This window comes from Comamonas sp. 17RB (genome assembly GCF_030056555.1).
Lineage (GTDB): Bacteria > Pseudomonadota > Gammaproteobacteria > Burkholderiales > Burkholderiaceae_C > Comamonas > Comamonas terrigena.
In genome coordinates, this window is sequence record NZ_JASHHY010000013.1 from 55,284 (window position 1) to 112,954 (window position 57,671).

The 57,671-nt window shown below is 65.7% G+C and carries 44 protein-coding genes (2 of these 44 cut by a window edge); 32 read left to right on the plus strand and 12 right to left on the minus strand.

Going from position 1 to position 57,671, the window contains the following annotated elements; all coding sequences use genetic code 11:
- Positions 1-1,229: the 5' portion of an FMN-binding glutamate synthase family protein gene (locus tag QM470_RS20385; RefSeq protein WP_283340537.1), read on the minus strand. It extends 484 nt beyond the left edge of the window; only the first 1,229 of its 1,713 coding nucleotides appear in the window; it begins with the start codon at positions 1,227-1,229; its stop codon lies off the left edge, out of view.
- 162 nt (positions 1,230-1,391) lie between these two features.
- Between QM470_RS20385 and QM470_RS20390 the strand changes: the two genes are divergently transcribed.
- The 15 genes from QM470_RS20390 to QM470_RS20460 all read left to right on the plus strand — a co-directional run bounded on the left by QM470_RS20390 (position 1,392) and on the right by QM470_RS20460 (position 16,720).
- Positions 1,392-2,216: a UPF0149 family protein gene (locus QM470_RS20390; protein WP_272970571.1), complete on the plus strand. Its 825-nt coding sequence runs from the start codon at positions 1,392-1,394 to the stop codon at positions 2,214-2,216.
- 272 nt (positions 2,217-2,488) lie between these two features.
- Positions 2,489-3,682, plus strand: a complete 1,194-nt coding sequence (locus QM470_RS20395; protein WP_283340538.1) for an NAD-dependent epimerase/dehydratase family protein — start codon at positions 2,489-2,491, stop codon at positions 3,680-3,682.
- A gap of 119 nt (positions 3,683-3,801) precedes the next feature.
- On the plus strand, positions 3,802-5,277 hold the full coding sequence (locus tag QM470_RS20400; protein ID WP_283340539.1) for a SulP family inorganic anion transporter: 1,476 nt from the start codon (positions 3,802-3,804) through the stop codon (positions 5,275-5,277).
- Positions 5,278-5,670: 393 nt separating this feature from the next.
- A complete protein-coding gene (locus tag QM470_RS20405) occupies positions 5,671-5,859 on the plus strand; it encodes a Flp family type IVb pilin (RefSeq protein WP_280011413.1) in 189 nt (62 codons plus the stop codon).
- An 8-nt stretch (positions 5,860-5,867) separates the two neighbouring features.
- Entirely contained in the window at positions 5,868-6,347 is a 480-nt protein-coding gene (locus QM470_RS20410) for a prepilin peptidase (RefSeq protein WP_283340540.1), read from the plus strand.
- A 23-nt stretch (positions 6,348-6,370) separates the two neighbouring features.
- Complete coding sequence (locus QM470_RS20415) at positions 6,371-6,850, plus strand: TadE/TadG family type IV pilus assembly protein (RefSeq protein ID WP_218334088.1); 480 nt, start codon at positions 6,371-6,373, stop codon at positions 6,848-6,850.
- 11 nt (positions 6,851-6,861) lie between these two features.
- Positions 6,862-7,773 carry a Flp pilus assembly protein CpaB gene (gene cpaB, locus QM470_RS20420; protein WP_283340541.1) on the plus strand — a complete coding sequence of 304 codons (912 nt, stop codon included), beginning with the start codon at positions 6,862-6,864 and terminating at the stop codon, positions 7,771-7,773.
- A 10-nt stretch (positions 7,774-7,783) separates the two neighbouring features.
- Positions 7,784-9,127: a type II and III secretion system protein family protein gene (locus QM470_RS20425; protein ID WP_283340542.1), complete on the plus strand. Its 1,344-nt coding sequence runs from the start codon at positions 7,784-7,786 to the stop codon at positions 9,125-9,127.
- A gap of 9 nt (positions 9,128-9,136) precedes the next feature.
- Positions 9,137-10,447 (plus strand): P-loop NTPase family protein, encoded by a 1,311-nt coding sequence (locus QM470_RS20430; RefSeq protein ID WP_283340543.1) that lies wholly within the window; start codon positions 9,137-9,139, stop codon positions 10,445-10,447.
- The gene (locus QM470_RS20435; RefSeq protein WP_283340544.1) at positions 10,444-11,757 is read left to right on the plus strand and encodes a TadA family conjugal transfer-associated ATPase; all 1,314 of its coding nucleotides are present in this window, start codon (positions 10,444-10,446) and stop codon (positions 11,755-11,757) included. Before QM470_RS20430 ends, QM470_RS20435 begins: the two co-directional genes overlap by 4 nt.
- Entirely contained in the window at positions 11,745-12,662 is a 918-nt protein-coding gene (locus QM470_RS20440) for a type II secretion system F family protein (RefSeq protein WP_283340545.1), read from the plus strand. The genes QM470_RS20435 and QM470_RS20440 overlap by 13 nt, the downstream gene beginning before the upstream one ends.
- 9 nt (positions 12,663-12,671) lie before the next feature.
- On the plus strand, positions 12,672-13,625 hold the full coding sequence (locus tag QM470_RS20445) for a type II secretion system F family protein (RefSeq protein ID WP_283340546.1): 954 nt from the start codon (positions 12,672-12,674) through the stop codon (positions 13,623-13,625).
- Positions 13,622-14,488: a tetratricopeptide repeat protein gene (locus tag QM470_RS20450; RefSeq protein WP_283340547.1), complete on the plus strand. Its 867-nt coding sequence runs from the start codon at positions 13,622-13,624 to the stop codon at positions 14,486-14,488. Before QM470_RS20445 ends, QM470_RS20450 begins: the two co-directional genes overlap by 4 nt.
- On the plus strand, positions 14,485-14,817 hold the full coding sequence (locus QM470_RS20455; RefSeq protein WP_283340548.1) for a DUF3613 domain-containing protein: 333 nt from the start codon (positions 14,485-14,487) through the stop codon (positions 14,815-14,817). Before QM470_RS20450 ends, QM470_RS20455 begins: the two co-directional genes overlap by 4 nt.
- Before the next feature lie 16 nt (positions 14,818-14,833).
- Positions 14,834-16,720 carry a TadG family pilus assembly protein gene (locus tag QM470_RS20460; protein ID WP_283340549.1) on the plus strand — a complete coding sequence of 629 codons (1,887 nt, stop codon included), beginning with the start codon at positions 14,834-14,836 and terminating at the stop codon, positions 16,718-16,720.
- A 21-nt stretch (positions 16,721-16,741) separates the two neighbouring features.
- On the opposite strand, the gene QM470_RS20465 is transcribed toward QM470_RS20460, so the two are convergent.
- From QM470_RS20465 to apaG, 8 genes are all read right to left on the minus strand, one after another.
- Positions 16,742-17,233 (minus strand): CinA family protein, encoded by a 492-nt coding sequence (locus QM470_RS20465; protein ID WP_272972219.1) that lies wholly within the window; start codon positions 17,231-17,233, stop codon positions 16,742-16,744.
- A gap of 22 nt (positions 17,234-17,255) precedes the next feature.
- Positions 17,256-18,824 carry a DUF4139 domain-containing protein gene (locus QM470_RS20470; protein WP_283340550.1) on the minus strand — a complete coding sequence of 523 codons (1,569 nt, stop codon included), beginning with the start codon at positions 18,822-18,824 and terminating at the stop codon, positions 17,256-17,258.
- A 14-nt stretch (positions 18,825-18,838) separates the two neighbouring features.
- Complete coding sequence (locus QM470_RS20475; RefSeq protein ID WP_280011480.1) at positions 18,839-19,315, minus strand: phosphatidylglycerophosphatase A family protein; 477 nt, start codon at positions 19,313-19,315, stop codon at positions 18,839-18,841.
- 210 nt (positions 19,316-19,525) lie between these two features.
- The gene (thiL, locus tag QM470_RS20480; RefSeq protein ID WP_283340551.1) at positions 19,526-20,503 is read right to left on the minus strand and encodes a thiamine-phosphate kinase; all 978 of its coding nucleotides are present in this window, start codon (positions 20,501-20,503) and stop codon (positions 19,526-19,528) included.
- Between the two features lie 209 nt (positions 20,504-20,712).
- Positions 20,713-21,834 carry a YbdK family carboxylate-amine ligase gene (locus tag QM470_RS20485; protein ID WP_066541402.1) on the minus strand — a complete coding sequence of 374 codons (1,122 nt, stop codon included), beginning with the start codon at positions 21,832-21,834 and terminating at the stop codon, positions 20,713-20,715.
- Entirely contained in the window at positions 21,824-23,146 is a 1,323-nt protein-coding gene (locus QM470_RS20490) for a cation:proton antiporter (protein ID WP_283340552.1), read from the minus strand. The genes QM470_RS20485 and QM470_RS20490 overlap by 11 nt, the downstream gene beginning before the upstream one ends.
- A 117-nt stretch (positions 23,147-23,263) precedes the next feature.
- On the minus strand, positions 23,264-25,240 hold the full coding sequence (gene tlpB, locus QM470_RS20495; RefSeq protein ID WP_283340553.1) for a transporter-like protein TlpB: 1,977 nt from the start codon (positions 25,238-25,240) through the stop codon (positions 23,264-23,266).
- Between the two features lie 7 nt (positions 25,241-25,247).
- A complete protein-coding gene (gene apaG, locus QM470_RS20500) occupies positions 25,248-25,661 on the minus strand; it encodes a Co2+/Mg2+ efflux facilitator ApaG/CorD (protein ID WP_066541395.1) in 414 nt (137 codons plus the stop codon).
- 31 nt (positions 25,662-25,692) lie between these two features.
- On the opposite strand from apaG, the gene rpe reads away from it, so the two are divergent.
- From rpe to QM470_RS20555, 11 genes are all read left to right on the plus strand, one after another.
- Positions 25,693-26,376 carry a ribulose-phosphate 3-epimerase gene (gene rpe, locus QM470_RS20505; RefSeq protein WP_283340554.1) on the plus strand — a complete coding sequence of 228 codons (684 nt, stop codon included), beginning with the start codon at positions 25,693-25,695 and terminating at the stop codon, positions 26,374-26,376.
- Positions 26,377-26,891: 515 nt separating this feature from the next.
- The gene (locus QM470_RS20510; RefSeq protein ID WP_283340555.1) at positions 26,892-35,825 is read left to right on the plus strand and encodes an SdrD B-like domain-containing protein; all 8,934 of its coding nucleotides are present in this window, start codon (positions 26,892-26,894) and stop codon (positions 35,823-35,825) included.
- On the plus strand, positions 35,825-40,012 hold the full coding sequence (locus tag QM470_RS20515; RefSeq protein ID WP_283340556.1) for an OmpA family protein: 4,188 nt from the start codon (positions 35,825-35,827) through the stop codon (positions 40,010-40,012). Before QM470_RS20510 ends, QM470_RS20515 begins: the two co-directional genes overlap by 1 nt.
- A gap of 227 nt (positions 40,013-40,239) precedes the next feature.
- Entirely contained in the window at positions 40,240-40,974 is a 735-nt protein-coding gene (locus tag QM470_RS20520) for a phosphoglycolate phosphatase (RefSeq protein ID WP_283340557.1), read from the plus strand.
- A 377-nt stretch (positions 40,975-41,351) separates the two neighbouring features.
- Positions 41,352-42,851 (plus strand): anthranilate synthase component I, encoded by a 1,500-nt coding sequence (gene trpE, locus QM470_RS20525; protein WP_283340558.1) that lies wholly within the window; start codon positions 41,352-41,354, stop codon positions 42,849-42,851.
- Positions 42,851-43,192: a chorismate mutase gene (locus QM470_RS20530; protein ID WP_283340559.1), complete on the plus strand. Its 342-nt coding sequence runs from the start codon at positions 42,851-42,853 to the stop codon at positions 43,190-43,192. Before trpE ends, QM470_RS20530 begins: the two co-directional genes overlap by 1 nt.
- The gene (locus tag QM470_RS20535) at positions 43,189-43,770 is read left to right on the plus strand and encodes an anthranilate synthase component II (protein WP_066541387.1); all 582 of its coding nucleotides are present in this window, start codon (positions 43,189-43,191) and stop codon (positions 43,768-43,770) included. The genes QM470_RS20530 and QM470_RS20535 overlap by 4 nt, the downstream gene beginning before the upstream one ends.
- Before the next feature lie 158 nt (positions 43,771-43,928).
- Positions 43,929-44,963: an anthranilate phosphoribosyltransferase gene (gene trpD, locus QM470_RS20540; RefSeq protein WP_283340575.1), complete on the plus strand. Its 1,035-nt coding sequence runs from the start codon at positions 43,929-43,931 to the stop codon at positions 44,961-44,963.
- Positions 44,960-45,118 (plus strand): hypothetical protein, encoded by a 159-nt coding sequence (locus QM470_RS20545; protein WP_283340560.1) that lies wholly within the window; start codon positions 44,960-44,962, stop codon positions 45,116-45,118. The genes trpD and QM470_RS20545 overlap by 4 nt, the downstream gene beginning before the upstream one ends.
- Positions 45,119-45,275: 157 nt before the next feature.
- Positions 45,276-46,112 (plus strand): indole-3-glycerol phosphate synthase TrpC, encoded by an 837-nt coding sequence (trpC, locus tag QM470_RS20550; RefSeq protein WP_280024753.1) that lies wholly within the window; start codon positions 45,276-45,278, stop codon positions 46,110-46,112.
- A gap of 172 nt (positions 46,113-46,284) precedes the next feature.
- Positions 46,285-47,004, plus strand: coding sequence for a uracil-DNA glycosylase (locus tag QM470_RS20555; RefSeq protein WP_283340561.1), 720 nt, complete (start codon positions 46,285-46,287; stop codon positions 47,002-47,004).
- 160 nt (positions 47,005-47,164) lie between these two features.
- Here the strand turns inward: QM470_RS20555 and QM470_RS20560 are convergent, their stop codons facing one another.
- Positions 47,165-48,052: a lipopolysaccharide biosynthesis protein gene (locus tag QM470_RS20560; protein ID WP_283340562.1), complete on the minus strand. Its 888-nt coding sequence runs from the start codon at positions 48,050-48,052 to the stop codon at positions 47,165-47,167.
- A 267-nt stretch (positions 48,053-48,319) separates the two neighbouring features.
- A complete protein-coding gene (locus QM470_RS20565) occupies positions 48,320-49,126 on the minus strand; it encodes a Wzz/FepE/Etk N-terminal domain-containing protein (protein WP_283340563.1) in 807 nt (268 codons plus the stop codon).
- Between the two features lie 250 nt (positions 49,127-49,376).
- Here QM470_RS20565 and QM470_RS20570 point away from each other — a divergent pair, with 250 nt between their 5' ends.
- The 6 genes from QM470_RS20570 (at position 49,377) to QM470_RS20595 (ending at position 57,382) form a co-directional block, all read left to right on the plus strand.
- Positions 49,377-50,303, plus strand: coding sequence for a siderophore ABC transporter substrate-binding protein (locus QM470_RS20570; protein WP_283340564.1), 927 nt, complete (start codon positions 49,377-49,379; stop codon positions 50,301-50,303).
- Positions 50,304-50,388: 85 nt separating this feature from the next.
- Entirely contained in the window at positions 50,389-51,318 is a 930-nt protein-coding gene (locus QM470_RS20575) for an ABC transporter permease (protein ID WP_283340576.1), read from the plus strand.
- Between the two features lie 3 nt (positions 51,319-51,321).
- Complete coding sequence (locus tag QM470_RS20580) at positions 51,322-52,335, plus strand: iron chelate uptake ABC transporter family permease subunit (protein WP_502846869.1); 1,014 nt, start codon at positions 51,322-51,324, stop codon at positions 52,333-52,335.
- Entirely contained in the window at positions 52,332-53,090 is a 759-nt protein-coding gene (locus QM470_RS20585; protein WP_272970742.1) for an iron ABC transporter ATP-binding protein, read from the plus strand. Before QM470_RS20580 ends, QM470_RS20585 begins: the two co-directional genes overlap by 4 nt.
- Positions 53,091-53,407: 317 nt before the next feature.
- Entirely contained in the window at positions 53,408-55,585 is a 2,178-nt protein-coding gene (locus tag QM470_RS20590) for a TonB-dependent receptor (protein ID WP_283340565.1), read from the plus strand.
- Positions 55,586-55,705: 120 nt separating this feature from the next.
- Positions 55,706-57,382 carry an enterochelin esterase domain-containing protein gene (locus QM470_RS20595; protein ID WP_502846870.1) on the plus strand — a complete coding sequence of 559 codons (1,677 nt, stop codon included), beginning with the start codon at positions 55,706-55,708 and terminating at the stop codon, positions 57,380-57,382.
- A 103-nt stretch (positions 57,383-57,485) separates the two neighbouring features.
- On the opposite strand, the gene queA is transcribed toward QM470_RS20595, so the two are convergent.
- A protein-coding gene (gene queA, locus QM470_RS20600) for a tRNA preQ1(34) S-adenosylmethionine ribosyltransferase-isomerase QueA (protein WP_066541356.1) crosses the window boundary here: on the minus strand, positions 57,486-57,671 show its final stretch. Its footprint extends 903 nt past the window's final position; the window shows 186 of its 1,089 coding nt (coding positions 904-1,089); its start codon lies off the right edge, out of view; its stop codon occupies positions 57,486-57,488.

Genomic DNA, 57,671 nt, shown 5'->3' on the forward strand with positions numbered 1-57,671 from the left:
GTGATCACCTTGCCGGCGGCACCCAGCCGGATGCGGTGGCGCAGGTTCACGCCGACCAAGGTGTTGTGCACCAGCAGCAGGCCTTCCTGCAGCGGCACGCCCACATGGTCGGTGAACTCCACCGGTGCTGCGCCGGTGCCCCCTTCGGCACCGTCCACCACGATGAAGTCGGGCGTGATATCGGTCTGCTGCATGGCCTTGACGATGGCAAACCATTCCCAGGGATGGCCCACGCAGAATTTGAAGCCCACGGGCTTGCCGCCGGAGAGCTGGCGCAGCCTGGCGATGAACTGCAGCATCTCGAGCGGGGTGGTGAAGGCGCTGTGGCTGGACGGCGAAATGCAGTCTTCTCCCTCCGGCACGCCCCGGGCAGCCGCGATTTCCGCCGTGACCTTGGCGCCCAGCAGCATGCCGCCATGGCCGGGCTTGGCGCCCTGGCTGAGCTTGAGCTCGATCATCTTGACCTGCGGATCCAGCGCATTGGCGGTGAAGCGTTCCGCGCTGAAGCTGCCGTCGGCGTTGCGGCAGCCGAAGTAGCCGGAGCCGATTTCCCAGATCAGATCGCCGCCATGCACGCGGTGGTGCTGGCTGATGGAGCCTTCGCCGGTGTCGTGCGCAAAGCCGCCGGTGCGGGCGCCCTGGTTCAGCGCCAGGATGGCATTGGCCGACAGCGCGCCAAAGCTCATGGCCGAGATGTTGAACACGCTGGCCTGGTAGGGCTGGGTGCAGGGCGCCACGCCCTCGTGCGGCTGGCCGGGGGCGCCGCCGATCCAGGTGCGGAAGTCGTGCGAGGCCAGCGTGCTGGGCTGCAGCGAATGGTTCACCCATTCGTAGCCGTTGGCGCTGACATCCAGCTGGGTGCCAAAGGGGCGGCTGTCGGGCTGGCCCTTGCTGCGCTGGTAGACCAGGGAGCGCTGGGCGCGGGAAAAGGGCAGGTTCTCGTTGTCCGACTCGATGAAGTACTGCCGCATCTCGGGCCGGATCGACTCGAACAGAAAGCGCAGGTGGCCGATGATGGGGTAGTTGCGCAGGATGGCGTGGCGGGTCTGGCGCAGGTCGAACCAGCCCACCAGGGCCAGGGCCAGCAGCAGGGCGGCGGCCAGCCACCACCACCAGCGCGGCCACAGCAGCGCAGCCGCCAGGCACAGCGCACCGCCCAGGGTGCACAGCACCAGCGCGGTGTAACGGATGGGAAACAGCCCGCCGGAGCGGGTGGCGGCAGCAACCATGGGCAACTCCTGTGTACGGTGCACGGACATGGGGGGCGGGCTACACTGCCGCCCATTGGCTGGCGCGGCATGCGCCAACGGCCCCGCCCGGCGCAGCCCCGCACCTCTGCGGCAACTGGCTGCCGGGCCATCATAGAAGCCTTTGACGCGCAGGATCGCACCATGGAAAACACCACACCCGCCGAAGCTACGGCACAACCCGCTCTGAGCAACGAAGACCTGCAGGAACTGGACGAGCTGTTGGACAGCCTGCGCGAGCGTTCCGAAGAAGTGCCGCAGTGGGAGTTCTGCGACGGTTTCCTGACCGCCGTGGTCTGCACGCGCCGCCCCATCTCCGTGGGCGAATGGCTGCCCATGCTGCTGGGCGATGGTGAAGACCTGCAGGTGCCCGACGGCCAGCCCCTGCCCCAGCTGGAGGTGTTTGCCAGCGCCGAGCAACAGGCCCGCTTCCTGGAACTGGCCCAGCGCCGCATCGACGAAATCCGTGTCCAGCTGGACACCGAAGTGAAGTCCCTGGCCGATGACGAAGCCTTCCAGCCCGAAGTGCTGGACACGCGCGGAGCCATCCTGGTGCTGCCCGAAGCCGAGCGCGCCGAGATCGAAGACGAGGAAGTGCCGTCCTTCGCCCAGGTGTGGGCCCTGGGCTTTATGTTCGTGGTGGAGAACTGGGCCGAGGAATGGGCCGCTCCCCGCGACAAGGAAGCCGCCCAGTGGCTGGATGCGGCCATGGAATTCATCGTCAACCTGACCGAAGACGACACCGACGAGCCGGCACTGAACCTGTACGAGGAAACCGGCCCGGTATCGACCAGCCAGGAACGTGTCGACGCCTTCGGCGAAGCCGTCTGGGCCGTGTACGACCTGCGCCAGCTGTGGCGCAGCATGGGCCCGCGCGTGACCGCCGTGGTCAAGGGCGACGAGCCAGGCCGCAACGACCCTTGCAGCTGCGGCAGCGGCAAGAAGTTCAAGAAGTGCTGCGGCGCCTGAGCCGGCACGGACACTGCGGCGGCCGCAAGGCCATCGCACCAGAAAAAGGAACCCGCAGGACGCGGGTTCCTTTTTTTTCTGGGCAGCGTGCATGGGCGTGTGTTGGTGATATACGTGTTATTACGTAGTTTGGTGCGCCGGATAATTGGCAGATTCCTGTCCGGTCCCCAGGGCCGCGCGCTTTGCCGCCCGCATCGGGGTGAATCGAGGTGGTCTGCATGATCTGCGGGCGCGCCACCGCGCCGTCCGGGTCCATCTGCCTACCTGCCTAGATGACCGTTGCGACTTCCGTGCCCGTGCAGCCCTTGCCCTGGCAAGGGCTGCTGCCCTCCGAACAGCCCCATGGCGCTGCTCCCACCCTGCTGGCCTCCCGCACCCTGTGTACCGTGCTGGTGCTGGGCGCCCAGGGGCGTCTGGGTTATGCCTGTGTGCAGGCATTTGCCCAGGCGGGCTGGCGCGTGCTGGCCCATGTGTGTCCCGGCAGCGGGTTGGTGCAGCACCCGTGCGAAGCGCCGCCGGTGGCCGGCGAGGTGCGCTGGGTCGATACCCCGCTGACCGACACGGCCGGCTGGGACCAGTTGCTGGCCAGCCATGGCGGGGTGCACGTGGTGGTGCATGCCATGGCTACGGGGTTTTCCTCCTGGGCCTGGGCCCGCGAGCTGGAGCAGCTCACCCGTTCCAGCATTGCCGTCGCCCGGCGCTGCAACGCCCTGCTGCTGGTGCCACTGTCCATCCTGGCCTACGGGCGCCAGCTGCCCGAGGTGCTGCGCGAGGACGATGCCCTGCCGCATGCGGCGATGCTGGGCTCCTACCTGGCCGAGGTGCGTGCCCAGACCGAGCTGCAGCTGCGCATGGCGGCGGAAACCGGCCTGTCGGTCTGCACCCTGCGTGCCGGGGCCTACTACGGCCATGCGGGCGATGGCTGGATCCGTGATTCGGTGGCCGGCCAGCTGCCGCGCGGGCGCATGGCCTGGCTGGGGCCGTATGACGTGGCCACGCCCTGGGTCTATGTGCACGACCTGGCCCAGACACTGGAGCGTGTGGCCAGCCAACGCCACCGGCTGGGCAGCTGGGTCCGGCTGCACTTTGCCGGCCAGCAGCGCCAAGGCCAGGACTGGTGGCAGGCCCTGGGACAGATCGCCCAGCAGCGGGGCTGGGTGGCCGAGGCCGCAGATCTGCGTTCCGGCCATGTGCAGTGGCCGCTGTGGAAACTGCTGGGCTGTTTTTCCCCCCGCATGCGCGCCCTGGGCTCGATGGAATATGTCTGGCGTACCCCGCACCGCCTGGACAACCGCCGCCTGCTGGCGCTGATCGGCCAGGAGCCGCGCACCGACTGGCAGCAGAGCGTAGCGCAGACGGTGGAGCTGCTGTTCCCCGCGCCGGCCGCCTCGCCCATGCTGGCGCCGGCACCGATGGAGTTGGAGTTGCCCGCAGCACGCCCGCAGCAGCGGGTGGATGCGGAGTAGAAACGTCCGTGTGCACCCTGGCGGCGCACACGGTGCACAGCCCGGCGGCTGCAGACTTGGCCCAGGCTGCGTACCATCGCGCACCAGAACCCGCAGATGCCGGGTGTTTTGTGCTCTCCATGAACCCTTCCACCTTGATGCGCTGGCGTGCCGAATGGGCCCCCAGCATTCCCCGTGAACTGCTGGCCGGTGCTGTCGCCACGTTCGCCCTGATTCCGGAGGTGATTGCCTTCTCCTTTGTGGCGGGGGTGGATCCGTCGGTGGGGCTGTTTGCGTCCTTCGTCATCAGCATCGTCATCGCCTTTTTCGGCGGGCGGCCGGCCATGGTGTCGGCGGCGGCGGGTTCGGTGGCGCTGGTGGTGGCGCCGCTGGTGGCGTCGCACGGCCTGCAGTACCTGCTGGCCGCCGGCCTGCTGGCGGGGCTGATGCAGGTCGCATTCGGTCTGTGTCGCATGGGCATGCTGATGCGCTTTGTCAGCAGCTCGGTGCGCACCGGCTTTGTGAATGCGCTGGCGATCATGATTTTTGCGGCCCAGCTGCCCCATCTGAAGGGGGCCAACCTGCCCACCTGGGCCATGCTGGGCCTGGGGCTGGCCCTGATCTACGGCCTGCCGTGGATCGCGCAGCGCACCGGGCTGAAGCTGCTGGTGGCCATTCCACCGCCGCTGGTGTGCGTGGTGCTGTCCACGGTGATCGCCAGCGCCATGGGGCTGCCGCTGCACACCGTGGCCGATCTGGGCCAGCTGCCGCAGGCCTTGCCGGCGTTCGGCCTGCCCGCCGTTCCGTTCGATCTGCAAACGCTGCGCATCATCGCCCTGCCGGCGTTGGCGATTGCCATGGTGGGCCTGCTGGAGTCGGTGCTGACGGCGGCCGTGGTCGACGAGCTGACCGGCACCCCCAGCGACAAGAACCGGGAATGCACCGGGCTGGGCCTGGCCAATATGGCGTCCAGCGTGTTCGGTGGCATTGCCGGCTGCGGCATGATCGGCCAGGCCGTGGGCAATGTGAAGTATGGCGGCCGGGGCCGGCTGTCCACGCTGTTTGCCGGGGTGTTTCTGCTGATCCTGATGGTGGCCCTCAAGGACTGGGTGTCGCGCGTGCCGGTGGTGGCCCTGGTGGCCATCATGGTCATGGTGTCGGCGTCGACGTTCGACTGGGGCTCGCTGCGCAATCTGCTGCGCTACCCGCGCCTGTCCAGCGGCGTGATGGTGGCCACCGTGGCCATCACCGTCGCCACCCACAACCTGGCGGCCGGCGTGCTGGCCGGGGTGCTGCTGTCGGGCGTGTTCTTTGCGTTCAAGGTCTCGCACATGATGCAGGTGACACTGCGCGAGGCGGCCGATGGCGCGCTGGAATGGACGGTGCGCGGCCAGGTGTTCTTTGCCTCGGCCGATGCGCTGGTGGAAGCATTCGATGTGCGTGCCGCTGCCGGCCGTGCGGTGCGCATCGACGTCAGCGGGGCGCATTTCTGGGACGTCACCGCCGTGGGGGCACTGGACAAGGTGGCAGAACGCCTGCGCCAGCACGGCTGCACGGTACAGGTGCAAGGGCTGGATGCCGCCAGCCAGCGGCTGATGGACCGGGTGCAGGGCTGAACACAGCCCCCGACGCGGGGCTGGCGCCACCGCTGCGCGGGCCAAGTGCTCAAGTGGCCATGGCGCCGCAGCAAGGGGGGAAAGACAAGGTATCCCTTTGCACAGGGCGGTCATCCTTGTAGGACCGCTCCGACTGCGGCGTGCGCCGCAGGAGACAGATGGCGTCAGTGTGGTGGCGGCCATCGATGTGACGGGGCGATCACATCGGTCCATCCTTGAAGTTGGTTCAAACTTGGCCTATGTAAATCATTGTGAGAAGTCGGACTGACTTGTTTCGCCGTTCACCGCTTGCCGCGATCCGACAGTGGGTCAGACGGACGGGGATTCTCCAGGCAGGGCGTCATTAGACTTTCCTCATGGCGGGCATGTCGGCCTGCTGAGAGGAGAGTTGCCATGCAAAAAGCTCTGCTGCGCTTCTGGCGCGATGAAGAAGGTGCCACCGCCATTGAATATGGCCTGATCGCCGGCCTGATTGCGGTGGTCATCGTTGCTGCCCTGACGGCCCTGGGCACCGACATCAAAGGCGTGTTTGAAGGCATCAGCACGGCCATTACTTCCGCCAAGCCTGCTGCCACCCCCTGAGGCAAACCATGCTCGGCGCCATCGCGCTGCAGGGGCTGGCGGCCGCCGTGCTGGCGCATGTGGCGTGGTGCGATGTGCGCTGGCGCCGCATTGCCAACCGGGATGTGCTGCTGCTGGCGGCGCTGGGTGCTGCGGCGGCCGTGCTGGGGGCGTCGCCCCTTGGCCTGGACCTGGGACAGGCCCTGCTGGGCATGGCAGTGGCGCTGCTGGCGCTGCTGCCGTTCTATCTGCTGCGCTGGATGGGGGCCGGGGATGTGAAGCTGGCCGCGGCCATTGGCATGTGGCTGGGCGCTGCCCACGCCGGCGAAGCCTGGGTGATCAGCGTGCTGCTGGCGGTGGCCTGGGGCCTGGGCCTGGTGTGGGCGCGGGCCGGCGCGGCACAGCTTGCCGCTCCCCGTTCCGGGCCCCGTATGGCGCCCCTGCGGCAGGTGCCCTACGGCATGGCGCTGAGCCTGGCCGCAGTGGCCGTCTGGTGGCTGCGCCGCTGAACTGCACAAGGAGCCAACACCCGATGCCCCAGTTGCCCGCCTCCCACCGGAACCCGAACAGGCAACGCGGGGTGGCTGCGCTGGAGCTGGCATTGGTGTTTCCCGTGCTGTTTCTGATGATGTATGGCCTGCTGTCCTATGGGCTGATCTTTGCCGCGCAGCATTCGCTGGCCCAGTCTGCGGCGGAAGGCGCGCGCGCGGCCTTGCGCTTTGACAGCCTGAACGATGCCGAAGCCTCCCGCACGACCGCGGCCTGCACCATGGCCAAGCAGGGCGTGCGCTGGCTGGAACAGGTCAGCGGGCGTGCCATTGCCTGCCAGACGCAACTGGTGACTGCCGTGCAGTGCCAGATTCCGGCGGCATTGGCCAGCCGGGTGCGCTGTCTGTCGGTGTCGCTGAACTATGACTATGCGGCCACCCCCATCCTGCCGCGCCTGCCGCTGCTGCCCACACCCCAGCGTCTCACCGGGATGGCGGTGACGCAGATTGCGCTCAGCTACTGAACGGGAGGCACATGCACAAAGGCTTCAAATTCGTCGCGCTGGCCCTGGTGGTCCTGGGAGGCGGGCTGGCGTGGATGGCCTACTTGGTCTCGGGCCCGGCCAAGGCGCCGGTTGCACCAACGTCGGGCGCGGTCGCTCCCACGGTCAGCATGGTGGTGGCCAGCAAGGCCCTGCCTGCCGGTCATCTGCTGCAGGCCGAGGATGTGCGCCTGCAGCCGGTGGCCATGCTGCCGCCCGGAGCGGTGGCGCTGGAGGCCAGCGTGCTGGGGCGCACCCTGGCGCAGCCTGCGGCAGAAGGTGATCCGGTGATCGCTTCCCGGCTGCTGGGGGGCATTGCCGCCGGGCTGCAAGCCGGCGAGCGCGCCGTGGCCATCAAGGTGGATGAGTCCTCCGCCGTGGGGCACAAGCTGGCCCCGGGCGACTGGGTGGATGTGCTGGTGGTGCTGCGCAAGGACAGCCAGGAAGTGGACGCCACCCAGGCCCGGCAGCTGCTGGCCCGCAAGCGGGTGCTGGCCTATGGCAGCCAGATGGAGGGCGCCGGCAAGGACGGTGTCGACGAGGCCGCGCGCACCGGCCAGCCACCACGCACCGCCGTGCTGGCGGTGCAGGCGCAGGAAGTGAATGCCTTGCTGCTGGCGGAGCGCCAGGGGCAGGTGCTGCTGGCCTTGCGCAATCCGCTGGACAGGGGGGATGCGCCATCCCGCGCGGCCGTACCGAGCACCGAGGTGGTGGTGCTGGAGCAGCTGGCCCGCACCGCGCCCGGGCGCGCACTGCCGCCGTCGCAGACCGCATCACTGCTGACCGCACACCATGGCCTGCCGCCAGCGGCGCGCAGGCCCGAGGGGGAGGGATCGCCACCGCGCGCAACGGGTCTGGCGGTCGAAGTCTTACGGGGGAACCGGTCCGAAACCGTGCATTACTGAGTGAGGTGCCATGAGTTCATATCGCGCAACACCCGCCAATCCGTCCTGGTGGTGGCGCCGGGCAGTGGGGGGGCTGGTGACGGTGGCGTGTGGTGCCGTGCCGTTGGCGGTGGCGCAGTCCCAGGGGCAGGCAGCGCCGTCGGTGCTGGAAAAAAGCCTGCAGGTGGGGGTGCAGCAGCTGCTGGAGGTGCCCGAGGGGGTGCGCCGCTTGGCGGTGGGCGATGACACCGTGCTGGGCGTGCAGGTGCAGCGGGCGCGGCCCACCGGCGGGGCCGCCCAGTTGGTGCTGACCCCGCTGAAGCCGGGCGTGAGCTCGCTGATGGTGTGGCCGCAGGGTACCGGCGCGGCGCGCCACTATGTGCTGACGGTGCGCCAGCGCTCCGGGCAGGAGGGCGCGCGTTCCACCAGCCTGGAAGCCCATGCGCAACGCATGGCGGGGGACAAGGCTGCGCAGGAGGACGCCGGCGTGGTGCTGCTCAAAAGCCATGTGGTGCAGGTGGACGTGAAGGTGGTGGAGATCAACAAGAACCGCATGCAGCAGGCCGGCATCAATCTGTTCAGCACCCGTAGCAACAGCCAGGGGTTCCGCTTTGGCGTGCTGTCGGCGGGCGCCACGGGCAGTACCGCCTTTGGTTCCCCCGGCTTGCTGGCGCCGGATGCCAGCTCGCCTTTTGCCCAGGCCTTTGGCCTGCTGCTGGATTTCGGCAAGGCCGGCGTGGGCGTGAACCTGGGCATGCTTGAAGGCAGTGGCATGGCGCGGGTGCTGGCCGAGCCGTCGCTGGTGACGTTGTCCGGGCAGAGCGCCAACTTCCTGGCCGGCGGTGAAATCCCGATTCCGCTGTCCCAGGGCAATGGCTCCGTCAGCATCGAATACAAGCCCTATGGCGTGGGCCTGACCGTCTCTCCCACGGTGCTGGACGACCAGCGCATCGTGTTGAAAGTGGCGCCCGAATCGAGCGAGCTCGACTATGCCAATGCGGTCACGCTGCAAAGCGTGGCGGTGCCCGCCATCACCACACGGCGTGCGGACACGACGGTGGAGCTGGGCGATGGCGAGAGTTTTGTCATCGGTGGGCTGGTGAGCCAGGCCACGGTGTCGTCCGTCAACCGGGTGCCGCTGCTGAGCCAGATTCCGGTGCTGGGCACCCTGTTCAAGCGCCAGGAGTTCAGTCGCAAGGAGCGGGAACTGGTGATCGTCGTCACCCCGCGCCTGGTGCGTCCGTTTGCCCAAGGGCAGCTGCAGGAGGGACACCTGCCGGGGGCAGGCAGCGATGGCCCCGGGGGGCGCCGCTTCTGGGGCAGCTATGTCGGCCCCAGCGGCAGCAGCGATGCCCTGCCGGGCTTTTCGGAATAAGGAGGGGCCATGAATTTTGCAGATGTCACGACCCCTTCTCTGCTGGAGCCGCCGCCCGCCCAGGATGCGCCGGTGTGTGTGCTGCAGGTGGGGGATTCGGCGGAGGATGCGGCCTGGCTGCAGGCGCGCATCGGCAATGCCATGCAGGTGCTGCACTGCGCGCCCCACACCGAGGCGATGAAGGCCGCACTGACCCCCCAGGTGGTGATGGTGGTGGTGCAGTTCGATGCCCGCCAGGACCTGGAAGGACCGGTCAAGCTGGCCCAGTGGCTGCGCGAACACCAGCCCAAGCTGTCCGTGCTGGGTATGGGCTATGCCAACACCCCCAAGGTGCCCTTGGCGGCACTGCGGGGCGGGGCGCAGGACTTCCTGGACATGGCGGGGGCCGTGGAGGAGCAGCTCAAGCCCTTCTGGTCCTTGAGCATGCGCGGCAGCGCGCATGTGCTGGGCAGTACGGCGGCCGCAGGGCAGCAGCTGGGAAAAACCGTTGCGCTGCTGGGGGCCCGGCCCGGGATGGGGGTGAGCACCCTGGCGGCACACCTGTCGGCGGCCCTGGCGCAGACCATGGTGGCGGGTGGTCCGGCGACAGCAAAAAGCAGTGCGCTGGTGGGCTTGCTGGACCTGGGCTTTCCGCTGCGCGACGGGCTGATGCACCTGGGCCTGCAAAGCAGCTTTCACATGGTCGATGCGATCCAGAGCATGCACCGGCTGGACCCGGCCCTGCTGGCGGCCGCCTTGCCGCGCCACCGTTGCGGCCCGATGGTGCTGCCGTGGCCGGCCCAGGCCCAGATCATGCGGGACGTGGAGCCGCGTTCCATGTCGGCAATGGTGCAGCGTCTTCGCGCGTTTTTTGCCTGGCAGGTGATTGACCTGGGGGGCTTGCCCGCCCACGAGATGGTGCAGGCCGTGGCCCGCGAGGCCGACCATGTCTGGGCGGTGTGCGACCAATCGGTGGGGGGGATTGTGTCCCTGACGGAAATGCTCCGGACCCTGCCGTCGAAACCGGAGGGGGCGCCGATGTGCGATGGCGTGGTGATCAACCGCGCGCTGCGCGGTGCCGGCATGGCGCCCGAGGAAATTGCCCGGCGGGTGGCACACCCCTTGCGCCATGTGCTGCCGCAGCGCGACCTGGCCATGCTGCAGGCCAGCAGCCAGGGGCAGCTGCTGTCCGAAGCCGATGCGGCCGACCCCTATTGCGTGCAGGTGCGGCAGATGGCCGCAGCGCTGCAGGTCGACGGCGTGGCCGCCGTGCCCCGGCCGCAGGGGCTGCTGCAGCGCGGTCAGGCGTGGCTACTGCGAGCAGGAGGGCGCACACCATGATGCAGATGATCTACAGCGATGCGGCCGGCGGGTTTGCGGCGTCGCGCGAATACCTGGCCATTCGCCTGCAGGCCCATGAACACCTGCTGGCGCGGATAGAGGAAGTCGGATCGGAGTTCTCGCACTGGGACGAGGCGCGGGTGCAGAAATTCGTGGCGCGGGAGATCGACCGCTTTGTGCAACTGCGGCGCGTTCCCATCAATACCAGCGAAGCCCAGCAGATTGCGCGCGACCTGCTCAAGGAGATCAATGGCCTGGGGCCGCTGGACGATCTGATGCAGGACCAGGATGTGGAAGACATCCTGATCAACGGCTACCAGAACGTGTTCATATCGCGTCGGGGGGTGCTGCACAAACAGGCCCTGGCCTTCAGTGACGACCAGCATCTGCTGCGCATTGTGCAGCGCGTGCTGGCCCCCCTGGGGCGGCGTCTGGACGAATCGTCGCCCATGGTGGATGCCCGCCTGCCGGGCGGCGGGCGCCTGAATGCCGTCATTCCGCCGCTGGCGCTGGATGGCCCGCTGGTCTCCATCCGCAAGTTCCGGCAGGAGGCCTGGGGCATGGACGATCTGGTGCGCATGGGCAGCCTGGATGCGGCCATGTCCAGCCTTCTGCACCATGCCGTGCGCGAGCGCTGCAACATCCTGATCAGCGGCGGCACCAGCTCCGGCAAGACCTCGTTGCTCAACGCCATGGCGGTGTTCATCCCGGAGAGCGAGCGGGTGGTGACCATCGAGGATGCGGCCGAACTGTCGCTGCACCACCCGCATGTGGTACGCATGGAGAGCCGGCCTGCCGGACTGGACGGGCAGGGGACCGTGTCCACGCGCGATCTGCTGCGCAACAGCCTGCGCATGCGGCCCGATCGCATCATCGTCGGTGAAGTGCGCGGCGCCGAGGTGCTGGAGATGCTGCAGGCCATGAACACCGGCCATGACGGCTCCATGGCCACCATCCATGCCAGCTCGCCGCGCGAATGCCTGTACCGGCTGGAGATGCTGGCGGGGTTTGCCGGCTTTGCCGGCAGCGAGCTGAGCCTGCGCAGGCAGATGGTGTCGGCCCTGGATTTCATCGTGCAGATCGGCCGCCTGCCCAACGGCAAGCGCCGGCTGCTGTCCATCACGGAGGTGGTGGGCATGGTGGACGATACGGTGGCGCTGCAGGAGCTGTACCGCCACGAGACCCAGGGCGGGCAGATCGACAGCTGGCACAGTCTGGGAGTGCCGCCGCAGACGCCGAAGCTGGCCGCCTGGAAGGCCGGTAATGGCGCCGCACGGGGCATGGCCGATGGCGGGGGGTGGCCGCTGTGAGCGGCTGGGCCATTCTGAGTGTGGCCTGCCTGCTGGCCGGGCTGGGCGTGGCATTGTGGGGCTATGAAGCGCACCAGCGCCTGCAGCAGCAGATGGCCAGGCACCTGCAGACCGTGCTGGAGCAGCGCGAAGGGTCGGCGGTGCTGCTGGGCCCGGTGGGCGGTGAGGAGGCGGCGGCGGGCCTGTCCTGGGGGCCACCCTGGCTGCGGCATGCGGTCAGCTGGCGCTGGCTGTGGGGCGGTTTGTCGGTGCCAGTGGTGTTGGCGCTGCCGCTGGCGGTGCTGGGATGGGAGCGCGCGGCGCTGCTGCTCTGGTGCCTGCTGATGGGCGTGGCCCTGCTGCTGGCCTGGCGGCGCTGGCAGCGGCTGCGCCAGCAGGTGCAGCAGCAGTTGCCTGCGTTCATCGACGGCATGGTGCGCATGGTGGTGCTGGGGCATGCCACACCGTCGGCCTTTTTGCTGGCCTCCGCATCGGCCAAGCCGCCTTTGCTGGCCACCTTGAACCAGGCTGCGGCCTTTGCCAAGGCCGGCATGCCGGTGGACCAGGCCCTGGCCACCGCCAGCCGCCATTGGGGGCTGGAAGCCTTCTCGCTGCTGGCGGCCATCCTGCAGGTCGGCGGCCGGTTCGGCGGGCGGGTCGACAGCCTGCTGGAGCGGGTGGCGCATTTCCTGCGCGACCAGCAGCAGGCCCGGCAGGAGCTGTTTGCCCTGTCGGCCGAGGTGCGCCTGTCTGCCTGGGTGCTGAGCCTGCTGCCTCTGCTGGTGGGGGGCGCCATCATCATCACCAATGCGGATTACTTCATGCAGCTGTGGAACGACACGGGAGGCCGCCAGCTGCTGTATGCGGCAGCCGGTCTGCAGGTGGTCGGGGTGTGCATGCTGTACCGCCTGGCACAGCTGGAATGAGGAGGGTGCATGGACCGCTATCTGCCTGGGGAAGGAAGTGTGCTGGCAGCGCTGGCGTTGTTGCCGCTGCTGGTGCTCGGGTGGTGGCTGTGGCGGCTGGCCCGGCAGCGGACGCAGCGGCACCGCCATGTGGACGCGGTGCTGCAGCGGCGCCAGCCGGTGGGGCCCACACCCCGCAGCCGCACAGCCTTGCGCCCGCGCCAGTGGCTGCAGCGCCAAAGCCAGCGCCTGCGGGCATGGCTGGCCTCGCCCGCCGGGCAGCAGGTGGTGGCGCAGGAAGACCGGACCTTGCTGGCGCAATGCGGCTTTGGCAACAGCCTGGGTGTGGTCTACCTGGTGCTGGCACGCCTGGCCCTGATGGCTTTTCTGCCCCTGCTGCTGGCCGTGTGGGCGCCGGCCTTCATGGCCCGGCTGTCCTGGCTGTACCTGTTTGCCGCGCTGGCCCTGGGCTATCTGCTGCCCAAGTGGGGGCTGCGCCGTTATGCCCAGCGGCGGCGGCGCAGCGTGGAGGCGGAGTTGCCGGTGCTGGTCGATCTGCTGTCCCTGCTGCAGGGCAGCGGACAGGGCATCGACCAGAGCCTGCAGTTGATTGCGCAGGATTTTGGCCAGGTGCTGCCGGTGCTGTCGCGTGAGCTGCAGCTGGCCAACCGGCTGTATGCCGGCGGGCGTTCCCGCGACCAGGCTTTTTCCCGACTGTCCGAGATGTTCCACAGCGACAGCCTGGCCGATCTGACGGCGTTGCTGGTGCAGATCGACCAGCACGGCGGGGCGGTGCAGGAACCCTTGCGCCAGTTCGGCCAGCGCCTGCGCGAGCAGCGGCGCATGCGCATGAAGGAGGCCATCGGCAAGGTCACGGTCAAGATGACGGCGGTGATGGTCCTGACCCTGTTGCCGGCGTTGATGGTGATCACCGCCGGCCCCGGCTTTCTGGCCGTGATGCGAACTTTGGGGAGTGTCAAATGAAGCAGCAAGGCAGTGCAGAGGGATGGGGGTGGCGCCGGTGCCTGCTGGCCGCCGCGCTGGCAGGCAGCCTGGGGCTGTACGGCTGCAGCACCCAGGTGCTGGGCAGCATGGCGGCCGCGGCCATGGCTTCGTCGCAGGCGGCGGACAGCCAGGCTCGGGCGGAGCAGCAGGCTGATGCCGAGCGCGCCGGTGACGCCACGCCGATGCTGGGGCAGGAGACGCAGGCCAGCTACCTGCAGGTGGTGGCGGAGCTGCAGCGCAAATCGCTGTGGTATGCCGCGCTGGCGCATCTGGACGCGCTGGAGCAGCGCTGGGGTGTTTCGGACACCAGCCGTTTGCTGCGTGCCGATGCGCTGCGCCAGACGGGCCAGTTCCAGGACAGTGAACGCCTGTACCGGGCCTTGCACAGCGGCAGCCAGGCCGCGCGTGCAGCGCATGGCCTGGGCCTGCTGGCCGCCGCGCAAGGGCAGTACCGGGAGGCCGTGGCGCAGCTGCAGGCGGCACGCCGGCTGTCGCCGACCGATGCCTTGCTGCTGAACGATCTGGGTTACGCCTTGCTGCACACGCCGCAGGCCCGCGACGCACGCCTTCCGCTGATGCAGGCGGTGCAGCTGCAGCCGGCACAGCGCCGCATCCTCAGCAATGTGGCCGTGTACCTGCTGCTGTTTGGCAAGGACCAGGAAGCGGCCCAGTGGATGCAGCAGCACCAGATGGGGGCCCCGCTGCGCCAGCAGGTGTTTCAGCAGGCCCAGCAGCTGGAAGTGCTGCAGCGCACGCCCGAACCGGCTTTGCCGCCGCCGCTTCCCGCGGCCGCATCCATCCCCGACACCACGGCTGTGGCACAGCAAGGAGCACCCTCATGATCTGCAAACCGATGTGGTGGACCCTGGTTCTGGTGGGGGTGGGCAGCGTGTCCGCGCAGACCCTGCCACTGGAGCCGCAAGCTGCGCATGCGGCTCCGGTGGCTGCGTGCGCGGCACCGCCCTGTCCGCGCCTGCCAGGGACCGCCTCTGCGGCCATGCCCGTGGGGCAGGCCACACGCGCCCTGTTGCAGCAGCAGGCCGCCACGGAGCCATCCCGTCCCCCGCAGCCCATGGCCGGCGTGGTGGCGCAGAAAGTCTACGCGCGCTATGTGGACAGCTTTGCCCACCCGATCCCTGAGCGCGCGGCATCGCCCATGGCGAAGAAATAGCGCACCGAAGGCCTCCGTGAACCTGTCCCTGCACCGTGCCCAGAAAGGCGCTGTGGCGCTGGTGGCGGCGCTGTGGATGGGCGTTGCGCTGTCGTGCCTGATGGCGCTCGATATCGGCAACCTGTTCTGGCAGCAGCGCGAGCTGCAGAAGATGGCCGATCTGGCGGCTGTGGCCGGTGCCGCGGATCCCGTGAACACCTGTGCGTCCCTGGCAGCGGCCAGCGCCGCCAGCAACGGACGGGCAGGGACCGACTCGCTGCAGGTGCAGCACGGTCACTGGCAGCCCAATGCATCCGGACAGCGCACCAGCTATTTCGTGGCCGGTGCTGCCACGGTGGTGAACGCCTGCCGGGTCACGGTGCAGCGCACGGTGCCGTATTTCTTTGTGTGGCCGGCGGCCGACGGCGGGCGCCGCAGCCTGCAGGCCACGGCCACCGCCGTCCAGCGGCCGCAGCTGGCCCGGCTGTCCGTGCGCTCCAAGCTGGCCGCCATCCAGAACAACAACGATGCGCTGTTGCTCAATGCGCTGGTGGGCGGTCTGCTGGGCGGCAAGGTGGATATCTCGGTGCTGGGCTGGAATGGCCTGCTGGGCACCCAGATCGACCTGCTGGCGTTTCTGGACACCCTGGCATTGAAGGTCGGCATCGATGCCGGGGACTACGACCGCTTGCTGAGCACCCAGATCAGCGTGAACAAGGTGCTGGAGGCCATGCTGGACGTGGTGCAGCGCGGCGCGACCACGGCGGATGCGAACGTACAGGCCCTGCAGAGTCTGGCGGGCGTGGCGGCCACCGTGCCGGGGGTGCGGCTGCAGCTGAACCAGTTGCTGAAGCTGCAAAGCGGGCTGACCGCCTCGGCGCTGTCGACCTCGCTGAATGTGCTGGAGCTGGCGCAGGCCGTGATCCAGGTGGGCAATGGCAACAATGCGGCGGCCGCGGCGGTGGACATCCCGCTGGGGATTGCGGATACGAGCCTGCGTCTGAAGGTGCTGCAACCCCCGCAGCTGACCGCGATCGGCGACCCCGCGCGGGCCAAGGCCGATCCCCTGGGGGCCGACCGGCTGTTCGTGCGCACGGCCCAGGTGCGGGCCCTGATCTCGGTGGACCTGCCCCTGGTGGGAGCCACCATCACAGCGCTGAATGCCTTGTTGAAGCTGATTTCGCCGGCCGTGGCCCTGGTCAATTTTCTGACCGGAGGCGGCAGCGGCTATGCCGATCTGGAGCTGCTGCCGGCCCCCAGCCGGGTGGATGTGCTCGTGGAGGCGGGCGGCGGTCAGGTCTATCTGACGGACTATGTCTGCACCCCGACCGGCAAGGCGCTGGTGCAGACGGTGCGCACCTCGGCCGCCGACATCCGGGTGGGGCGGCTGGGTCTGACGGCCAACGAGGCGGCACAAAAAGCCTTTGCCTCCAATGCCCCGGTGGTCATGCAGCCGCTGCCGGTGCTGGATATTGGCTGCTGGGGCTGCGACGGCGTGGGCAAGCGCACGGCGCAGTACTTTGGCGGCCTGGGCCTGAAGCTGGACACCCCGGTCGCCAGCAAACAAGTGGCGGGGTTTCAGCTGCTGCAACCCCCGCGCCTGGACCAGGCCGCGGTGTGGGGGGGCATCCAGACGGACAACGTGGTCCAGAGCCTGAACAACACCTTGGGCAGCCTGAGCGGGCTGACGACACTGCCCGCCGATCCGCGTGCCTCGCAGGCCGGCATCCAGGGCATTCTGAAGCTGGTGGACGACATCCTGGCGGGGTTGCTGTCCTTGGTCGGCAGCCTCATCGCAGGGGTGCTGGCGCCGGTGCTGGACCCGCTGGTCAACAGCTTGCTGCGCCTGCTGGGCATTGACCTGGCCCTCACCGAAGTGGGCGGTCAGCTCAACTGCGGCGGTGCGGCCGAGTTGGTCTATTGAGCACCGTCGCCACCTGCCAGGCTAGGGTGCGGATGCGACCAGGGCCAGCAACTGCTGCAGCGCGTGGTCGCGTGTCTGCTGGCGCACCGCGGCGCGGTCCCCGGCGAAGCGCAGGCAGGCCGTGTGCAGTTCGCCTTGCACAGACCAGCCAAACCACACCGTGCCCACCGGCTTGTCGGCGCTGCCGCCGTCCGGGCCGGCCACGCCGGTGACGGCCACGCTGGCCTGTACCGGTGCGTGCCGGGCAGCGCCGGCGGCCATGGCACGGGCCACCGGCTCGCTGACGGCACCGTGCTGTGCAATCAGGTCCGCAGGCACCCCCAGCAGCTCGGTCTTGGCGGCATTGGAGTAGGTGACAAAGCCCCGCTCCAGCCAGCGGCTGGAACCGGGCAGGTCGGTGCAGGCGGCGGCAATCAGGCCGCCGGTGCAGCTTTCCGCGGTGGCCATCATCCAGCCGCGTGCCACCAGGGCCTGGGCCAGGGCGGAGAGGGTGTCGTGCAAAGGGGCGGGCATGTCGGCTGTCTTTCGGACGGGGTCAGCGGCGCTCGCGCAAGCGCATGTCCTGCGGCCAGGAGATGCGGTGCTCGGTGCTGATCTGCTGAGTGGTTCCGGGCGGCAGGGTCAGTTCCCAGAGCACGCTGCCGGGCTGTCCGTTCCAGCGGGTGCTGGCCGGCTCCGGGCTGTAGCGCGATTCCACGCGGATGTCCTGCTGTTCTGCCACCGGGGCGGCATCCAGCAGCTGCAAGGTGACCGGCGTGCGGTGCAGGTTGCGTACCTCCCAGCGGCGGCTTTCCATCCGCTGCTGGCGGCTGCCGGTGAAGCCCGTGCTGCCCTGCGTCTGCTCGGTGGGCAGGGCGCGCAGCTGCACGCGTTCGTCTCGTCCAAAGCCCAGGCCGGTCTGGGCCACCTGGGCGGCATCCAGGCGGCTGGCGCCCACATAGGCGCCGTCGCGGTACAGGCGGATGGGGCCGCTGGGCCAGACGCCGGTTTCAGGCAGGGCAAAGCTGGCGATCAGGTAGGCATGTGCATCCAGCGCCGGCGTGCTGCGCACCAGCACCTGGGCGTCCAGTTGCTGCTCGCCCAAGGTCAGGCTCAGTTGCTCGCCGTTGGAGGGGACGTTGACGCGCTGCGGCAGCACGAACTGGGTGGCGTGGCTGCCTTCGAAGACGCTGGCGTCAAAACTGGCCGGTTCCGGCGCGGGCGCCAGACTGGCCATTTCTGCCGAGGGGGCCATGCGGGCCATGGGCGCGGCGACCGGAGCGGGCATGGGCGGGGCCGGCGGCGCAGGCTGGGCTTCGCTGATGCGCCAGGGGCGTGGCAGCGGACCGCTGGCAGCGGCATTGGGCTGCCCGGTGGACAGGGTCATCGGCACATCGCGCCAGTCCTCGCCGCTGTTCTGGCTGACCTGGGCGGTGCGCTCCAGCCGCACGCGCTGGCGTTCCACATCCAGGCTGGCGCGGTAGCCGGGTTGCCAGCCGGTGCCGCGCACCTGGTAACTCAGCTGCAGCGTTCCGCCCTGCGGGGCGGACAACGTGACCAGCACCGTGCTGGCCAGGCCCTGGGCGCCGCCGGTGCGTTGTGCATCGGCCTGCAGCGGCTTGAGCTGATCTTCCAGCGCCTGCTGCTCGCGTGCCAGCTGGTGCTGGCGCTGGGCCACGCTCTGGCCGGTGCGGCGCAGTGCATCGGCCGTGGCGGCAATTTGGGCGGTGCCTGTGGGCTGGGTATAGCGGTTCAGCCAGCCGCCCGCCTGCTCCAGCCCCTGGGCCTCGGCTTGCAGCGCGGCGATTTGGTCTTCCAGCGTACGGATGCGGGCCTGCTGCGGGTGGGCACAGCCGGGAATCAGCGCCCGCGGCTGCTGGCGCACCGACAGCTCGCCCACAGTCATGCCGGCGGGCGCGCTGACCTGCAGGGTCTGTGCATCCAGCCCGGCGGGCAGACAGGCCAGCACGGCCTGGCGCGCACCGGCAGGCACCTGCAGCGTGCGCTGCACGGTGGCGCTGCCGGGGTAGACCGTGACCTGTGTGATGCGGGAGTCCTGGGCCTGCACCGCAGTGGCCAGGGATGTCAGGCAGACAAACGAAAGTGCGGGCAGGGCAGGGTGCATGGGGGCTCCGTGGGTCAGCGGGTCAGGTGGCGCCAGACGGCCATGACCAGCAAGGTGCAGAAGGCGGCTACCAGGTCATCGAACATGATGCCCCAGCCCCCTTTCCAGCCAAAGCCCTTGAACAGCCGGTCGGCCCATTTCACGGGCTGGGGCTTGGCAGCATCAAAGAAGCGGAACAGGACAAAGGCCGCCAGCTGGCCCCAGAAGCCCATGGGCATGGTCAGCCACAGGATGATCCACATGGCCAGCACCTCGTCCCAGACGATGTGGCCGGGGTCGGCCACGCGCAGGTGGCGGGCGGTGACGGTGCAGGCCCACCAACCCACGAACAGCGAGGCCAGCAGCAGCCAGCCGATCTGTGCCGGCGTCAGCCACAGCTGCAGCACCAGAAACGACAGCCAGCCCCACAGCGTGCCCACGGTGCCGGGTGCGATGCGGCCCAGGCCGCTGCCAAAGCCCAGGGCAATCAGGTGGGCCGGGTGGGCCATCATGAAAGACACCGTCGGGCGCGGCGGCTTGGCCGGTGTGGCGGTGAAGGTGCGGGAGGTAGCGGAGCCCGCAGGCGTGTCGTGTTCGACGATGCGCTTGGGCTCGGCGTCGGAAATCGGTTGGTCCATGGCGGTGATTGTAGAAATGCCTGCGGTGCTGCCCGGCTAGGGAGGGCGCGGATCTTTCAGTCCGGCGCAGCGCAGCCGAGGGGGTCAGTCCGCGAAATGGTCGAACGAGGCAAAGTGCGCTGCCACCGGCTCGCCTGCAGCGTCCACCAGACGCAGGCCGGACGTGGCCTCGATGCGGCCGATGCGGGTGACCGGTGTGGCGCTGGCGGCACCGGCCTGCAGCACGGCGTCGCGGGCCTGCGGCGGGGCGGTGAAGCACAGCTCGTAATCGTCGCCACCGGCCAGGGTGCACTGGCGCAGATAGTCGCGGTCAAAAATGGCTTCGGAGCCCAGCATGTCGGCATAGGCGGCGATCAGCGGCGTCGTCAGGCTGGTGTCGATGCAGGCGCCGACGCCGCTGGCGTCCAGAATGTGCTGCAGATCGCCCAGCAGGCCGTCGCTCACATCCAGCGCGCTGGTGGCCACGCCGCGCAGCGCCTGGCCCAGGGCCACGCGGGGTGTGGGCGCTTCCAGCCGGGCGCGGGTGGTGGTCAGCAGGGCGGGGGGCAGCGGGTGGCGTCCCAGCAGCGCATCCAGCGCCAGACGGGCGTCGCCCAGATTGCCGCTGACCCAGATATCGTCGCCCGCGCGGGCGCCGCTGCGCAGCAGGGCCTGGCCGGCGGGCACTTCGCCCAAGACGGTGATGCAGATGTTCAGCGGCCCGGCCGTGGTGTCGCCACCGATCAGCTCGCAGTCGTGCTGGGCTGCCAGCGCGAACATGCCTTCGGAAAATGCGGCACACCAGGCTTCGTCGGCCAGGGGCAGCGACAGCGCCAGCGTGAAGGCCAGCGGTGTGGCGCCGCTGGCCGCCAGATCGCTCAGGTTGACGGCCAGGGACTTGTGGCCCAGCAGGTGCGGGTCCACGTCGGGAAAGAAGTGGCGCCCTTGCACCAGCATGTCGCAGGACACAGCCATCTGCATGCCGGGTCCGGGGGCCAGCAGCGCGCAGTCGTCCCCCACGCCCAGGGCAGCGCGGCGCACGGGGCGCTGGAAGAAGCGGCGGATCAGATCAAATTCACCCACGGTGTGCGGCCCTCGTCATCAAGGTTGCGATTGTCGCGCCTGTGCTGTCGCTTGTGTGGCATCGGGCGCCACAAAAACCAACGCCGCCTGCGCGTCTGGCGTACCGCTTTGCGCAGCCTTGGCCCGGGAGCAAAGGTAAGGACTGCTCACCGCGAAACTGCCCACTCCCTGATGAGGGAGCCCCGCAGTCCGCAGGCGACGCAGTAGGGTCATGCGGCACCGCGAAAGCGCAGCCCGGCCTGGCGCACCACTTCGGCCAGCAGCTGTTCGTCCTGCTGGCGCTCGCGCAGCCAGCGGGCGTCGTTGTGCTGGCGCTGCACCTCGCTGCGCAGCATCTGCAGCGCGGGCGCGGCGCCCAGGCGCTCGGCCTGCGGTGCGATCTGGTCCATGGTGCGCAGAATGTGCTCGGCCAGCGGCAGGTGGCTGCCGTCGGCGGGGTCCACATAGACGGCGTCCAGCCCGAAGCGGCAGGCCTGAAAGCGGTTGTAGGTGTAGACGAGGTAGTCGTCTTCCTGCGGCGTGAAGGGCTGGGTGTCGATGAACCAGGCCGCCAGTGCCTGCACATAGCCGGCCAGCGCGGCGGCGCGCTCGATGGTCAAGGGCGTGTCGAACACGCGGATTTCGATGGTGCCGAACTCGGGCTTGGGACGGATGTCCCAGTAGAAGTCCTTCATGCTCTTGACCACGCCGGTGGCGGTCATCTTGTCGAAATACTGCTCGAACTCCTTCCAGGTCAGCACGCAGGGCGCACGGCCCGACAGCGGAAAGGCAAAGACCGAGTTCAGCCGCGCCGAATCGAACGCCGTGTCCTGGGCCTGCACGAAGGGGCTGCTGGCCGACAGTGCAATGCAGTGCGGGATGTAGCGGCTCATGCGGTGCAGCATCAGCAGCGCCTCGTCCGGACCGGGGCAGCCGATGTGCACATGCTGGCCGAAGATGGTGAACTGCTTGGACAGGTAGCCATACAGGGCTGACAGCTCCTGAAAGCGCGGCTTGTCGTAGATGCGCTGCTGGTGCCAGAGCTGGAACGGGTGGGTGCCGCCGCCAATCACCGCGATGTTCAGCTTGTCGGCATTCCTGACCAGGGCATCGCGGATGGGCGTGAGCTGGTGCAGCACTTCGGCGGCGCTGTGGCAGATGTCGGTGGAGATCTCGATCATGCTGCTGGTCATCTCCGGCACCACCGAGCCGGGGAGAGGCGTTTTGTGCATCAGCCGGATCATGTCCTCGGCATAGGGCGCCAGGTCATAGTCGTGGGTGTTGACCAGTTGCAGCTCCAGCTCCACGCCCAGGGTCAGCGGGGCGGAGGTGTGAAAAGTCTCAAGCGGCATCGCGGTCTCCTGCAGCAGTGGGGGCCGGGGTGGGTTCAGGTGCGGCGGCGGGTGCCGGGGCAGGGGCATTGGGCGCCGCCACCTGGTTGCGCCGTGCGCCACGCCAGCCGGTGCCTTCGCCGGCGCGGTACAGCGCCATGGTGGCCAGCACGGCGCCGGCCAGCTCCATCAGCACGATGGCGGGCAGGGCAATGCTGGCAATCAGCTGCCCGGCTTCGGGGGCGGCCTGGGCGAACTGCGACGCCAGCAGCAGCGCCACGGCCGACATCGGCGCCATGGCGCAGGCCACCCACGCCGACTGGCGCCAGCTGCTGCCCGAGCCGATATTGCCGACCGCCACGCCCACCGACTTGGCCAGTAGGCGCACCACAATCAGTGCCAGGGTGGCCAGTCCCAGCGCCCAGCCACCGGAGGCACTGGTGGCGACGCTGGAGACCAGCACGAACATCAGCATGGTCAGCAGGCTGGAGGCCGTGCCCAGCTGGCGCGGCCAGGCCCAGGGGCGCGGGTGCATGTGCTTGAGCACCATGCCCGCCAGCAGCGCGGCCAGCGGGGCCGACCCACCCAGGTGGGCGGCCACGGCGCTGGCGGCGGCAATCAGCGCCAGGATGAGGATGGAGGTGTTTTCGCTGGCGGGGCTCATGAAGCGCAGCGCCAGGCGCATCAGCAGGGCCAGGAGCGCGGCCATCAGCACCGAGATGCCCAGCACCACCAGCACCGGCGAGATATCGTCCAGCAGCGAGGTGGTGGGGCGGGCAAAGATCTCCGCCTTGGCGCTGCCGATGGTCAGCGCATACAAGGTGGACAGCGTGGCCAGCACCATGGCGCGGTCGGTGACCGGGCCGCTGGCATGGGTGTCGTCGCTGACGCGGCGCAGCAGCACCGGCGACGAGGCCATGGCAATCATGGCCAGCGGGCTGGCGATGTAGGGTGGCAGGTCCAGCCAGCGCAGCGTGAAGAACACGGCGGCGTAGGTCAGTGCGGATTCGAGCACGCTTTGCACCAGTACCATGGGGTTGTGGCGGAACCAGCGCAACGCTATGCGCCCGCCGCATTCGAACAGCACCACGGCCACTCCCAGTTCCACCAGGAACAGCACTGGCCCGTGCAACGGCCATTCCGACCCTGAAAAACCCAGTAAGCCGGCGAGCGCGCCGACCATGGCATAGCCCACCACTTTGGGAATACCGGTCTGGCGCTGGCACAGCGAACCGACCACGGCGGCCACGGCCAGCAGCACGGCCCAGTGCACGGCAGGAAGGCCGGCCGAGGGGCGCAGCCATTGGGACCAAAAGCTCAACATGTCAGGCATGGCATGTCCTTTCAGCAGCGTGCCGGCGCAGTGGCCCGCACGGGTGGAGGCGCGACCGCGGCCGTTGTGGCCGGGGCGCCTGGCATCACGCAGCAGCGTGCCCTGGGTGGCTGGGGTTCAACGTGTGCCGGATGGCAGGAAGAAGCTCAGCGGGCGGACGCGTAGCCGGTGGCGAATGCCGGCGTAGATGCGCGAACGCTCCACGCCGCTGACGTTGTGCGCACGCAAGGCGGTGCGGAACGCCAGAAGAAAACTGACCAGCACATTCAGTGCGCCGTTGAAAGGCAACATGGCCACGGCCCACCAGAAGGCAGACAGGTGCAGGACCTGTAGGCCCAGCGTAGCACTGGCGACACCGATCTGACCAGAGGACAGTGTCACATGACGTACTTCCAGTCCCAGTCCGAAAAAGCCCGCAATGGCCGGGGTCAGCCCCAACATGAAGCCCAGGGCGATATTGGAGGTGAAGCCCGAGATGTTCTGGCGCAGAAAGCCGGACCAGCGTAGGGCCCGCTTTTCGCCCAACAGCCGGGTGATACGGGGGTTGTAGCGGATGGCGGAATCCATGCGCCGCAGCACAAACCAGTTCTCCACCCAGCCACCCAGGATGCTGCTGGCATACAGCAGCACGCCGGTGAAGGCGGCAAACAGCAGCGACGGGCCCAGCAGGCTCAGCGAATCCAGGGTCTGCACCGCATGGATGGGGTCCAGCGGCGGGGAGCCCCACAGGCGTGCCACCAGCAGCGACAGGCCCAGCGCGGCAGGGAACACCACCAGCACATTGCCCAGGATGGCCGCCACCTGCGAACGGGTGAGGTTGGCCACTTCGTCGACGAATTCCTCGACGGCATTGCCGCGTTCCAGATCCTTGAGCTTGGCGGCGATGGCCGGCGCCGTCATCGCCGGCTGCTTGGTGGCCACGGTGAAGTGCAGCAGCTGGATCAGCACAAAGCTGATGGCGTAGTTGATGCCGGCCAGAAACCCGCCCCAGAAGGCCGACAGCGCCAGGACATGCAAAGCCAGCTTGAGCAGGGTGGTGAAGGACATCACCAGGCCACCACCGGCGGCGCGGCGCACCATGTCCAGGTATTCGCGCGGGGTGCGGGTGATGTAGTGCTCGCCGGTTTCGGCGCTGCGCTCGGTGATCTTGGCGGCCAGCAGCGAGGAATTGGCGTCGTACAGCGCACGCAGGCTGCGGCGGTCGCGGCCCACGCTGACAAAGCCGGCCAGCAGGCGGGCCGCATCCAGTTCGGGGCGCGTGGACAGCAGGCAGTCCAGCAGCTGGCGCACGCGCACGATGCGGGTGCGCAACTGGCGCAGGCGGAACACCAGACCGACCGAGATGCCTTCGGCTGCAAAATGCGTATACACCGTGCCGACCGCCGCGCGGCAGGCATCCAGCCGCTCGCGCAGGCGGGCCTCGGCCTGCTCCAGCCGGTCGGTGGTGCGCAGGCCATGGAGCACTTCCACGCGCAGGCTTTCCACATCGTGGATCAGCGCGTGGAAAGGCTTTTCATCGCGGATTTCCTCGCTCATGCGCAGGCGCAGCTCGGGGGCAAAGCCGGTCGACAGGATCTGACCCGCGCAGTAGGTGATGGCGCCCAGCAGCGCGTGCTGCCAGAAGCTGGCGCCCGGGCTGCCCGCGGGGCTGAGGGCCAGGGCCAGGCGTTGCAGCAGAGGTTCGTCCAGCGCCTGGAGCCAGCGCACATCGAATTCTTCGTTCAGCGCGATGGAAAAGAGTTCGGAGGCGTCGATCGTCTCGGGCGTGCTGGGCAGCAGCTTGTAGCGCAGGCGTTCCGTCAGCTCGCTGAAGAAGGCGGTGCGGGGGGCAAAACCAAAATCGGCCAGCAAGGTGGTGATGTCCACCTGGTCGATGAACTGCAGCCACCACAGTTGCAGGCGTGCGGCGGCATCGGGGTCGGCGTCCAGGGCATCTAGAAACAGGCACACGCGCTCCACCGCGCCGTCGGTGGACGGATGGGCGGCGCGCACCCATTCGATCAGGTGAATCAGCCAGAGGTGGCGCTGGGCCAGTTCGGCATGGGGGTTGAGCTCCGCCAGCAGGCGGGGCAGGTCATAGGCATTTCGCTTCATGCGTCCTTCAGTGGAGGATGCGGGTGGCCGGCATGGCGGCAGGCATGCCGTCATCCGGATCTTCGACATCAAGCACAAACAGGGGGATGGGCGTGTGGAACACCTCTGCGTCTTCGGCGACGCACAGATAGCTGCCGTGCATGGTACCGGTGGACGTGGTCAGCTCGCAGCCGCTGGTGTAGCGGTGGGCCTCGCCGGGCTGCAGCAGGGGCTGGCGCCCGACCACCCCCAGGCCGCGTACCAGTTGTTCGCGGCCGTGGGCGTCATGGATATGCCATTCTCGGGCCACCAGCTGGGCAGCCACCGTGCCGGTGTTGGTGATGGTGATGGTGTAGGCAAAGCGAAACATTCCCTCCTGCGGCGCGGACTGCGCGGGCAGGTACTGGGTTTCGACTTCCACCTGAAACTCGTAGGTCGGCATGGTGCAATGGTAACTGCGACAATTCAAAGCCATGAGCCCCACCTACCGCATTGCCCCTTCCATCCTGTCTGCCGACTTTTCCCGCCTGGGCGAAGAAGTGCGCAACGTCATTGCTGCCGGCGCTGACTGGATCCACTTCGATGTGATGGACAACCATTACGTGCCCAACCTGACATTTGGCCCCATGATCTGTCAGGCTTTGAAGCCCCATGCCGTGACCCCCACCGGCCAGCCCGTGCCCATCGACGTGCACCTGATGGTGCAGCCCGTGGACGATCTGGCCACGGCCTTTGCCAAGGCGGGCGCGGACTACATCAGCTTCCACCCCGATGCCTCGGGCCATGTGCACCGCAGCATCCAGAACATCAAGGGCCATGGCTGCAAGGCTGGCCTGGTGTTCAACCCCGCCACGTCGCTGGACGTGCTGGACTGGGTGATCGAGGACATCGACCTGATCCTACTGATGAGCGTGAACCCCGGTTTCGGCGGTCAAAGCTTCATTGACAGCACGCTGCGCAAGGTGGAAGCCGCACGCAAGCGTATTGAAGCCTCCGGCAAGGACATCCGCCTGGAAGTGGATGGCGGCATCAAGGAAGCCAACATACGCGCCGTGGCCGATGCGGGTGCCGACACCTTTGTGGCCGGCAGCGCCATCTTCGGCAAGCCCGACTACCGGGCCGTGATCGACACCATGCGCGCCAACCTGGCGGCCTGATGCGGCGCATGCCGGCTTCTGCGCTGGCGGGCGTTTCCTGTGGGGACGGTCGGCGTTTCAGCTTGTCATTGCTCCCTGGTGCCAGGCCGCAGAGGTGCAGGCGCGCGGGGTAGCGCGCCACAGATCAAAAGAAAACCGCGCTTTGCGCGGTTTTCTTTTTTGCGCGTTATTTTTCTTATTAATTTCTTTTTGTTTGCTTGCACTCACTCAAGAATGGAATTGATGTTGTGTAGTTGATGAAAATTCCGTCTGAATAGTCAAAGAATGTGAACGTTGAGCGCTTGTCCTACAGCTAATTAAGACATTTCTTAAAATTTGTATCAAAAGTTGTGCGGTTTGTACCGCCGCTGATCCGCGCGTTCTGCCCGGAATTTGAGTTCCTTTTTTTCGTTTTGTCTTTGCCTGTGCTGTCCCCTGTGTGGACCGTCCAGGGCTGTGGAAAGTCTCACATGTCGAATCCTCCATCGCTTTGGTGCCGCAAGCGGCAGCCATCCACCCGAACGCCTTTCCGGGACATGCATGCATGGCTGGTGCAGTGGATGCGCTGGTGCCTGTTGGTGCTGGTCGTCATGGGCGGTGGACGAGCGCTGGCCGCCAGTGTGGACCTGTCGGTCAGCAGCTATGACTGGAAGCCCGACAACGTCTACAACGGCGCCTTGGTGGACTTCACGGTCAAGGTATCCAACAGCGGTATCAGCGGGAATGCCGCTGCCGGCGCCAGGCTGGAAGTGCCGATCCCTGCCAATATGCAGTTCCAGCCGGGAACCTGGGCATTGCCGGGGGGAAGCTGCACCTACGCCGCCAGCACGCTGACGTGCACCCTGCCTGCGCTGGCGCAGCAAAGCGATGTGAGCCTGAAGTTCCAGGCCCAGGCCATACAGCCGACGGCCATGAACAGCACGGCCGTGGTGACCGTGGCTGCGGGCGATACGGACAGCAACCCGGGCAACGACACCTTGCCCAAGACCATCACGGCCCAGGAGGGTACGGATCTGTACTTCGTCTCGCATGGGGCGGACCAGAATCCGGTGCCGGCAGGCGAGAAGCTGGCGTTCAGTGTGGTCGTCGGCAACCACGGCCCCAACGCTGCCAGCAAGATGACGGTGACCCTGAACCTCCCCCCCGCCGGGGACTATGGCAGTCCTTCGGCCAGCGGTGCGGGTTGGTCCTGCGGTGCGGCGAGTGGAAACCGCATCAGCTGCGAATGGAGTGGTGCCGCCGTGGCTGTGGGTGGGCAGGCATCGGCCATCACCGTGACGGGCACGGTGCTCAAGGTGTCGGGTGGCAGTACCTTGACCCATACCGCTTCGGTCAGCGTGCCCAGTGGGGCGCTGTCGGGTGATCCTGTCCCGACCAACAACGAAGCGGTGGCCGTGGTGGTCGACATCACGCCGGCCACGACCCTGGTGGGCAGGCTCACCATGCAGTCCAGCAAGACGGGGACACCGGTCTTTGTGAAGAACGATCCGGGATTCATGATCCTGGCGGTGCAGAACCAGGGGCCTTTCCCCGCCACCGGTGTGACGGTGAAGGGCGATATCCCGGCGGGATTCACCCCAGGCACCATGCCTGCTGGCTGTACCTTGGCCGGCAGCACTGTGACCTGCACCGTAGGCGCGCTGCAGGCCAACACCTTGTCGAGCGACTTCAAGATCCCGGTGACATCGGGCGCAGCCACGGCACAGGGCTCGGCATCTGCCACGCCGGCGCGTGGGGGCCCGGTGGAAGGCAAGAACACCGCGGGCTCCGGCCCATGGAGTGTGGTGGACGACTACGCCAATCTGGACCTGACCAAGACCAAGCGGCCTGCCTCGCCCAAGACCAGCAATCCCAATGAACCGGTGAAAAACGGGGACTTGATGCTGTCCACCATCACGGTGACGAATTCACCCAGCTCGACCAGCGCGGCCGGCGGCACGCTGACCATCACCGATTTGCTGCTGTCGTCGTACGAGAAGTACGACCATGTGGATGCCCCTTGGGCGTGCTCCGAAGCGGCCGACGGTGTGCATCGCAAGCTGACCTGTACCTACACCGTGCCCGCAGGCAATGGCATTGCGGTCGGGGCCAAGGCGCCGGATCTGAAGATCTACACCCAGGTCGATCTGACAGGGCTGCCCGCGGGCCAGACCCATGTGTCGCTGGGCAACCAGGCATGCCCGGTGGCTTCGCCCGATCAGGTGCCGCCCGCCAAGGATGTGGTGTGCCAGAACGCCAGCATTGTGGCCGGTACCGTGCAGGCCGATCTGGCGATCACCAAGACGGTCAACACCGCCAATGTCACGGCGACCACCAACAGCTACAGCTACACCTTGACGGTGAAGAACAACAATGCCGTGGATCCGCAGGATGCAAGCCAGGGCGTGGTGGACGAATATGTGGTCGAGGATGACCTCCAGGGCTTTTATGTCAGTGTGTCGGGTCTGAGCACCAAGATCACACCGGTCGCCAGCCCGGCTGCCGGTGCTGGCGAATCCTGCGTGGTGGACGCTGCGCACAAGCTGACATGCACCTTCAAGGACTTCAGCCCCCAGGCCACACGCACCATCACCATCACTCTGGAGCGGCCGTTTGCCACCGATGGCACGGCCAAGAACAACACCGCGACGGTGTTCGCCCCCCATGTGGTGGACCCGGATCCCGCCAACAACAGTGCGTCGGTGCCGGTGACGATTGTGCCGGTGGCCGACGTGGCCGTGACGGGCGTGGCGCCTACGCAAGGCAGCCTGCAGGTGGGCGTGAAGACCGAGGTGACGGTCAGCATCAAGAATCTGGGCGCCAACGATGCGGCGGAGGTCAAGGTCGACATCCCCATCCCTGCTGGCTTGCTGCTGGATACCGCCAGCCTTGTTGCTCCCGCTGGCTTTTTGTGCTCGGCCACCACCAGTGCCGGGCCTGTGACGTGCACCGCCAATGCGGGCACCAAGCTCAAGGCGGACCAGACCCTGCAGCCGCGCTTCAGCGTGACGCCGGATTTCAGCCTGCAAGGCAAGAGTGCGGGCTTCACGGGCACGATTTCCACCACCACCTACGACAGCAACAGCAGCAACGACAGCAACGCTGCACAGTTGGCTGTGCTGGATCCGAAGCTGGACATCAGCGTCAAGTTGACGGAGGCACATGGCTACCAGCTGAGCCCCACCAGCGCAGTGACGAAGTACGACCCGGTGGGTTTTGAGGACGAGATCAAATACCTCGCCGTGCTGACCAATACCGGCCCCTCGCTGGCGTCGGAGTTCAGCTTCGAGATCGACCTGGCACCGCCGAGCGGTTTTGATGCCGATTACATGAGCATCACACCGGCAACTTTGGCGGACGTGAATGCCGCGGGTACATCTGCCACCGGCAATTTTGTCACCGCGAATGCAACGGCTCTGGCGGCATGCGTGCGCTCCGCACGCAAGCTGACGTGCCAGCTCGACAGCACGCTGGCGCAAAGCCAGCTGCCGGCCAATGCATCCACGGCGGTGCTGATCACCTACAAGACCAAGGGCGGTACCGCTCCCAAGGGCAGCATCACCTATACGGCATCGGCCCAGGTGACTTCCAAAGAGGTGACGGGCGGGGCCGGGTTTGAAGGCCCTGCAAGCAACAACGCGGTGACAGAAACCACCACGGTGTACCCCAAGACCGACCTGGCGATTGCCAAAACGGTCAGCAAGCCGGTGGTGGACCTGAATGAGCCGTTCACCTATACGCTGACGGTGACCAACAAGGGCCCCTCGACGGCCTATACCTTCAAGGTCACTGACGACCTGCCGGCGGGACTGATGCTGAATGGGCCGGCGACGATTGCGCAAGGCACGCTCAATTGCAGCACGGGCGCACAGCCTGGCAGCTATGGCCAGCTGGTGTGTGATGTGGAGATCAGCAGCGGGCTGGCGGACCAGGCCAGCGTGGCGCTGACCATCCCTGTGCGCGCGGCCTATCCCAAGGACGGCACATCGTTCCCTGCGTTTGCACCCACCAAGATTTCCAATGTGGGCAAGGTGGCACCCACCAATTCGCTGGACCCCAACGACGCCAACCAGTCCACCCCTGCGGAGGTGGAGGTGCGCAAGAACAGCATTGCCGGGGTGACGTATTCGGACGATGACGGTAGCAAGGCATTCACCAGCGGCGAAGGCATTCCCAACGTCACCGTGACGTTGACGGGGACGGATGCCTATGGCCACGAATTTGGTGCCGGCAAGGAATACCCGGTTCTGACGGTCAAGACCGATGCGCAGGGCAATTTCCTGTTTGACAAGCTGCCCCCAGGCAACTGGACCGTGGTGGAAACCCAGCCCGTCGGCTATTACGACAGCCTGGAAACGCTGGGCACTGCAGGCGGCAACAAGCCTGCGGATGCCTGTGATGGCGCGCTGAACTGCTCCTCGGCGGCGGCAAGCAACACCATTTCCGCGATCACCCTGGCCAAGGACGTTGCGACGGCTGCGACCGGCTATGCGTTTGAAGAGCTCAAGGCCGCACAGATCAAGGGTTGGGTCTACGAAGACAGCAACAACAACGCAGCACTGGACGCCAGTGAGAACAAGATTGCCGCGGCTTCGACCGTGGTGCTGACCGGTACGGCCTACAACGGCCAGGCCCTGAGCACGTTCGGTCTGACGCTGAGCCAGGCTTCCAATGCATCGGGCTACAGCTTCACGGGCCTGCCTCCGTCGAATGGCTTGGGCTATACCGTGCAGCAGACCGTGGAGCCCACGGGCTACCTGAACGGCAAGACCAGCGTGCAGCCCGAAGCGGATGCACACAACACGGCTGGCAAGGTGGCTGCGGCGGGTGTGTATGGCAACACGATTGAACAGATCGTGCTGCACAGCGCCGGGGTGGCCACGGGCAACAACTTTGGTGAACTCAAGTCCGCTGCCATCAGTGGCTACGCCTTCATCGACGGCAACAAGAATGCCTTCCGCGATGGCGTGGACACCTCGGGCGTGACGGGCATGACCGTCACGCTGACCGGAACGGACGACAAGGGACCGGTGAATGCGACGGTGTCGACGGGTGTGAGCGGGGCCTACAGCTTCCCGGACCTGCGTCCTGGCACCTACCAGGTCAGCATCACACCGATCTCGGGCATGAACCATGTGGGTGCACAGATTGGCGACAAGGGCGGCAAGTCTGGCGCGGCCAGCGGCCCCAGCGTGGGCAGCGGCGTGCAGGCGGCAACGCACATCACGGACATCACGCTGGCGGCGGGTGAGCAGGGCCAGAACTACAACTTTGGTCAAAGTGGCGAGGGCCTGTCAGGCAAGGTGTATGTGGACCTCAATGGCAACGGCGTGCTGGATGCAAGTGAGCCTGGTATCCAGGGTGTGAAGATCACGCTGTCCGGCCTGACCAAGGACGGTCGTGATGTCTGCGTGGTGATCAGCCCGCAGCCCTGCACCACCACCACCGGTGCCGATGGCGGCTATAGCTTTGTCGGCCTTCCGGAAAGCGGCACGACGGGATACACCCTGACCGAGCAGGCCCAAACCGAGGCGCCGCTCAACCGCTATCTCGACGGCCAGGAAACGGTCGGTACGCTGGGCGGTGCTGCCGGCAATGATGTGATTTCCGGCATCAAGCTGGCAGGCACATTTGGCTCCAACTACAACTTCGGAGAAAAGGGCATCGACCTGCCCGGTCGCGTGTTTGTGGACAGCAATGGCGATACCCAGCCAGGCGCTGGCGAACCCGGCCTGCCGGGGGTGACGATCACCCTGTCGGGAACCACGGTGGACGGCCAGGACGTGTGCACGGTGCTGGCTGCGCAAGGCCGCAGCTGCACGGTGCTGACGGGGGCAGATGGCAAGTTCAAGTTCCCAGGCCTGCCTGCCGGCAACTACACGCTGACGGAAACGCAGCCCAAGGACTATGCCAACAGCAGCAACACGCCCGGCAATGCCGGCGGTACTGGCAGCGATGAGCCCAATGGCGACAGCAAGTTCAGCAACATCACGCTGACACCCTCCAGTCCGACCGTGACGGAATACCTGTTTGCAGAGAAGACGGGGGGGCTGTCCGGCTATGTCTACCATGACAAGAACGGCAACAGCGTGCGTGACAACGCAACCGATCCCGGTATTGCCGGAGTGACGGTGACGGTGACGGGTACCACGGAGCAAGGCGACCCCGTGTCGCTCACCACCACCACCGATGCCAATGGCTACTACAGCTTCCATGGCCTGCACAACGGCAGCTACACGGTCACCGAGACCCAGCCTGCTGGCTGGCTGGATGGCAAGACCAGCAAGGGCCTGGTGGCGGGCAGCGAGTGCACGGCCTGTGTGAACAGCACCGGCAACGTGATTGCCTCCATCAAGTTCACTGCGGACAAGGCCTACACCGAGTTCAATTTCGGCGAGGTGAAGGGCACCAGCATCAGCGGCTCGGTCTATCACGACGTGAACGAAGATGGACACCTGAACCCCCAGGAAGGTCTGGGCGGCGTCACGGTGACATTGACGGGCACGGATGACCTGGGCAACCCGGTCACCAAGACCACGACCACCGGCCCGGACGGCAAGTACAGCTTCCTGGATCTGCGTCCTTCCGACAGCAATGGCTACACCCTCACGGAGACCCAGCCGGCGGACATTGGCGACTTCCCCGCCAGCGGAGGACAGCCGGGTACGGTCCAAGGCAATCCGGCGGGCAACAGCACGCAGCCGAACGTGATCACTGGCGTGGTGCTGAAGTCCGGCGAGTCGGGTGAGGAGTACAACTTCCGTGACAAGGCATCGACCTTGGCCGGAACGGTGTACCGCGACGACAACGACAACGGTCTGCTGGACAGCAACGAGCGTGGTCTGCCCAACGTGACGGTGACGTTGACGGGGACGAGCTCGTCCGGTGCCGCCGTCTCCCGTACGACGACGACCGATGACCAGGGCAACTACCGTTTCGTGGGACTGCCCTCCGGTAACTATCAGCTGGTGGAAACCCAACCTTCCGGCATGCTGGATGGCAAGGAAACAGCCGGCACCAAGGGCGGTACGGTGGATAACAGCCAGTTCTGCGATGCGGCACAGTGCAACACCATCTCGAACATTCAGCTGGGTCAGGCGGAGAACGCCACCGGCTATCTGTTTGGTGAGCGCGGCGGCAGCCTGAGCGGCACGGTCTATGCCGATCTGAACAACTCGGGCACGAAGGATGCGAACGAGCAGGGCCTGGCGGGCGTTGTGGTGACGCTGTCGGGAACGACGGCGACCGGTGAAGACATTTGCAGCCTGCGTGGCGCTGCGTTCTGCACTGCCGTGACCGATGCCAATGGCAACTACAAATTCGAAGGCGTGCCTCCGGGTGTGTATCAGCTGGCCAAAAGCCAGAACCAGGTGAATGAGCTGTTCTCCGCCCAATATGCGGATGGCAAGGAAACCGCCGGTGTGGTGGGCGGCAAGGTGGAAAACCGTTACTTCGGCACGCAGCCGGGCTACAACGCGATTGCCTCGATCTCTCTGACGGCGGATGCCATTGCGGCGAATGCCGGCAACATCGGTGGCTACCTGTTTGGCGTGGTGCCGACGACCTCCAATCTGGGCGTGCTGCCACCCGTGGTGAGCGGGTATGTATACATGGACCACAGCCATGACCGCGTGCGCGATCCCTTCAACACCGATGGCCAGTTTGACTGGACCGCAACGTTGAGCACCAGCACCGGGCAGCAGATCTGTGTGGTGCAAACCAACAGCGAAGGCTTCTACCAATTCGACAACCTGCATTGCCCTCAGTACCCGCAAGGGCTGCCCACCACGGACAGCCTGCCTGGTCATCCGACTTTCAGCATTCGCTTCACCAAAGACGGCAACGTGCTGCCCAGTCTGACGTCGTCGGGCGACAACGCCGGTACCGTGGGGGGAGGACAGATCACCAACCTGGTGTTGAAGAACACCGATGTCCTGGTGGAGCAGAACCTGCCGCTGGACCCGGAAGGTGTGGTGTATGACGCTGTGACGCGCAAGCCTGTGGCTGGTGCCGTGGTGGGCATTGCGTACAACGGGACGGGGGTGTTCGATCCGTCGGTCCACCTGGTGGGCGGCGCCAGCTTCCAGAACCAGACGACGGGTGCAGATGGCCGTTACAGCTTCATCCTCCAGAACGCATATCCCAGTGGCGAATATGTGCTGACCATCCAGTCGGTGCCGCAGGCTTACCTGCCGGGCACTTCCGCGATGATCCCGCCCTGTGTGAATACGCTGAATGTGACGCTGCTGCCCGGTGGCATGCCGGCCTTGATGCAAGGTCAGCGCGAGGCTCCAGGCCTGTCGCAGGCGCTGCACAACCCGCAGACCTGCCCGGTGTCGACATCCGGCTTTGCGAACACGGCGCCTTTCACGGCCCAGCAGCAAAGCACGCAGTACTACCTGAAGTTCAACATCACGCGTGGTGGTTCTTCGGAGATCCTGAACAACCACATCCCGCTGGACCCGGTGCTGGCCGGTGGCGCGATCCTGGTGACCAAGACCACGCCCAAGGTGAATGTGGCCAAGGCGGATCTGGTGCCCTACACCATCACGGCCACCAATATGAGCGGTGGTGCCCTGGCCAATGTGCGGGTGCGCGACATGCTGCCCCCGGGTTTCCGTTACCGCAAGGGATCGGCCACCTGGAACAAGCTGCCGGTCGAGCCCGAGGTCAACGGCCGTGAGCTGACCTGGCCGAACCAGAGCTTTGCCACCAACGAGAAGAAGACCTACCAGCTGCTGCTGACGGTGGGTGCCGGTGTGGGGGAAGGTGAGTATGTGAACCAGGCCTGGGCGATCAACAGCCAGGTGAACGAACGCATCTCCAACGTGGCCAGCGCCACGGTGCGTGTGGTTCCGGATCCGACCTTCGATTGCTCCGACCTGATCGGCAAGGTGTTCGACGACAAGAACGCCAACGGCTACCAGGACCAGGGCGAGCCCGGCATTTCCAATGTGCGGGTGGTGACGGCCCGTGGCCTGCTGGTCACGACCGATGCCGAAGGGCGCTTTCACGTGGCCTGCGCGGCGATCCCGCAAGCAGACCGTGGCAGCAACTTTGTGATGAAGCTGGACGAGCGCACCCTGCCTTCGGGCTTCCGCATGACCACGGAGAACCCGCGCGATGTGCGTGTGACCCGCGGCAAGATGGTGAAGCTGAACTTTGGCGCCACCGTGCACAAGGTGCTGCGTCTGGAAGTGGATGCCCGTGCCTTTGCACAGGACGGCAAGCAACTGTCGGCCCAGTGGGACAGCCAGGTGGAGCCACTGATCACGCAGCTGGCACAGCGCCCCACGGTGCTGCGCATTGCCTACCGCATGACGGGTGAAGGCAAGGATGTGGCCGCCCAGCGCCTGAAGGCGCTGACCGAACGCATTCACGATGGCTATGCCCAGCGGGCACAGCAGCAGAAGGAAAAAGAGGACGACACACCACCGCTGGTGATCGAGACGGAGTCCTTCGAACAGAACAAGGCAGAGGGAGTCCGTTAATGAACACGATCAAGTTGAACGGGCGCGCGGTGGCGCGTCCCGAGTGGAGTCGCTCGTCCGTCGCCGCTGCGGTGGCCCTGGTCTTGCTGGGCAGCCCCGCTGCCTGGGCCCAGGATGGGGAGGCCGAAGCCCTGCAAGGCAAGCGCGTGGACAACGCGCGTCAGGTGACGGTGGCCATGCCGCCTCCATCGGAGCAGGTGCCGCAAGGCTTTGGGTACGAACTGCCATCGGGCGTGACCCGTGCGGATGCACAGGCCATGCGTGCGGCCAATGCCACACTGCCCCAGACGCCTGCCCAGCAAGCGGTGGTATTGGCGGAAACGGGCACCTCCGGGGCGCTGTTCGCTTCGGGCAAGGCTGATTTGACGCCCGCGTCGCTGGCGGCTCTGGATGCCGTGGTGGCGCAGCTGGCCGGCAAGCAAGGGGTGCGCATTGCGGTGGTGGGCCACACCGACAGCCAGCGCCTGGCGCCGGATACCCAGCGCCGTTTCCGCGACAACCAAGGGCTGTCCGAATCACGTGCCCTGGCAGTTGGCAGCTACTTGCGCAAGGGCTTGAATCTGCCGGCGGAAGCCGTGGCCATGGACGGCAAGGGGGAAACCCAACCGGTGGCGAGCAACGGCAATCCGCAAGGCATGTCCCAAAACCGCCGCGTGGTCATCACGCTGTGGTGGGATGAGGTGGTGCCTGCCGCCGCTGCGCCCGCCCCTGTGGCTGCGCTGCCGGCCGATGCCTGTGCACCGGCACCAAGCACGGCCGACCTGCCTTTCCGCGTGACGGTGGATGGTGAGGACATGTCCGGCGCCGCCGTGAACGAGGCCGATCGCCAGCGCTGCGTGGATGTGGCACTGGAGCGTGCCGACATCCAGATCAAGTACGACGACCTGGCGGCCAAGCCGGCGCTGAACGTCTGGTCCGCCCAGGACCTGACGCTGCGCGGCGAAGCAGCCCAGTTCCGTGGCTGGAGCAACTACGCCAGCTGGATTGCCAAGGCCGAGGTGCGTATCTTCCGCAAGGGCGAGCCCACCGATGGCAAGGCCCTGGCGGTGCTGCCGCTGCAATGGGAAGCGCCCACGGCCTGGACCGTGCCGGTGCAAGGGCAGGACGAGTACATCTATGTGCTGCGTGTCTATGACCACCAGGGACGCTTTGATGAGACCGCCACCAAGTCGCTGAACATTGCCACGCGGGCGCGGCCCCTGAACGATCTGGACAAGCCCGGCCGCGAGGCGCTGGTGGGCTGGGGCGAGAACGCGCTGCAGGTCAGCAACATCCCGGTGCGGGGCGGCACCATCACTGTCAGCGGCACCCGGATCAAACCGGGTGAACGCGTGACGGTGCTGGGCCAGCAGATTCCGGTGGACGACCACGGCCGCTTTGTGGCGCGCCAGATCCTGGCGACCGGCCCCCACAGCGTGGACGTGAGCGTGACCGGCTCCGATGGCCGCACGGCTACCTTCCGCCGCAATGTCTCCATCCCTGACAACGACTGGTTCTATGTGGCGGTGGGCGATCTGACGGTGGGGCAGAACAAGACCACCGGTCCGGCCGAGCTGGTCACCAACGATCTGCAGCACTACCGCAACGACACCTATGTGGATGGCCGTGGCGCCTTCTACCTGAAGGGCAAGATCAAGGGGGAATGGCTGTTGACGGCGGCAGCGGACACGCGCGAGCAGCCGCTGAAGGACCTGTTCAGCAACTTCAGCGAGAAAGACCCGCGCTACCTGCTGCGCCGCATCGACCCCGATGTGTACTACCCGGTGTACGGCGACGACAGCACCACGGTGGACGATGCGCCCACGCAGGGTAAGTTCTTTGTGCGGCTGGAGAAGGGCGATTCCCAGGTCATGTGGGGGAATTTCCAGACCTCGTGGAGCGGGTCGGAGCTGATCCAGTACTCCCGCGGTTTGTACGGCGCGCGCGCCCGCTGGCGTTCGGACGAGGCCACTTCGTTTGGCGAGCGCCGCAGCGGCCTGGATGCTTTTGCGGCCGACCCCGGCACCATGGGGGCCCGCGAAGAGTTCCGTGGCACGGGCGGGTCGCTCTATTACATGCGCCACCAGGACGTAACCGTGGGGTCGGAGCGCGTGTGGGTGGAAGTGCGCGACCGTGATTCGGGCATGGTGATCGAGCGCCGCCAGCTGGCGGCCGGCCAGGACTATGAGGTGAACTACCTGCAAGGCCGGATCCTGCTGAGCGCACCCTTGCCGTCCACGGCATCGGCCGGCAGCATCGTTTACACCAGCGCGCTGTCGGGCAACCCGCTGCACCTGGTGGTGACCTATGAGTATGTGCCGGGCGTGAGCGCGGTGGATTCCATGGCCTATGGCGGCCGTGTGAGCCACTGGGTGAACGACCACCTGCGCGTGGGCATGACCGGCTACCGCCAGGGCGAGCACGAATACCGCCAGACGCTGCAGGGCGTGGATGCCACGGTGCGCGTGGTCGCCGGCACCCAGATCAAGGCCGAGGTGGCACGCTCCAGCGGTGTCAGCGACATCACCACCACCGCGTCGGTGGATGGCGGCTACGGCTTCAATGCCGTCAACGGCGCCAGCCCCAACGAGGCCAAGGCCTACCGCGTGGAAGGCACGCTGGATCTGGCAGAGGTCACCGACGCCTATAAGGGCACGGTCAGTGCCTATGTGCAGGACCGCGAGAAAGGCTATTCGGCCCCCGGCCAGATTGCCTACAACGGCGAAGCCATCCGCCAGGTGGGTATGAAGGCCCAGTTACCGCTGACCGACCGCACCACGCTGCAGGCCAAGGCCGATGACCGCGCGGGCGACTACCAGACCTCGAACAACGTCGAGCTGGGTCTGCGCCACCAGTGGGGTGAGGAATGGAGCAGCACCGTAGGAATGCGCCATGACAAGCGCGAGCTGAAGGTGGCCAATGCCAGCCCCACGCTGTCGCAAAACGGTGCCCGTACCGACATGCAGCTGCGTGCCGACTACGTGCCGCTGAAGGACGACGGCAAGCCCGGGGAGAAGGAAGACTGGTCGCTGTACGGCTTTGTGCAGGGCACGCTGGACCGCACCGAAGAGCGTGATGCCAACAACCGTGCCGGTGTGGGTGGCCAGTTGCGCCTGAACGACCGCTGGGCACTGAACGCCGAAGCCTCGGGCGGCAACCTGGGGGCCGGCGGCATGCTGGGCGCCGACTACCGCATCAGCGACCGCAGCAACGCCTACCTGAACTACCGCCTGGAAAGCGAGAATCCCGACACCAACTACCGTGGCCGCTACGGCAGCTGGGTGACCGGCTCCAACTACCGCCTGAACGACACCACCCGGCTGTTTGGCGAGGTGCGTGCCACCGATGGCGCGGGCTCGCAAAGCCTGGTGCAGGCCTTTGGTGTGGACCTGGCGCCCAATGACCGCTGGAACTTTGGCTCCAAGGTGGAGTTCGGCACCATCAGCGACGAGCTGGGGGGCGACTATGACCGCAAGGCGGTGGGCTTTTCGACCAGCTACAAGTTCGACGGCATCAAGTACGCCGGCGCCGTGGAACTGCGCCGGGACAAGAACACCAATGGCCAGACGCGTGACACCTGGTTGATGCGCAACAGCTATGGCCAGCAGCTGACACCGGCCTGGCGCTTGCTGGGCAAGTTCAACATTTCGCGCAGCAGCAACTCGGACGGTGCCTTCTATGACGGCAACTTCCATGAAGCCGTGCTGGGTGCAGCCTATCGCCCGGTGGACAACGACCGCTGGAACACGCTGGTCAAGCTGACCAGCTACAACAACGTCCCCACGGCCGGCCAGCTGGACAGCAACGGCCAGATTGCCGACTATGCGCAAAAGAGCCAGATCTTCTCGATCGACACCATCTGGGACGCCAAGCCCTGGCTGTCGCTGGGCTTCAAGTACGGCCTGCGCGTGGGCAAGCTGCGCATGAACAAGACCGAAGGGGAGTGGTTCTCCAGCCGCGCCGATCTGGTGGTGCTGCGTGCCGACTGGCACTGGGTGCATGAGTGGGACATCGTGACCGAGGTGCGCAATCTGCGCGCCAAGGAGGCGCAGGATGCCCGCGCCGGGGCACTGGTGGCGGTCTACAAACACGTGGGCAAGCATGTGAAGGCCGGGGTGGGCTACAACTTCACCAACTACTCGGACGACCTGACCGATCTGTCCTACCGCAGCCGGGGCTGGTTCATCAATGTGCTGAGCACGTTCTGATCCATTTGCGCGCAGGATGCGCTGCGGGTTCTGCAAGCCTTCCAGGCCTGGTGCTGGAAGGCTTTTTTCATGGCGCCGCGGGCAGCAGGCAGATGCGTCGGAGTGCGGGGATAATTTGCGGCTCTGGCTTCGGACCTGCGCTGCGCCGGCAAGGGTCCATGAAGATGGGATGTTTCTGGTGGCTTGTGCCGCCTGGGTGCGCACAGGCGGCCCACTTTTGGATATCTATGCAAGTGCAATTTCCAGCGGGCCATACCCGCAAGACCGTGGATGTGGATGCCGCCATCGTGGACCTGGACGGGACCATGGTGGACACCATCGGCGACTTTGCCGAGGCCATCACCCGCATGCTGGCCGATCTGCAGCTGCCCGCGCTGCCGGCCTCTGCGGTCGAACACATGGTGGGCAAGGGCACGGAGCACCTGCTGCGCAGCGTGCTGGCCCATGTGCTGCAGCATGCCGGCCATCCACAGGCAGAGCGGGACGCGGCTGTGCAGGCGCTGTTTCCGCAGGCGCTGGCACGGTATGAGCACCACTACATCGCCATCAACGGCCAGTATTCGGCCGTGTACGACGGGGTGGCGCAAGGGCTGCAGGCGCTCAAGGATGCGGGCCTGCGCCTGGCGTGCGTGACCAACAAGCCCATGGCGTTCACCGTGCCGCTGCTGGCGGCCAAGGGGCTGGAGGGCTTGTTCGAGCAGGTGTTCGGAGGTGACTCCTTCCCCCGGAAAAAGCCGGATCCCATGCCCTTGCTCAGGACCTGCGAGGCGCTGGGCACCCCGCCCGCCCGTACGCTGATGCTGGGCGACTCCAGCAACGACGCCCAGGCGGCACGGGCAGCCGGCTGCCCGGTGGTGCTGGTGAGCTATGGCTACAACCACGGCCAACCGATCCACGGCGTGGATGCCGACGGCTTTGTGGACAGCCTGGCGCAGCTGCAGGCGGTGTCGGCGCTGGCCTGAGCTTGGCCGTGACGGGGCCGTAGTCGTAGCGGCAAACCACACGCGTCGGCAATGCCGTGCGCCAGGCCATGGGCGGGCGCGATGGTCGGGATTGCAGGACAAGATGCATCCCATCCGCCGGGTCGTGCGCAGGTTTGCTACACTTTGGCGCTATGTTCATTCACTACGTGTTCATCACAGGTTGCGCGGACCGGGGAGCCTGGCCCTGGCGCAAGCCATTCGTCATGACCGTTTAACACGCACGCGGGTGCATTGCCGCGCGTGCACCCGTAGCCCCTGCCGTTGCGCACGGGGCGCAAAGAATGAACCCGCGGCGCCCGTGGGCCTGCTTGGGCCCCACAAGACCGGAGCGCCGCCCGCGATGGGAATCTGCTCCTGTGATCACGGAACTCGAATTCAAAAGCCTGGCCAGCGAAGGCTATAACCGCATCCCCCTGGTGACCGAGGCGTTTGCCGACCTCGAAACGCCGCTGTCCCTCTACCTTAAGTTGGCGCATGCCAACGGCGACGGCAAATACAGCTTTTTGCTGGAGTCCGTCGTCGGCGGGGAACGCTTTGGCCGCTACAGCTTTATTGGTCTGCCCAGCCACACCCATCTGCGTGCCAGCGGCTTTGGCGCGGCGGCCAAGACCGAGGTCGTGACCAGCGGCGCCGTGGTGGAAACGCATGTCGGCAATCCGCTGGACTTCATTGCCGACTACCAGAAGCGCTTCAAAGTGGCTCTGGTGCCCGGCCTGCCGCGCTTCTGCGGCGGTCTGGCCGGCTACTTCGGCTATGACGCGGTGCGCTACATTGAGAAGAAGCTCGAAGCCAGCTGCCCTCCCGACACGCTGGGCACGCCCGACATCATGCTGCTGCAGTGCGAGGAAGTGGCCGTCATCGACAATCTGTCGGGGCGCTTGTACTTCATCGTCTATGCCAACCCGGCCGAGGCCGAGGCGTATTCCAAGGCCAAGCGCCGCATGCGCCAGCTGAAGGACCAGCTGCGCTACTCGGTCAGTGCGCCCCAGATCAAGGGCGGTGACAGCCACCCGGCCGAGCGCAGCTTTGCCAAGGCGGACTACCTGAAGGCGGTGGGCGAGGCCAAGGAACTGATTGCAGCCGGCGACTTCATGCAGGTGCAGGTCGGCCAGCGCATCCACAAGCGCTACACCGAATCGCCGCTGGCGCTGTACCGCGCGCTGCGCTCGCTCAATCCCAGCCCCTATATGTACTACTACCACTTCGGCGACTTCCAGGTGGTGGGGGCCAGCCCCGAGATTCTGGTGCGCCAGGAGAAAGTGGAGGAGGGCGAGAAGATCACCATCCGCCCCCTGGCCGGTACACGCCCGCGTGGCGCCACCCCCGAGAAGGACAAGGCCGCCGAGCTGGAGCTGGTGAACGACCCCAAGGAACGTGCCGAGCATGTGATGCTGATCGATCTGGCGCGCAACGACATCGGGCGCATTGCCAAGACCGGCAGCGTGAAGGTGACCGAGGCCTTTGTGGTGGAACGCTACAGCCATGTGATGCACATCGTCAGCAACGTCGAAGGCATTTTGCAGGACGGCATGACCAGCATGGATGTGCTCAAGGCCACGTTTCCGGCGGGCACGCTGTCGGGCGCGCCCAAAGTGCACGCCATGGAGATCATCGACAGGCTGGAACCCACCAAGCGCGGCATCTACGGCGGCGCCGTGGGGTATCTGAGCTTTGCCGGCCACATGGACATGGCCATTGCCATTCGCACCGGCGTCATCAAGGACGGCATGCTGTACGTGCAGGCGGCGGCCGGTGTGGTGGCCGACTCCATCCCCGAGATGGAGTGGAAAGAAACCGAACACAAGGCCCGCGCCATGTTGCGCGCGGCAGAGCTGGTAGAAGAAGGACTTGAGTAATGACGCGCGCGATCGACAAAGTGAAAACCTGCAGCACCATGGCAGAAGTGCGTGCCGGCGTGAATGCGCTGGACGACATCCTGGTGCCGTTGCTGGTGGAGCGCAGCGGTTACATGACCCAGGCCGCCACGGTGAAGAATGACGAAGCCCTGGTGCGCGATGAAGCCCGCATCCAGACCATCATCGACAGGGTGCGGCCCCAGGCCCTGGCCCAGGGCGGCAATCCCGACCTGATCGAACGCCTGTACCGCGCCATGATGGAGTGCTATATCGATTACGAACACCAGGAGCTGGCACGCCTGCGCGCTGCCGGACTGCAGCCCAAGGGGGAGCAGCCATGAAACTCTTGATGATCGACAACTACGACAGCTTCACCTACAACATCGTCCAGTATCTGGGCGAGCTGGGGGCGGATGTGACCGTGGTGCGCAACGACGAAACCACGCTGGACGCGGTGATCCAGCTGGTGGCAGAGCAGGGCATCGAGCGCATTGTGATCTCGCCCGGTCCCTGTTCGCCGGCGGAAGCGGGCATTTCGGTGGCAGCCATCCAGCACTTTGCCGGCAAGCTGCCGGTGCTGGGGGTGTGCCTGGGCCACCAGGGTATTGGCGCGGCGTTCGGTGGCGACATCGTTCGCGCGGGCCAGCAGATGCACGGCAAGACCAGTGTCATCACTACCGACCAGCGCGGCGTGTTCGCCGATCTGCCCAAGCAGTTCACCGTCAACCGCTACCACTCGCTGGTCATTGACCGGGCCACGATGCCGGACTGCCTGGAAATCACCGCCACCAGTGAGGACGGCGAGATCCAGGGCGTGCGGCACAAGACGCTGGCCGTGGAGGGCGTGCAGTTCCACCCGGAAAGCATCCTCACCGAGCACGGTCACGCCATGCTGAAGAACTTTCTGGAACAGAAATAAACCCCGGGCCGCGCTGCCACCAGCAGCCGGCCCTTTCATTTTGCACCGCTGCTGTGTGCGGGCCGCTTCGGTTTCCAAGCAAAAACAACCTGAAACCCGGCGCCTCGGACCTGCCAGGCAGTACCAGCCACCGCAAAGGAATACGGACCATGGCCACCATCAACGCCATCACCCCCCAGGAAGCGCTGCAGCGCACCATCGAACACCGCGAAATCTTCCACGACGAGATGCTGCACCTGATGCGCATGATCATGCGCGGCGAGCTCTCGCCCGTGATGACCGCCGCCATCGTCACCGGTCTGCGCGTCAAGAAGGAAACCATTGGCGAAATCTCCGCCGCCGCCGAGGTGATGCGCGAGTTCTCCAACAAGGTGCAGGTGCACGACAAGTCCCACCTGGTGGACATTGTGGGCACCGGCGGCGATGGTGCCAATACCTTCAACATCTCGACCTGCTCGACCTTTGTGATCGCGGCGGCCGGCGGCAAGGTCAGCAAGCACGGTGGACGCAGCGTCAGCAGCAAAAGCGGCAGTGCCGACGCCATGGAAGCGCTGGGCATCAATATCAACCTGCAGCCCACGCAGATTGCGGACTGCATCCGCGATGTGGGCATCGGCTTCATGTTCGCACCCAACCACCACCCGGCCATGAAGAATGTGGCGCCGGTGCGCAAGGAACTGGGCGTGCGCACCATCTTCAACATCCTGGGCCCGCTGACCAACCCGGCCGGTGCGCCCAATATCCTGATGGGAGTATTCCATGAGGATCTGGTCGGCATCCAGGTGCGTGCGCTGCAGCGCCTGGGCGCTGAACACGCACTGGTGGTCTACGGCCGCGACGGCCTGGACGAAATCAGCCTGGGTGCCGGGACGCTGGTGGGCGAGCTCAAGGACGGCGTGGTGCGCGAGTATGAAGTCCACCCCGAAGACTTCGGCTTGCGCATGGCGGGTACGCGTGCACTGAAGGTGGAGAACCCCGAGGAATCCAAGGCTATGCTGCTGGGGGTGCTGCAAGGCGACCAGGGGCCAGCGCGTGACATCGTCTGCCTGAACGCTGGTGCTGCCTTGTACGCGGCCAATGTGGCCAGCAGCATCGAGGACGGCCTGCTGCGTGCCCAGCAGGCACTGGACAGCGGTGCCGCGCTGCAGAAGCTGCAGCAACTGGTGGCCTACACGGGCAAGCTGTCTGCATGAGCCTGCTCGATGCCCCGATCTGGAACGATGCCGGCACGTGGATCGTGCTGGGCATTTCGCTGCTGTTCCTGGTGGTTGGGGTGGTGATGCACCGCATCATCCTGCAGATCGCCCGCACGCCGGCGCCTGACAAGCCGCTGCCGCCCGCGGACTGAAGCATGCAGGCCCCGGCGGGGTGGGTGCTGCATAGCATGCGCCACGCGGCAGCCTGGAGGGCTTACCGATGGAGTGATGTGGCTGGCCGCAGGCAAGGCGCGACAATCGAATGCATAGAAAGCCCCGTCAGGGGCTGCGACGAACAAGGGAACTCATATGTCCGACATTCTGAAAAAAATCTGCGACGTCAAGGTGCAGGAAGTGGCGGAAGCCAAGCAGCGTACGCCGTTCGAGGCCATGCGCCGCGATGCCGAAAGCCGTGTCAGTACACGCGACTTCGTGGGTGCGCTGCGCACCAAGATCGCAGCCGGCCAGGCCGGTGTGATTGCAGAGATCAAGAAGGCCAGCCCCAGCAAGGGTGTGATCCGTCCGGACTTCGATCCGGCCGACATTGCCCAGAGCTACATGGTGGGCAACAGCAATACCAAGGCGAAGATCCACGGCAACGCCACGGCCGCCTGCCTGTCGGTGCTGACCGACAGACAGTTCTTCCAGGGCGAGCCTGATTTCCTGAAGCAGGCTCGTGCCAGCACGCTGCTGCCGGTGCTGCGCAAGGACTTCATGGTGGACCCCTACCAGATCTACGAATCGCGGGCCATGGGTGCCGACTGCATTTTGCTGATCGCTGCCTGCCTGGAAGACAGCCTGATGGCGGAGATGGAGCAGATCGCCCACAGCCTGGACATGGCGGTGCTGGTGGAGGTGCACGACGGTGCGGAGCTGGAGCGGGCGCTCAAGCTCAAGACCGAGCTGGTGGGCATCAACAACCGCAATCTACGGACCTTCGAAGTCAATATCCAGACCACGCTGGACCTGCAAAAGCAGGTGCCGGCCGACCGCCTGCTGGTGACCGAGTCCGGCATCATGACCCGTGACGATGTGAAGACCATGCGCGATGCGGGCATCAACGCCTTTCTGGTGGGTGAAGCCTTCATGCGTGCGGATGAGCCGGGCGAAGCGCTGGCCGCCTTGTTTGCCCATCCCAAGAAGTAAGGCCATTGCACGGCATAGCGTCTCTGTAGGCAGCGGCACGCTGTGCGGTGACGGATGGTGTGCAGGGGATGGCTGGTGCACGCGGGCGGGCTGGCAAGTGCAGGGGGCGCGCCAGAATCATTGCGCTGCGCACGCTGGCCGTTTGTGTTTTTGAGTAGGAAAGTGGTCTGAAATGTCCGATGCAAGTGCTGGAACAGCGACGCAACTGGAAAGCGCCAATCCCAGTGACTGGGCCGTGGCGCCAGGCTGGCAGGCGGCCGTGGATGCGTTCTTCTTCTCGCCCTCCGGCCAGCAGTTGCTGGACTATCTGCAGCAGCGCCTGGATGCGGGGGCGGTGGTGTTTCCGCCGCAGCCGCTGCGTGCACTGGAGTTGACCGCGCCCGAGGATGTGCGGGTGGTCATTCTCGGGCAGGACCCCTACCATGGCCGAGGGCAGGCCGAAGGGCTGGCGTTTTCCGTGGCCAGCGGCGTGCGGCTGCCGCCTTCGCTGCAGAACATCTTCAAGGAAATCCAGCGCGACCTGGGGGCGCCATTTCCCCCATTCCCGCAACCCGGTGGCAGCCTGGTGAAGTGGGCGCAGAACGGTGTGCTGCTGCTCAACACCTGCCTGACCGTGGAAGAAGGCCAGGCCGCCAGCCACAGCAAGCGCGGCTGGGAGCTGCTGACCGATGCCATCATCCGCCAGGTGGCCGAACAGGGCCGGCCCACGGTCTTCATGCTCTGGGGCAGCCATGCCCAGTCCAAGCGCCTCTTGATCCCGCAGGACCGCGGCCACCTGGTGCTGATGAGCAACCACCCCTCGCCGCTGTCCGCATTGCGCCCGCCCGTGCCCTTCATCGGCAATGGGCACTTTGGGCAAGCCAAGCGGTTTCGGGACACGCACGGGTATTGAGGCGGACGGACAGCCACTGCTGAACAGCCCGGCGGTGGGCGCATGGTCTGCAGAGGAGCTGAAAAGCCATTACTGCAGGGTGTCGCCTGCTTATCTCTGCAATCGGAAGCTGCACCTCACGTCGGAACGCGTCGCTGGGCGCCATGTGCTGATGCAGCTGTCACATGGCGGTGCGAGTGCGCTGGCCAAATAGTGCCCTTAGGCGTGCAACTTTGTCCGCCAGTTCCGGGCGTTGGCTTGCACTTTGCAGTGCGTGGCGCGCAAATACGAAGAGCAGGAGAAGCACGGCCGTGACTGCGGCACCCATGACGGCGATCAGGGATGGTTTGGGCTTGATCGCCAGCTCCGGCAATGTGGGGGTCTGAACCAGGTCATCCACAGTCAGGCCTTCCATTTGCGTTTGTAGCTTGACAATGGTGCGCATCCGTTCACTGTTGGTGGTCAGCAGTTCACCATACAAACGGGCTGTGTTGTCTGTTCCACGCCCTTTCTGCAGCAGTTGTGCTGTCGCCTGTTCCAGTTCATTGCCTTCGTCGAGCCGGGCCTGTTCGGTTTTCAGCATGCTTTGCAGTCGTTGCAGTTCCCCACCGCGAGGGAGAGTCATGGTGAACAAGTGCTTCCAGATCGCTGCATTGAGCTGTTGCGCCTGTTCTGGAGTACGTCCAAAGGTACGCAGCGTGACCAGCTTGTCCTGACGGCCATGGCTGGCATGCACCAACGTGGTCATGGTCTTAATCCGCGAGGCCTTCGAGGCGTCTTTTTCCAGGCCAAGCTCCACGGCGACCGCTTCCAGCAAGTTGGCTGATGTCACCAGATTGGCGATAACCGAGGGGCTGACATTGATGCCTTGCTTGTCGGCATCCAGTATGGAGGTGCTTTCGAAGGTCTTGGGAAGCCAAAAACTGGCGACCAGGCACAAGCTTCCGACCAGTATGGGGCCCGCAATGAGGAGTTTGATGTGTTGTGCAAGTATCAGTAGTACATCAAGGAGGTCTATTTCGTCAGTGTTTTTTTCCAAAGATTCCGGCGTAGGGGCATCGACTGACATAGCTTGCAGGAAGTGGGTGTCCTGTCACCTTAGCGGTTTTGGATGTCGAATCAACTCTTTTTACACTTTATTAAATTTTTACAGACAGTCGGTATTTTTCTCCCGCCCAAGCATGCTAAGGAGCTACAGGAGTGTCGATGATGCATGTAAAAAAATAATGTTCTATTTTAGAAATAAAATAGCATGCCCTTAAATGGTTGCATGCGATAGATATTTTGTGTATCGATTATTATTTTCGATATATTCATTTTGAATGATATTTATATTTCATTTATTCCTTGAAATATTCTGCCTTGACTTCATGAAAAACTGAAGCAATATGTAAAATAGTGCAATGAATAGTCCGATTCCGGCATAAATTGCGATCTTTAATTTTTCGTTACCAGGGGCTGGGTGTGTAGGTACGCTGGGCGCTTGAATAATATTGTTTTCTGTCACGCCTTCTAGATCATCCTGAAGCCTGGCAATGCTCAGCTCGCGCTCCAGCTTGTAATTCAACAGGTTGTTGACGAGTCGCACATCGATTCCGCTTTGTGTGGACTCGCTCTTGTCCACATCCAGCAGTGTCTGGGAAATCTGCGCGAGGCGATTTTTCTCGCTTTCGATCATTGAACCGAGTTGCGCTGCTTTTGTTCCTTTCGCAGCGGTCAGTCGGTACACAGTTTCGAGCACCTTCTCGTTGAGTTCTACAGCTTTGGACGGGGTAGATGCGCTGGCGGTGATGATCAGCAAGCGATCTTTGGCGCTGACGGAAGGGGTGATTATTGCGAAATCGCCGAACCGGCCACCTTGAGTCAGCTCTTTGAATTCCTGGCTGTTATTGATTAGACTGAAAATAACTTCACTTGTGAATTTTGGATATTTTCCATCTTGCTTCGATGCCTCCACGTTCAGTATTGACGCGCTATTGAAGAGCGGGGGAATGCTGAATGTGCTTAACCAACCGATGAAAGCGCCCAGCAATGTGAGAAGTACGATGGAATTGATTCTTGCAGTGATTATTTTTAGAATATCGTGTAAATCTATTTCTTTTTCTGAAAGGGAATTTTCTGCCGGAGATATATGGGGTGGCATGGCGGGAAATTTTTATTATGGGAGTGAATGTGCTTGCTGCAAAGAAGTTTCAAAGTGTAGCCTGAAGCTTTGAATTTCAAATTGCGGAAACGCAGCTGCGAAGTGAATGAATGCGGGAGAAATACGAGGTGTCTGCACAACCCTAATACCAAGCATAGGGCATGGTCTTTGCAATTTTCAATGAGAATGATTCTCATAAAATGAATTCGATGGGCCTTCGGTCCCCTGAAGGCATTGCAAAGGAATGGATATGCAAGGTTTGTGGACGCGCCGCCAGACGTTGGCGGGCTTGGGTGTGGTGTTGGCCCTGTCGTGGTCGGCGGTGCAGGCGGCGAATGTGAAAGTGCAGGACAACACCGGTGAGGTGTCTCTGCCGCTGCAGCCCAAGACCGTGCTGGTCTATGACCTGGGCGCGCTGGACATCATCCAGACCTTGGGCGGTGCAGTGCACGGTGTGCCCAACCAGGCGCTGCCGCCGCTGCTGGCGGGCTACAAGGATGCCGCCAAGTACCCGCAGATCGGCAGTCTGTTCGAGCCCGATTACGAAAAAATCAAGGCCCTCAAGCCCGACCTGATCATTGCCGGCAACCGCACGCTGCCCAAGATCGACGAACTGAAGAAATTCGCACCCGTGCTGGATGTGACGATCGGCGACGGTGACCAGCTGACGCAGATCTACCGCAACATCCGCGCCATCTCGGCCGTGTATGGCGTGCCGCAGAAGGGGGCGGCCGAGATCAAGCAGATCGAGTCCGAGATCGCCGATGTGAAGTCCAAGGCACAGAAGCAGGGTTCGGCCCTGATGCTGATGACCAATGGCGGCAAGATGAGCGTGTACGGCCCGGGCTCGCGCTTTGACATGCTGTACACGGTGTTTGGCGTGCAGCCCATCAAGGACAAGATCGAGGTCTCCAAGCATGGCCAGGCCGTGTCCTTCGAGTACCTGCTCAAGACCAACCCCGATTGGATGCTGGTGCTGGACCGCGATGCGGCCATCAGCCGCGAAGGTGCTTCGGCCCAGAAGCTGCTGGACACCAAGCTGGTGCATGCCACCAAGGCCTGGCGCAACCAGCACATCGTCTACCTGAACGCAGCAAACTGGTATCTGCTGTCCAACGCCGGTCCGGGCGCGCTCAGGGAGAACCTGAAGCAGCTGTCCGATGCTTTCGGCAAGTAAGGCGCCCCGCACCCGTCCATCCCCGCCACCCGCGTCCGGATGGGCCGGGGGCAGTGCCAAGGTCGTCGCCGCCGCCGTTGCCCTGATGGCGCTGGCCATGGCCAGCTTGGCCGTGGGCGTCAGCGATGTGTCCTGGAACACACTGTGGAGCCGCAGCGAGGACGATCTGGTGGCCCAGGTGCTGATGTACTCGCGCGTGCCGCGCACGCTGGCCCTGGTGCTGGCCGGTTCGGCCATGGCGGTGGCGGGCTTGCTGATGCAGATGCTGGCACGCAACCATTTTGTGGAGCCATCCACCGTGGGCACGGTGGAATCGGCCACGCTGGGCATGCTGGTGTGCATTCTGTGGGCGCCAGACTGGCCGGTGATGGCCAAGATGGGCGTGGCGGCGCTGTTTGCGCTGGCGGGCACCGGCCTGTTCATTGGCGCACTGTCGCGCATCCGCCTGCGCACGGCGTGGATCGTGCCGCTGGTGGGCCTGATTCTGGCGGGTGTGATCGAGGCGGGCACCACCTTCCTGGCCTACCAGCACGACATGATCCAGTCGCTGCGTGCCTGGTCGAACGGCGATTTTTCGGCCGTTGTTGAAGGTCGCTACGAGATGCTTTATCTGTCGCTGGCGGTCACCGTGGTGGCCTGCCTGGCGGCGGACCGTTTCACGGTGGCGGGCCTGGGTGAATCCTTCGCCACCAACCTGGGGCTGAACTACAAGGCGCTGGTCTGGCAGGGGCTGATCGTGGTGGCGCTGGTCACGGCCTGCATCGTGGTCACGGTGGGCAGCATTCCCTTTGTGGGGCTGATCGTGCCGAACGTGGTGCGCCTGATGGTGGGTGACAACGTGCGCCGCAGTGTGCTGTGGGTGGCGGCAGCGGGTGCCGGGCTGACGCTGGCCTGCGATCTGGTGGGGCGCCTGGTGATTGCCCCGTATGAAATTCCGGTGGGCACGGTGATGGGCGTGGTGGGCAGTGCGCTGTTCCTGGCCATCCTGCTGCGCCAGCGAAAGCGGGAGGGCTGAAGCATGCCGACCTTGAATCCTGCCGCCGTGGCGGATGCCAAGCCCGCGCGTGTGGCGCCGGAGCGCTGGCAGCGCCCGGGTGCGCGGCTGGGGCTGCTGGCCGTGCTGGCGCTGCTGGCCATGACCGCGTTCATGACCGTGGGCGTGGAGGCCGACTGGGCCTTTGTGCTGCAACACCGCGGCACAAAGCTGGCGGCCATGCTGGTAGTGGCCTGTGCGCTGGGCATGTCCACCGTGGTGTTCCAGACCGTGACGCACAACACCATCCTGACGCCGGCGGTGATGGGCCTGGATGCGCTCTATCAGTTGCTGCAGGCGGTGCTGGTGCTGGTACTGGGATCCGTGGGCCTGGTAGCGCTGGGCATGGTGCCCAAGTTCGGGCTGGAGATTGTCTGCATGGTGGTGCTCAGCGTGTTGCTGGTGCGCTGGCTGTTTGCGGGCCAGGCCAGCAGCCTGCACCTGATGCTGCTGGTGGGCATGGTGGCGGGCATCCTGTTTCGCAGCCTCACCAGCTTTGCCATGCGCATGATCGATCCCAACGAGTTCGCCTCGCTGCAGGACCGCATGTTCGCGAATTTCAACACCATCCAGACGCCGTTGCTGCTGCCTGCCGGCATCCTGCTGCTGCTGGGCGGTGGCTTCTTCTGGCGCCGCCGCCATGTGCTGGACGTGTTGGCGCTGGGGCGGGATGCGGCCATCAACCTGGGGCTGGACTATCGCCGCCAGGTGCTGCAACTGCTGCTGGTGGTTTGCACCATGGTGGCGGTATCGACCGCGCTGGTGGGGCCGGTGACCTTCTTCGGCCTGCTGGTGGCCAATATGGCCTACCAGTGGATGGGGACGCGCCGCCACGCCTGGGTGCTGCCGGCCGTGCTGCTGTGGGGAACCGTCCTGCTGCTGGGCGGCCAGGTGGTGCTGGAGCGGGTGCTGGGCTTCAATTCTGCGCTGTCGGTGGTGGTGGAGTTCGTCGGCGGCCTGGTGTTTATTGCGCTGCTGATGCGCAGGGGAAAGCAATGATCGAGACGCGCGACATCGTCAAGCGCCATGGCAGCACCACCGTGCTGCACGGTGTGACGGTGCAGATTCCGGAGCGGCAGTTCACGGCCATCATCGGCCCCAACGGGGCAGGCAAGAGCACGCTGCTGTCGCTGGTTAGCCGCCTGATGCCCATCAGCAGCGGCAGCGCCAGTGTGGCCGGACTGGATGTGGCCACCACGGCCAGCGATGCGCTGGCCCGTGTGATGGCCATCCTGCGCCAGGACAACCAGAGCACGCTGCGCCTGACGGTGCGCGACCTGGTGGGTTTTGGCCGCTTTCCGCACAGCAAGGGCCGCATGACGCCCGACGACCTGCGCCATGTGGACGAAGCACTGGAATACCTGCACCTGCAGGACCTGGCCGAGCGCTTTCTGGACGAGCTGTCTGGCGGCCAGCGCCAGCGCGCCTACATCGCCATGGTGCTGTGCCAGGACACCCCCTACATTCTGCTGGACGAGCCGCTGAACAACCTGGACATGGCCCATGCCGTGACCATGATGAAGCTGCTGCGCCGCATGGTGGACGAGCGCGGCAAGACCGTGGTCGTGGTGCTGCACGACATCAACTTTGCCAGTTGCTATGCCGACCACATCGTGGCCATGAAGGACGGGCAACTGGCCTATATCGGCACGCCCGCCACCGTGGTGCGCAACGAGGTGCTGAGCGCGCTCTACGGCATCCCCGTCTCGGTGCACGAGATCCAGGGCCAGCGCTTGTGCCACTACTTTGCGTGATGGCCGTCCCCATGGGGGTGGGGCACACCGCCGTGCCTGTGTAGCCAGTGTGTCTGCGGTTGGTAGCGGTGCTGGCACAGTGGCGGTCATCGGCAGCTATGCCGGCGCTTGTTTTTTGGTAGCAGGTACGGCCGGTTTCAGGCCGCTCCCCACCGACAGGGATGCACTGCGGGGAAAGCGCTGGCCGATGAGCGAGGCGGCGCAAGACTGCGTGCGCCTCTCAGGTTTGGGGCAGGATGTACGCATCGATACAAAACGTGAGTGATAATAATTCTCATTAAAAATCACTCCATGGCCCGTGCGGGCCTTTTTCGTTCATGTCTCCCTCGCATCGCACCCTGTTCCCCGCTGCGCGCAGCGGCTTGCTGTCTCCCCACGTCCTGGCCTTGGCCGGTGTGCTGGGCCTGAGTGCCACCGTCGCACGGGCCCAGGAAGAATCCACCACCACGCTCAAGGAAGTCACCGTGCGTTCGGCGCAGGATGTGCAGACGCTGCCGGCCCCGGCGGCTGGGGGCCAGGTGGCCAAGGGCGCCGGTCTGGGTCTGCTGGGCAACCGCGATGTGATGGATGCGCCTTTCAACATCACCAGCTACACCCAGCAGGTGATTGCCGACCAGCAAAGCGCCACGGTGGCGGCGGTGCTGGAAAACGACCCCTCGGTGCGCTTCACCACCAATGCCGGTCACGCCTACGAAAACTACACCATCCGCGGGCTGGAGGTGAATTCCAGCGACGTCTCCCTCAACGGCCTGTACGGCATGGCGCCGGACGGCCACATTCCCACCGAAATGCTGGAGCGTGTGGAAGTCCTCAAGGGTCCGGGCGCGCTGCTCAACGGCATGGCGCCGGGCGGCGCCGTGGGCGGTGTGGTGAATGTGGTGACCAAGCGTCCCACGGCCGATGACCGCACGCAGCTGACCACCTCGTTCGCCACGGGCTCGCAGTTCGGCGTGCACGCCGATGTGTCCAGACGCTTTGGGGAAGAACGCCGACTGGGCATCCGTGTCAACGGCAGCATGGCCAGCGGTGAAACCGATGTCGACGACCAGAAACGCCGCAAGCGCCTGGGTGCGCTGGCGATGGACTACCAGGGCGATCGCTGGACGCTGGGGCTGGACGCCTACAGCTACCGCTCCACCATCGCCAATGGCAGCCCGCTGATGGTGGGCTTTGCCACGGTGGGCCATATGGTGGCCGCGCCGGATGCCTCGCTGAACCAGTTCCGCGGCATGCAGGCGGAGCAGCAAAGTGACGGCGTGATGCTGCGCGGTACGGCCGAGCTGAACGACGCCTGGAGCGTGTACGGCAGCCTGGGCTGGGCCGAGCACGAATACACCGGCATGCTCAACGGCACGCGCGGCATTCTGCAAAAGGACGGCCACACGCTGAACACCCAGACGTACAACCAGTATGGCTACACCAAGAACCTCACCGGGGATGTGGGGGTGCGCGGCAAGTTCCGCACCGGCGCGGTGGCACATGAACTAGTGCTTTCCATGAACCAGCTGCGCCAGGAAGGCGGGCGTGGCCTGAATGCCAAGGGCGGCGTGCCGTCGGCCAGCTATGTGAGCGACCTGTACGCGCCCAGCGACAAGGTGGTGTTCAGCAGCGAAGCAACGGCCTACAAGCAGGAAAAGGACAATGTCATCACCAGCTATGCCGTGGCCGACACGCTGAGCATGCTCGATGGCAAGCTCGCCGTCACCGCCGGTCTGCGCCTGCAGCAGGTGGAGCAGAAGATGGCCGGTTACGACGCCCAGGCCACCACGCCCATGCTGGGCATTGTGGCCAAGCCCTGGGGAGAGCAGCTGTCGCTGTACGCCAACTACATCGAAGGTCTGAGCGCAGGCACCACCGTGGCCGCCGGATACGCGAATGCTGGCGAGACCCTGAAGCCCTACCAGACCAAACAAATGGAGGCCGGGGTCAAGTGGCAGAACGCCGGGCTGACGCACACCTTCTCGCTGTTCCAGATCAGCAAGCCCTCCGCCATCTCGGTGACCCGCGCGGGGGATACCCTGCCCACACTGGTGGATGACGGCGAGCAGCGCAACCGCGGTGCGGAGTGGACCGTGTCGGGCAAGCTCGCATCCGCCTGGACGCTGCTGGGCGGCGTGGCCTACACCCAGGCCAAGCAGACCAAGACCCAGGGCGGCAGCAAGGACGGGCTGGACATGTATGGCGTGCCGCGCTGGACGGCGAATCTGGGGGCCGACTACGCCGTGGCTGCCGTGCCGGGGCTGGCGGTCAGCGGCCGCATGGTCTACACCGGTACGCAGTGGGTCAACTCCAGCAACACCATCCAGGCGCCCAGCTGGACGCGTTTTGACGCCGGGGTGCGCTATGCCACCCGCATGGGCGGCAAGCCCGTCACCCTGCGTGCCAATCTGCAGAATCTGTTTGACCGCAAATACTGGGCGGGTGCATTCGCCGACAACTTCATGACCGTGGGCGCACCGCGCACGCTGCGTCTGTCGGCCACGGTGGACTTCTGAGTCGTATGCTGCGCCGCGTGAATCCCGCCGGCGCATTGCCATGACCACTGCCCCGGTGTGCATACCCTGCGCCGGGGCTGTGGTGCAGGAGAGGGCCACGCCGAGGGCACCGAAACAGACATGACCTTGAAAAGAATTTTGCAGAAATCGACCCCCTTCGCCATGGCCGGGGTCCTGTGCGCGGTGCTCGCTGGCGCGGCAGGAGCGCAGGACAACGCCCCCGAGCCGATGCTGAAAAAAACGGTGCAGACAGCCGTCGCCGCCGCAGGGCAGCGGCTGCCGCTGGAAGTGCCCGCCGGCCAGGTGGTGCAGCTGCGCATCACCGGGGAGAACGTGCATGTCGATCTGCGCGATGCCCAGGGGCGGCATCTGCGCCGCCTGGCAGAGAACGGCCGGGGCGTGCAGACGGCCATGTGGCGTACACAGGGTGCACAGCACGAACAGCTGTGGGCCACGCCCGTGCTGGCCGGTCAGCCGGCCACGGCGGGCCTGCAGGTGCTGCAGACCTGGACCAGCGACGGGCCCGCACCCCTGTCTGCCGCGGACACGCCGATGGGCCCGCAGCTGCAGGCGCTGCAGCAGGCTGTGGCCCGTGGCGCTGGCACCGAGGCGTTCTGGCAGACCGTGCAGCAGCAGGGTGCGCCGCTGGTGGAGCCGTGGCAGGACGGACAACTGCTGGTGACCTTTGTGTGGCGCGACCGGGGCAACACCAATGTGCGCCTGTTCGGCAGCCCCAGCGGCGACCACAACCCGCTGCAGAAGCTGGCCGGCAGCGATGTCTGGTGGACCAGCGTGGTGATGGATCCGCGCGCGCGCCTGAGCTATGGGCTGGCGCCGGATGTGCCGCAGATTGCCGATGCGCGGCAGCAGCGGCGCATGATTCTGGCCACGCTGCAGCGCGACCCGCTGAACCCGGCGGTCTTTCCCACCGCCCCGTGGGGCGGGCTGGACGACATCCACCAGGGGCGCTCGGTGCTGAGCCTGCCGCAGGCGCCTGCCCAGCCCTGGGTGGCCGCACGTGCCGGGGTGCCGCGTGGCACGCTGACGCGCCATGTGGTGCACAGCGCCATCCTGGGCAATGACCGCGATGTGTGGACCTATGTGCCTGCGGGAGCGGGCGCACAGGGTGTGCAGGGGCTGCTGGTGCTGTTCGATGCCCATGCCTATGTGCACGACGTGGCCACGCCGCGCATTCTGGACAACCTGGTGGCCGATGGCCTGCTGCCGCCGGTGGCGGCAGTGATCGTGGGCAATGCCAGTCCCGAGGCGCGGGGGGACGAGTTGCCGCCCAACCCGCAATTCGCCCGCTTCATGGCCGAGGAGCTGATGCCCTGGGTGCAGGCCCAGGGCCTGGGGCAGATGGCGCGCCGCACCGTGGTCGCGGGCAGTAGCTATGGGGGGCTGGTGTCCAGCTACCTGGGGCTGACGCACCCCGAGCTGTTCGGCAACGTGCTGAGCATGTCAGGCTCCTACTGGTGGGCACCAGAAGGCGAAGCGCCGGGCTGGATGCAGCGGGCTTGGCAGACGCTGCCCGCGCCCATGCCGAACGTGCGCTTCTATATCGATGCAGGCAAGTTTGAAAGCGGCCGAGGCGCGCGCGACGGCATTTTGGAAACCACGGCCGCGCTGGGTGACGTGCTGCGCGCACGCGGGCTGTGGGTGATGCAGCGCAGCTTCGTCAGCGGCCACGACTATGTGCAGTGGCAGGCGTCGCTGGGCTGCGGCATGGTGGCGCTGCTGGCCCCGCAGCATATGCAGCTGTCGCGCGTGCGGGGCTGCAAAGGCGTGCCGCAGTAGGCGGGCTGGCTTCTCCGGGAGCCCCCGCTCCGGAGCGGGGGGGGCATGCAGGGCGGCAAGGAGGTCTTGACGCCCTGGGGCGATCGGCAAACGCCGCGGTGGCTCAGCGCTTGCGCTCCAGCAGCATCGAGTCGCCGTAGCTGAAGAAGCGGTACTCGTTCTGCACCGCATGCTGGTACAGCTCCATCACGTGCTTGTAGCCGGCCAGGGCGCTGACCAGCATCATCAGTGTGCTCTTGGGCAGGTGGAAGTTGGTGATCAGGCAGTCCACCACGCGGAACTCGAAGCC

Excerpts from the sequence above, each read along its gene's own strand:
- QM470_RS20515 (WP_283340556.1), top strand. The coding sequence starts at position 35,825 with ATGAACACGATCAAGTTGAACGGGCGCGCGGTGGCGCGTCCCGAGTGG.
- cpaB (WP_283340541.1), top strand. The coding sequence starts at position 6,862 with ATGCACAAAGGCTTCAAATTCGTCGCGCTGGCCCTGGTGGTCCTGGGA.
- QM470_RS20570 (WP_283340564.1), top strand. The coding sequence starts at position 49,377 with ATGCAAGGTTTGTGGACGCGCCGCCAGACGTTGGCGGGCTTGGGTGTG.
- QM470_RS20450 (WP_283340547.1), top strand. The coding sequence starts at position 13,622 with ATGAAGCAGCAAGGCAGTGCAGAGGGATGGGGGTGGCGCCGGTGCCTG.
- QM470_RS20465 (WP_272972219.1), bottom strand. The coding sequence starts at position 17,233 with ATGCCCGCCCCTTTGCACGACACCCTCTCCGCCCTGGCCCAGGCCCTG.
- rpe (WP_283340554.1), top strand. The coding sequence starts at position 25,693 with ATGAGCCCCACCTACCGCATTGCCCCTTCCATCCTGTCTGCCGACTTT.
- QM470_RS20470 (WP_283340550.1), bottom strand. The coding sequence starts at position 18,824 with ATGCACCCTGCCCTGCCCGCACTTTCGTTTGTCTGCCTGACATCCCTG.
- QM470_RS20520 (WP_283340557.1), top strand. The coding sequence starts at position 40,240 with ATGCAAGTGCAATTTCCAGCGGGCCATACCCGCAAGACCGTGGATGTG.
- QM470_RS20400 (WP_283340539.1), top strand. The coding sequence starts at position 3,802 with ATGAACCCTTCCACCTTGATGCGCTGGCGTGCCGAATGGGCCCCCAGC.
- QM470_RS20580 (WP_502846869.1), top strand. The coding sequence starts at position 51,322 with ATGCCGACCTTGAATCCTGCCGCCGTGGCGGATGCCAAGCCCGCGCGT.
- QM470_RS20560 (WP_283340562.1), bottom strand. The coding sequence starts at position 48,052 with ATGTCAGTCGATGCCCCTACGCCGGAATCTTTGGAAAAAAACACTGAC.
- QM470_RS20415 (WP_218334088.1), top strand. The coding sequence starts at position 6,371 with ATGCCCCAGTTGCCCGCCTCCCACCGGAACCCGAACAGGCAACGCGGG.
- QM470_RS20410 (WP_283340540.1), top strand. The coding sequence starts at position 5,868 with ATGCTCGGCGCCATCGCGCTGCAGGGGCTGGCGGCCGCCGTGCTGGCG.
- QM470_RS20445 (WP_283340546.1), top strand. The coding sequence starts at position 12,672 with ATGGACCGCTATCTGCCTGGGGAAGGAAGTGTGCTGGCAGCGCTGGCG.
- QM470_RS20535 (WP_066541387.1), top strand. The coding sequence starts at position 43,189 with ATGAAACTCTTGATGATCGACAACTACGACAGCTTCACCTACAACATC.
- QM470_RS20425 (WP_283340542.1), top strand. The coding sequence starts at position 7,784 with ATGAGTTCATATCGCGCAACACCCGCCAATCCGTCCTGGTGGTGGCGC.
- QM470_RS20490 (WP_283340552.1), bottom strand. The coding sequence starts at position 23,146 with ATGCCTGACATGTTGAGCTTTTGGTCCCAATGGCTGCGCCCCTCGGCC.
- QM470_RS20405 (WP_280011413.1), top strand. The coding sequence starts at position 5,671 with ATGCAAAAAGCTCTGCTGCGCTTCTGGCGCGATGAAGAAGGTGCCACC.
- trpC (WP_280024753.1), top strand. The coding sequence starts at position 45,276 with ATGTCCGACATTCTGAAAAAAATCTGCGACGTCAAGGTGCAGGAAGTG.
- QM470_RS20435 (WP_283340544.1), top strand. The coding sequence starts at position 10,444 with ATGATGCAGATGATCTACAGCGATGCGGCCGGCGGGTTTGCGGCGTCG.
- QM470_RS20430 (WP_283340543.1), top strand. The coding sequence starts at position 9,137 with ATGAATTTTGCAGATGTCACGACCCCTTCTCTGCTGGAGCCGCCGCCC.
- QM470_RS20475 (WP_280011480.1), bottom strand. The coding sequence starts at position 19,315 with ATGATGGCCCACCCGGCCCACCTGATTGCCCTGGGCTTTGGCAGCGGC.
- QM470_RS20545 (WP_283340560.1), top strand. The coding sequence starts at position 44,960 with ATGAGCCTGCTCGATGCCCCGATCTGGAACGATGCCGGCACGTGGATC.
- QM470_RS20555 (WP_283340561.1), top strand. The coding sequence starts at position 46,285 with ATGTCCGATGCAAGTGCTGGAACAGCGACGCAACTGGAAAGCGCCAAT.
- apaG (WP_066541395.1), bottom strand. The coding sequence starts at position 25,661 with ATGCCGACCTACGAGTTTCAGGTGGAAGTCGAAACCCAGTACCTGCCC.
- QM470_RS20395 (WP_283340538.1), top strand. The coding sequence starts at position 2,489 with ATGACCGTTGCGACTTCCGTGCCCGTGCAGCCCTTGCCCTGGCAAGGG.
- QM470_RS20455 (WP_283340548.1), top strand. The coding sequence starts at position 14,485 with ATGATCTGCAAACCGATGTGGTGGACCCTGGTTCTGGTGGGGGTGGGC.
- QM470_RS20590 (WP_283340565.1), top strand. The coding sequence starts at position 53,408 with ATGTCTCCCTCGCATCGCACCCTGTTCCCCGCTGCGCGCAGCGGCTTG.
- QM470_RS20390 (WP_272970571.1), top strand. The coding sequence starts at position 1,392 with ATGGAAAACACCACACCCGCCGAAGCTACGGCACAACCCGCTCTGAGC.
- QM470_RS20575 (WP_283340576.1), top strand. The coding sequence starts at position 50,389 with ATGGCGCTGGCCATGGCCAGCTTGGCCGTGGGCGTCAGCGATGTGTCC.
- QM470_RS20510 (WP_283340555.1), top strand. The coding sequence starts at position 26,892 with ATGCATGCATGGCTGGTGCAGTGGATGCGCTGGTGCCTGTTGGTGCTG.
- QM470_RS20585 (WP_272970742.1), top strand. The coding sequence starts at position 52,332 with ATGATCGAGACGCGCGACATCGTCAAGCGCCATGGCAGCACCACCGTG.
- QM470_RS20485 (WP_066541402.1), bottom strand. The coding sequence starts at position 21,834 with ATGCCGCTTGAGACTTTTCACACCTCCGCCCCGCTGACCCTGGGCGTG.
- QM470_RS20530 (WP_283340559.1), top strand. The coding sequence starts at position 42,851 with ATGACGCGCGCGATCGACAAAGTGAAAACCTGCAGCACCATGGCAGAA.
- QM470_RS20565 (WP_283340563.1), bottom strand. The coding sequence starts at position 49,126 with ATGCCACCCCATATATCTCCGGCAGAAAATTCCCTTTCAGAAAAAGAA.
- tlpB (WP_283340553.1), bottom strand. The coding sequence starts at position 25,240 with ATGAAGCGAAATGCCTATGACCTGCCCCGCCTGCTGGCGGAGCTCAAC.
- QM470_RS20595 (WP_502846870.1), top strand. The coding sequence starts at position 55,706 with ATGACCTTGAAAAGAATTTTGCAGAAATCGACCCCCTTCGCCATGGCC.